Origin of the sequence: Pseudomonas sp. B23(2017) (assembly GCF_002113725.1) — a bacterium.
Classification (GTDB): domain Bacteria; phylum Pseudomonadota; class Gammaproteobacteria; order Pseudomonadales; family Pseudomonadaceae; genus Aquipseudomonas; species Aquipseudomonas putida_Z.
In genome coordinates this window covers 115,344-170,491 of the sequence record NZ_NEJM01000014.1, presented here as the reverse complement: position 1 = coordinate 170,491, position 55,148 = coordinate 115,344, and the positions used below count along the sequence as shown (strand labels likewise).

The 55,148-nt window shown below is 64.0% G+C and carries 57 protein-coding genes and 1 tRNA gene (2 of these 58 cut by a window edge); 24 read left to right on the top strand and 34 right to left on the bottom strand.

Annotated elements, in window-relative coordinates:
• Both CAG46_RS21275 and CAG46_RS21270 read left to right on the top strand, forming a co-directional pair.
• Positions 1–421: the 3' portion of a MoxR family ATPase gene (locus tag CAG46_RS21275; RefSeq protein ID WP_013973748.1), read on the top strand. It extends 425 nt beyond the left edge of the window; the window shows 421 of its 846 coding nt (coding positions 426–846); its start codon lies beyond the left edge, outside the window; its stop codon occupies positions 419–421.
• 13 nt (positions 422–434) lie between these two features.
• Positions 435–1,613, top strand: a complete 1,179-nt coding sequence (locus CAG46_RS21270) for a VWA domain-containing protein (protein WP_085618086.1) — start codon at positions 435–437, stop codon at positions 1,611–1,613.
• A gap of 114 nt (positions 1,614–1,727) precedes the next feature.
• On the opposite strand, the gene CAG46_RS21265 is transcribed toward CAG46_RS21270, so the two are convergent.
• From CAG46_RS21265 to CAG46_RS21250, 4 genes are read right to left on the bottom strand one after another with little or no spacing between them, the layout of a single operon-like run.
• Positions 1,728–2,645, bottom strand: coding sequence for a biotin-dependent carboxyltransferase family protein (locus tag CAG46_RS21265; RefSeq protein WP_085618084.1), 918 nt, complete (start codon positions 2,643–2,645; stop codon positions 1,728–1,730).
• On the bottom strand, positions 2,642–3,328 hold the full coding sequence (gene pxpB, locus CAG46_RS21260) for a 5-oxoprolinase subunit PxpB (protein WP_085618082.1): 687 nt from the start codon (positions 3,326–3,328) through the stop codon (positions 2,642–2,644). The genes CAG46_RS21265 and pxpB overlap by 4 nt, the downstream gene beginning before the upstream one ends.
• Positions 3,325–4,104, bottom strand: coding sequence for a 5-oxoprolinase subunit PxpA (locus CAG46_RS21255; RefSeq protein WP_085618080.1), 780 nt, complete (start codon positions 4,102–4,104; stop codon positions 3,325–3,327). The genes pxpB and CAG46_RS21255 overlap by 4 nt, the downstream gene beginning before the upstream one ends.
• A gap of 9 nt (positions 4,105–4,113) precedes the next feature.
• On the bottom strand, positions 4,114–5,400 hold the full coding sequence (locus CAG46_RS21250; protein WP_085618078.1) for an MFS transporter: 1,287 nt from the start codon (positions 5,398–5,400) through the stop codon (positions 4,114–4,116).
• A gap of 128 nt (positions 5,401–5,528) precedes the next feature.
• On the opposite strand from CAG46_RS21250, the gene CAG46_RS21245 reads away from it, so the two are divergent.
• Complete coding sequence (locus tag CAG46_RS21245) at positions 5,529–6,449, top strand: LysR family transcriptional regulator (RefSeq protein ID WP_085618076.1); 921 nt, start codon at positions 5,529–5,531, stop codon at positions 6,447–6,449.
• 148 nt (positions 6,450–6,597) lie between these two features.
• On the opposite strand, the gene CAG46_RS21240 is transcribed toward CAG46_RS21245, so the two are convergent.
• From CAG46_RS21240 to CAG46_RS21230, 3 genes are read right to left on the bottom strand one after another with little or no spacing between them, the layout of a single operon-like run.
• Complete coding sequence (locus tag CAG46_RS21240; RefSeq protein WP_003259551.1) at positions 6,598–7,119, bottom strand: DUF2937 family protein; 522 nt, start codon at positions 7,117–7,119, stop codon at positions 6,598–6,600.
• A gap of 9 nt (positions 7,120–7,128) precedes the next feature.
• Complete coding sequence (locus tag CAG46_RS21235; protein WP_013973756.1) at positions 7,129–7,902, bottom strand: class II glutamine amidotransferase; 774 nt, start codon at positions 7,900–7,902, stop codon at positions 7,129–7,131.
• Between the two features lie 14 nt (positions 7,903–7,916).
• Positions 7,917–8,423, bottom strand: a complete 507-nt coding sequence (locus CAG46_RS21230; RefSeq protein ID WP_025340210.1) for a hypothetical protein — start codon at positions 8,421–8,423, stop codon at positions 7,917–7,919.
• A 138-nt stretch (positions 8,424–8,561) separates the two neighbouring features.
• Here CAG46_RS21230 and CAG46_RS21225 point away from each other — a divergent pair, with 138 nt between their 5' ends.
• Complete coding sequence (locus CAG46_RS21225; protein ID WP_085618073.1) at positions 8,562–10,604, top strand: S9 family peptidase; 2,043 nt, start codon at positions 8,562–8,564, stop codon at positions 10,602–10,604.
• Between the two features lie 158 nt (positions 10,605–10,762).
• Here CAG46_RS21225 and CAG46_RS21220 read toward each other — a convergent pair whose 3' ends face one another.
• Positions 10,763–11,041, bottom strand: a complete 279-nt coding sequence (locus CAG46_RS21220) for a hypothetical protein (protein ID WP_085618071.1) — start codon at positions 11,039–11,041, stop codon at positions 10,763–10,765.
• A 131-nt stretch (positions 11,042–11,172) separates the two neighbouring features.
• On the opposite strand from CAG46_RS21220, the gene CAG46_RS21215 reads away from it, so the two are divergent.
• Both CAG46_RS21215 and CAG46_RS21210 read left to right on the top strand, forming a co-directional pair.
• The gene (locus CAG46_RS21215) at positions 11,173–11,544 is read left to right on the top strand and encodes a YajD family HNH nuclease (RefSeq protein ID WP_003259546.1); all 372 of its coding nucleotides are present in this window, start codon (positions 11,173–11,175) and stop codon (positions 11,542–11,544) included.
• A 72-nt stretch (positions 11,545–11,616) separates the two neighbouring features.
• Positions 11,617–12,087 carry an RNA methyltransferase gene (locus CAG46_RS21210; protein WP_025340213.1) on the top strand — a complete coding sequence of 157 codons (471 nt, stop codon included), beginning with the start codon at positions 11,617–11,619 and terminating at the stop codon, positions 12,085–12,087.
• Between the two features lie 168 nt (positions 12,088–12,255).
• Here CAG46_RS21210 and CAG46_RS21205 read toward each other — a convergent pair whose 3' ends face one another.
• From CAG46_RS21205 to gabP, 6 genes are all read right to left on the bottom strand, one after another.
• Positions 12,256–13,746 carry an aldehyde dehydrogenase gene (locus CAG46_RS21205; RefSeq protein WP_025339614.1) on the bottom strand — a complete coding sequence of 497 codons (1,491 nt, stop codon included), beginning with the start codon at positions 13,744–13,746 and terminating at the stop codon, positions 12,256–12,258.
• Between the two features lie 2 nt (positions 13,747–13,748).
• Entirely contained in the window at positions 13,749–14,651 is a 903-nt protein-coding gene (locus CAG46_RS21200) for a dihydrodipicolinate synthase family protein (protein WP_025340215.1), read from the bottom strand.
• A 74-nt stretch (positions 14,652–14,725) separates the two neighbouring features.
• Complete coding sequence (locus CAG46_RS21195) at positions 14,726–16,054, bottom strand: MFS transporter (RefSeq protein WP_085618069.1); 1,329 nt, start codon at positions 16,052–16,054, stop codon at positions 14,726–14,728.
• A gap of 182 nt (positions 16,055–16,236) precedes the next feature.
• Positions 16,237–17,556, bottom strand: a complete 1,320-nt coding sequence (locus tag CAG46_RS21190; RefSeq protein ID WP_085618067.1) for an FAD-binding oxidoreductase — start codon at positions 17,554–17,556, stop codon at positions 16,237–16,239.
• A gap of 61 nt (positions 17,557–17,617) precedes the next feature.
• Positions 17,618–18,334, bottom strand: a complete 717-nt coding sequence (locus tag CAG46_RS21185; RefSeq protein ID WP_085618065.1) for a GntR family transcriptional regulator — start codon at positions 18,332–18,334, stop codon at positions 17,618–17,620.
• Positions 18,335–18,713: 379 nt separating this feature from the next.
• Positions 18,714–20,111, bottom strand: a complete 1,398-nt coding sequence (gene gabP / locus CAG46_RS21180) for a GABA permease (protein ID WP_025340219.1) — start codon at positions 20,109–20,111, stop codon at positions 18,714–18,716.
• Between the two features lie 273 nt (positions 20,112–20,384).
• On the opposite strand from gabP, the gene CAG46_RS21175 reads away from it, so the two are divergent.
• Positions 20,385–20,726: a DUF2892 domain-containing protein gene (locus CAG46_RS21175; RefSeq protein WP_075046031.1), complete on the top strand. Its 342-nt coding sequence runs from the start codon at positions 20,385–20,387 to the stop codon at positions 20,724–20,726.
• Between the two features lie 240 nt (positions 20,727–20,966).
• On the opposite strand, the gene CAG46_RS21170 is transcribed toward CAG46_RS21175, so the two are convergent.
• Both CAG46_RS21170 and CAG46_RS21165 read right to left on the bottom strand, forming a co-directional pair.
• Positions 20,967–22,175, bottom strand: coding sequence for a hypothetical protein (locus tag CAG46_RS21170; RefSeq protein WP_085618063.1), 1,209 nt, complete (start codon positions 22,173–22,175; stop codon positions 20,967–20,969).
• A gap of 41 nt (positions 22,176–22,216) precedes the next feature.
• Positions 22,217–22,666: a YcgN family cysteine cluster protein gene (locus CAG46_RS21165; protein ID WP_085618061.1), complete on the bottom strand. Its 450-nt coding sequence runs from the start codon at positions 22,664–22,666 to the stop codon at positions 22,217–22,219.
• A 144-nt stretch (positions 22,667–22,810) separates the two neighbouring features.
• Between CAG46_RS21165 and CAG46_RS21160 the strand changes: the two genes are divergently transcribed.
• A complete protein-coding gene (locus tag CAG46_RS21160) occupies positions 22,811–23,404 on the top strand; it encodes a nitroreductase family protein (protein WP_085618059.1) in 594 nt (197 codons plus the stop codon).
• A 190-nt stretch (positions 23,405–23,594) separates the two neighbouring features.
• Here the strand turns inward: CAG46_RS21160 and CAG46_RS21155 are convergent, their stop codons facing one another.
• The 5 genes from CAG46_RS21155 to CAG46_RS21135 form a co-directional block, all read right to left on the bottom strand.
• Positions 23,595–24,527, bottom strand: coding sequence for a D-2-hydroxyacid dehydrogenase (locus CAG46_RS21155; protein ID WP_085618057.1), 933 nt, complete (start codon positions 24,525–24,527; stop codon positions 23,595–23,597).
• A gap of 2 nt (positions 24,528–24,529) precedes the next feature.
• Complete coding sequence (locus CAG46_RS21150) at positions 24,530–24,823, bottom strand: YcgL domain-containing protein (RefSeq protein WP_015271354.1); 294 nt, start codon at positions 24,821–24,823, stop codon at positions 24,530–24,532.
• Positions 24,820–25,953 (bottom strand): ribonuclease D, encoded by a 1,134-nt coding sequence (rnd, locus tag CAG46_RS21145; protein ID WP_075046034.1) that lies wholly within the window; start codon positions 25,951–25,953, stop codon positions 24,820–24,822. Before rnd ends, CAG46_RS21150 begins: the two co-directional genes overlap by 4 nt.
• Before the next feature lie 275 nt (positions 25,954–26,228).
• Positions 26,229–27,866, bottom strand: coding sequence for a phosphoethanolamine transferase (locus CAG46_RS21140; protein WP_085618055.1), 1,638 nt, complete (start codon positions 27,864–27,866; stop codon positions 26,229–26,231).
• Positions 27,867–28,030: 164 nt separating this feature from the next.
• Positions 28,031–28,396 carry a 5-carboxymethyl-2-hydroxymuconate Delta-isomerase gene (locus tag CAG46_RS21135; protein WP_085618053.1) on the bottom strand — a complete coding sequence of 122 codons (366 nt, stop codon included), beginning with the start codon at positions 28,394–28,396 and terminating at the stop codon, positions 28,031–28,033.
• Positions 28,397–28,512: 116 nt separating this feature from the next.
• On the opposite strand from CAG46_RS21135, the gene CAG46_RS21130 reads away from it, so the two are divergent.
• Positions 28,513–28,749 (top strand): YdcH family protein, encoded by a 237-nt coding sequence (locus CAG46_RS21130; protein WP_075046038.1) that lies wholly within the window; start codon positions 28,513–28,515, stop codon positions 28,747–28,749.
• Positions 28,750–28,872: 123 nt separating this feature from the next.
• Here CAG46_RS21130 and CAG46_RS21125 read toward each other — a convergent pair whose 3' ends face one another.
• Positions 28,873–30,054, bottom strand: coding sequence for a PLP-dependent aspartate aminotransferase family protein (locus CAG46_RS21125; RefSeq protein WP_085618051.1), 1,182 nt, complete (start codon positions 30,052–30,054; stop codon positions 28,873–28,875).
• Positions 30,055–30,146: 92 nt separating this feature from the next.
• Here CAG46_RS21125 and CAG46_RS21120 point away from each other — a divergent pair, with 92 nt between their 5' ends.
• Positions 30,147–30,608: an Lrp/AsnC family transcriptional regulator gene (locus CAG46_RS21120; protein ID WP_015271359.1), complete on the top strand. Its 462-nt coding sequence runs from the start codon at positions 30,147–30,149 to the stop codon at positions 30,606–30,608.
• A gap of 127 nt (positions 30,609–30,735) precedes the next feature.
• Here the strand turns inward: CAG46_RS21120 and CAG46_RS21115 are convergent, their stop codons facing one another.
• On the bottom strand, positions 30,736–33,066 hold the full coding sequence (locus tag CAG46_RS21115) for an FdhF/YdeP family oxidoreductase (RefSeq protein ID WP_085618049.1): 2,331 nt from the start codon (positions 33,064–33,066) through the stop codon (positions 30,736–30,738).
• Between the two features lie 347 nt (positions 33,067–33,413).
• Here CAG46_RS21115 and moaA point away from each other — a divergent pair, with 347 nt between their 5' ends.
• A complete protein-coding gene (gene moaA, locus CAG46_RS21110; protein ID WP_085618047.1) occupies positions 33,414–34,418 on the top strand; it encodes a GTP 3',8-cyclase MoaA in 1,005 nt (334 codons plus the stop codon).
• Positions 34,419–34,438: 20 nt separating this feature from the next.
• Positions 34,439–35,338, top strand: coding sequence for a bestrophin family protein (locus tag CAG46_RS21105; RefSeq protein ID WP_085618045.1), 900 nt, complete (start codon positions 34,439–34,441; stop codon positions 35,336–35,338).
• A 130-nt stretch (positions 35,339–35,468) separates the two neighbouring features.
• On the opposite strand, the gene moaB is transcribed toward CAG46_RS21105, so the two are convergent.
• Positions 35,469–36,008, bottom strand: a complete 540-nt coding sequence (gene moaB, locus CAG46_RS21095; protein ID WP_085618041.1) for a molybdenum cofactor biosynthesis protein B — start codon at positions 36,006–36,008, stop codon at positions 35,469–35,471.
• 140 nt (positions 36,009–36,148) lie between these two features.
• On the opposite strand from moaB, the gene CAG46_RS21090 reads away from it, so the two are divergent.
• Positions 36,149–37,036: a LysR family transcriptional regulator gene (locus tag CAG46_RS21090; RefSeq protein WP_085618039.1), complete on the top strand. Its 888-nt coding sequence runs from the start codon at positions 36,149–36,151 to the stop codon at positions 37,034–37,036.
• On the opposite strand, the gene CAG46_RS21085 is transcribed toward CAG46_RS21090, so the two are convergent.
• Complete coding sequence (locus tag CAG46_RS21085; protein ID WP_085618037.1) at positions 37,024–37,806, bottom strand: AraC family transcriptional regulator; 783 nt, start codon at positions 37,804–37,806, stop codon at positions 37,024–37,026. The genes CAG46_RS21090 and CAG46_RS21085 overlap by 13 nt on opposite strands.
• Positions 37,807–38,185: 379 nt before the next feature.
• Here CAG46_RS21085 and CAG46_RS21080 point away from each other — a divergent pair, with 379 nt between their 5' ends.
• The 5 genes from CAG46_RS21080 (at position 38,186) to CAG46_RS21055 (ending at position 44,855) form a co-directional block, all read left to right on the top strand.
• Positions 38,186–39,802 carry an APC family permease gene (locus tag CAG46_RS21080; protein ID WP_085618035.1) on the top strand — a complete coding sequence of 539 codons (1,617 nt, stop codon included), beginning with the start codon at positions 38,186–38,188 and terminating at the stop codon, positions 39,800–39,802.
• 148 nt (positions 39,803–39,950) lie between these two features.
• Entirely contained in the window at positions 39,951–40,877 is a 927-nt protein-coding gene (locus CAG46_RS21075; RefSeq protein WP_085618033.1) for a 4-hydroxyproline epimerase, read from the top strand.
• Positions 40,878–40,922: 45 nt separating this feature from the next.
• Entirely contained in the window at positions 40,923–41,870 is a 948-nt protein-coding gene (locus CAG46_RS21070) for a dihydrodipicolinate synthase family protein (RefSeq protein WP_013973780.1), read from the top strand.
• A 157-nt stretch (positions 41,871–42,027) separates the two neighbouring features.
• Entirely contained in the window at positions 42,028–43,605 is a 1,578-nt protein-coding gene (locus CAG46_RS21060; RefSeq protein ID WP_085618030.1) for an aldehyde dehydrogenase (NADP(+)), read from the top strand.
• 2 nt (positions 43,606–43,607) lie between these two features.
• Positions 43,608–44,855 (top strand): FAD-binding oxidoreductase, encoded by a 1,248-nt coding sequence (locus CAG46_RS21055; protein WP_085618028.1) that lies wholly within the window; start codon positions 43,608–43,610, stop codon positions 44,853–44,855.
• A gap of 134 nt (positions 44,856–44,989) precedes the next feature.
• On the opposite strand, the gene xenA is transcribed toward CAG46_RS21055, so the two are convergent.
• Positions 44,990–46,081 carry a xenobiotic reductase XenA gene (xenA, locus tag CAG46_RS21050; protein ID WP_025340240.1) on the bottom strand — a complete coding sequence of 364 codons (1,092 nt, stop codon included), beginning with the start codon at positions 46,079–46,081 and terminating at the stop codon, positions 44,990–44,992.
• A 50-nt stretch (positions 46,082–46,131) separates the two neighbouring features.
• Here xenA and CAG46_RS21045 point away from each other — a divergent pair, with 50 nt between their 5' ends.
• Positions 46,132–46,467 carry a helix-turn-helix transcriptional regulator gene (locus CAG46_RS21045; protein WP_025340241.1) on the top strand — a complete coding sequence of 112 codons (336 nt, stop codon included), beginning with the start codon at positions 46,132–46,134 and terminating at the stop codon, positions 46,465–46,467.
• Between the two features lie 148 nt (positions 46,468–46,615).
• Here the strand turns inward: CAG46_RS21045 and CAG46_RS21040 are convergent, their stop codons facing one another.
• From CAG46_RS21040 to CAG46_RS21025, 4 genes are all read right to left on the bottom strand, one after another.
• Entirely contained in the window at positions 46,616–47,257 is a 642-nt protein-coding gene (locus CAG46_RS21040) for a metalloregulator ArsR/SmtB family transcription factor (protein ID WP_085618026.1), read from the bottom strand.
• Positions 47,257–47,901, bottom strand: a complete 645-nt coding sequence (locus CAG46_RS21035) for a hypothetical protein (protein WP_085618024.1) — start codon at positions 47,899–47,901, stop codon at positions 47,257–47,259. Before CAG46_RS21035 ends, CAG46_RS21040 begins: the two co-directional genes overlap by 1 nt.
• 260 nt (positions 47,902–48,161) lie before the next feature.
• On the bottom strand, positions 48,162–49,799 hold the full coding sequence (gene mqo / locus CAG46_RS21030; protein WP_075046052.1) for a malate dehydrogenase (quinone): 1,638 nt from the start codon (positions 49,797–49,799) through the stop codon (positions 48,162–48,164).
• A gap of 328 nt (positions 49,800–50,127) precedes the next feature.
• Complete coding sequence (locus CAG46_RS21025) at positions 50,128–50,319, bottom strand: YhfL family protein (protein ID WP_085618022.1); 192 nt, start codon at positions 50,317–50,319, stop codon at positions 50,128–50,130.
• A 257-nt stretch (positions 50,320–50,576) separates the two neighbouring features.
• Here CAG46_RS21025 and CAG46_RS21020 point away from each other — a divergent pair, with 257 nt between their 5' ends.
• The 5 genes from CAG46_RS21020 to CAG46_RS21000 all read left to right on the top strand — a co-directional run bounded on the left by CAG46_RS21020 (position 50,577) and on the right by CAG46_RS21000 (position 53,179).
• On the top strand, positions 50,577–51,194 hold the full coding sequence (locus CAG46_RS21020; protein WP_085618020.1) for a LysE family transporter: 618 nt from the start codon (positions 50,577–50,579) through the stop codon (positions 51,192–51,194).
• 317 nt (positions 51,195–51,511) lie between these two features.
• Positions 51,512–51,775, top strand: a complete 264-nt coding sequence (locus tag CAG46_RS21015; protein ID WP_025340251.1) for a hypothetical protein — start codon at positions 51,512–51,514, stop codon at positions 51,773–51,775.
• Positions 51,776–51,911: 136 nt separating this feature from the next.
• Positions 51,912–52,184, top strand: a complete 273-nt coding sequence (locus tag CAG46_RS21010; protein WP_025340252.1) for a DUF3077 domain-containing protein — start codon at positions 51,912–51,914, stop codon at positions 52,182–52,184.
• Between the two features lie 339 nt (positions 52,185–52,523).
• Entirely contained in the window at positions 52,524–52,832 is a 309-nt protein-coding gene (locus tag CAG46_RS21005; protein WP_085618018.1) for a type II toxin-antitoxin system RelE/ParE family toxin, read from the top strand.
• The gene (locus CAG46_RS21000; protein ID WP_085590631.1) at positions 52,829–53,179 is read left to right on the top strand and encodes an addiction module antidote protein; all 351 of its coding nucleotides are present in this window, start codon (positions 52,829–52,831) and stop codon (positions 53,177–53,179) included. The genes CAG46_RS21005 and CAG46_RS21000 overlap by 4 nt, the downstream gene beginning before the upstream one ends.
• 97 nt (positions 53,180–53,276) lie before the next feature.
• Here CAG46_RS21000 and CAG46_RS20995 read toward each other — a convergent pair.
• From CAG46_RS20995 to bamC, 4 genes are all read right to left on the bottom strand, one after another.
• A tRNA-Ser gene (locus CAG46_RS20995) sits at positions 53,277–53,366 on the bottom strand.
• A gap of 91 nt (positions 53,367–53,457) precedes the next feature.
• Positions 53,458–54,168 (bottom strand): phosphoribosylaminoimidazolesuccinocarboxamide synthase, encoded by a 711-nt coding sequence (gene purC, locus CAG46_RS20990; RefSeq protein ID WP_004375217.1) that lies wholly within the window; start codon positions 54,166–54,168, stop codon positions 53,458–53,460.
• A gap of 30 nt (positions 54,169–54,198) precedes the next feature.
• Positions 54,199–54,957 (bottom strand): MBL fold metallo-hydrolase, encoded by a 759-nt coding sequence (locus tag CAG46_RS20985; protein ID WP_012273748.1) that lies wholly within the window; start codon positions 54,955–54,957, stop codon positions 54,199–54,201.
• A protein-coding gene (gene bamC, locus CAG46_RS20980; protein WP_004375223.1) for an outer membrane protein assembly factor BamC crosses the window boundary here: on the bottom strand, positions 54,958–55,148 show its 3' end. 931 nt of this gene lie beyond the right edge of the window; 191 of the gene's 1,122 nt are visible here — the last part of the coding sequence; the start codon falls outside the window, past its right edge; its stop codon occupies positions 54,958–54,960.

Genomic DNA, 55,148 nt, shown 5'->3' with positions numbered 1-55,148 from the left:
CGACGAGACCATCAAGGCCAGACAGCGCCCGATCATCATCATCACTTCCAACAACGAAAAAGAGCTGCCGGACGCCTTCCTGCGCCGCTGCTTCTTCCACTACATCGCCTTCCCCGACCGCACTACCCTGCAGCAGATCGTCGACGTGCACTACCCGAACATCAGCCAGTCGCTGGTCAGCGAGGCGCTGGACGTGTTCTTCGACGTGCGCAAGGTACCAGGCCTGAAGAAAAAGCCGTCCACCTCCGAACTGGTCGATTGGCTCAAGCTGCTGATGGCCGACAACATCGGTGAAGCGGTGCTGCGCGAACGCGACCCGACCAAGGCCATTCCACCGCTGGCCGGGGCGCTGGTGAAGAACGAGCAGGACGTACAACTGCTCGAGCGCCTGGCCTTCATGAGCCGGCGCGGCAACCGCTGACAGGAGCCGGGCCATGCTGCTCAACCTGTTCAATGAAATGCGCGCGGCCAAGGTGCCGGTGTCGGTACGCGAACTGCTCGACCTGCACCAGGCCCTGCAAAAGCGCGTGGTGTTCGCCGACATGGACGAGTTCTACTACCTCGCCCGCGCCATCCTGGTGAAAGACGAGCGCCACTTCGACAAGTTCGACCGCGCCTTCGCCGCCTACTTCAAGGGCCTGGAAAACCTCGACCAGCATATCGAGGCGTTGATCCCCGAAGACTGGCTGCGCAAGGAGTTCGAGCGTTCGCTGACCGATGAGGAGCGCGCGCAGATCCAGTCGCTGGGTGGCCTGGACAAGCTGATCGAGGAGTTCAAGAAGCGCCTCGAGGAGCAGAAGGAGCGTCACGCCGGCGGCAACAAGTGGATCGGCACCGGCGGCACCAGCCCGTTCGGCTCGGGCGGCTTCAACCCCGAGGGCATCCGCGTGGGCGAGGCCGGCAAGCGCCAGGGCAAGGCGGTGAAGGTGTGGGACCAGCGCGAATACAAGAACCTGGACGACCAGGTGGAGCTGGGCACCCGCAACATCAAGCTGGCCTTGCGCCGGCTGCGCAAGTTCGCCCGTGAAGGCGCCGCAGAAGAGCTGGACATCGACGGCACCATCGACCACACCGCGCGGGATGCCGGGCTGCTGAACATCCAGATGCGCCCCGAGCGGCGCAACACGGTGAAGCTGCTGTTGCTTTTCGACATCGGTGGCTCGATGGACGCCCACGTCAAGGTCTGCGAAGAACTGTTCTCGGCGTGCAAGACCGAGTTCAAGCACCTGGAGTACTACTACTTCCACAACTTCGTGTACGAGTCGGTGTGGAAGAACAACCTGCGCCGCACCTCGGAGCGCTATTCCACCTTCGACCTGCTGCACAAGTACGGCGATGACTACAAGGTTGTGTTCGTCGGCGATGCGGCCATGGCGCCCTACGAGATTACCCAGCCGGGTGGCAGCGTGGAGCACTGGAACGAAGAGGCCGGGTATGTGTGGATGCAGCGCTTCATGGAGAAATTCAGGAAGATCATCTGGATCAACCCGTACCCGAAGCAGGCCTGGGACTACACCGCATCGACCCACCTGGTGCGGGACTTGATCGAAGACAAGATGTACCCGCTGACCTTGCAGGGGTTGGAGGAAGGGATGCGTTACCTGTCCAAGTGATTTTGCCGGTACCGGCCCTTTCGCGGGTGAACCCGCTCCCACAGGTATTGCGCATGCCTTGAGGCCTGTGGGGTACTTGTGGGAGCGGGTTCACCCGCGAAGAGGCCGGCAGCCTTAACGCCAACGGTCCAGATATACCTGCTGCTCCCGCCACGCCTCATCCTGCACCACCGCCCGGAACCGCACCACCGCCCCCGGCATACACTGCGCCAGTTGCACCAGCGCCAACGGCGTCAATGCCCCCAGCCGCGGATAGCCACCAATGGTCTGCCGGTCATTGAGCAACACGATCGGCTGTCCATCCGGCGGCACCTGCACCGCCCCCAGCGGAATCCCCTCGGAAATCATCGGCGCGCCCTGGTAGACCAGCTGCGGCCCCAGCAGGCGGATGCCCATGCGGTCGGCACGGCTGTCCAGCGTCCACTCGCGGTTGAACGCCTCGAACAAGCTGGTACCGCTGAAGTCACCGATCTGTGCGCCGATCACCAGGTCAAGCACTGGCTTTTGTGCGTACTGTGGCCGCAGCGCTGCCGGTACCTCACGCAAGGTCGCTGAAGCGCTGGAAAATGCCAGCAGCTGGCCTTTGCCTAGCGCAGAGCCCTGGCCATAGATACCGCCCAGTTCTTCCCGCACGACCGTGGCACGGCTGCCCAGCACATCCTCGCCCAGGAACCCGCCAGGTGCTGCCAGGTACGCCCGCACGCCCTGCTTCGGCTGTTTCAGGGTCAACCGCTGCCCCTTGGCCAATACAAAGCTGCGCCAGGGCGCCAGCGGCTGATCATCGACCCGCGCATCCAGGTCGGCACCGGCCAGGGCCAGCACACAATCCTGCTCTGCGACCACACAGAAACCACCTAGCGCCACCTCGACCACCGGCGCCGCCAACGGGTTGCCCAGCAGCCAGTTGGCCCAGTGCATCGCCACCCAGTCCAGCGCCCCGCCCTGGGTCACGCCCAGGTGGCGTACGCCAAAGCGCCCGGCATCCTGCAACTGGCACAGCGGCGTACTGGCCTCGATCTTCAACTGCTTCATGCTTGTGCCTCCACATCACCGCCCAACGCCACGAACTCGCTGCGCGAAACCGGCACGAAGCGCACCCGGTCACCGGGTTGCAACAGGCTGTAGCCCTCGCGTTCACGGTCGAACAGGCGCACCGGGGTACGCCCGATCAGGTTCCAGCCACCCGGCGATACCGCCGGATAGGCCGCCGTCTGGCGCTCGGCAATGCCGACGCTGCCGGCCGCCACGCGCTTGCGCGGGGTGCTAAGGCGCGGGCTGGCCAGGCGTTCGTCCACCAGGCCCATGAAGCCGAAACCGGGGGCGAAACCCAGGGCGAACACCGGGTACTCGCGCTCGCTGTGCAAGCGGATCACCTCTGCTTCACTCAAGCCACTGCTGGCCGCCAACACCGGCAGTTCCGGGCCGACGCTGGCGTCGTACCACACCGGGATCTCATGGCGGCGGCCACCGCTGCCCGTGCCTGGCTGCAAGCCCTCCAGCGCACGGATGATCAGTGCCCTCGCCTCACCCGGTGGCAGGTCGAACTGCACCATCAGCGTGGTGTAGGACGGCACCAGGTCCAGCAAGTGCTCGCCGAACGCCGCACGCAAGCGCTGGCTGGCAGCAAGCATCCACGGCATGTTGCCCTCGTCGATGGAATCGAACAGGCGCACCATCAGGCTGTCGATGGCCACAACTTCAATACGCGGCTTCATCGCGACTCCAGGGCATCGAGGGCCTGGCGAATCTGCCGCACCGCCGCCACCGAACTTTCGTTGTCGCCGTGCACGCACAGGGTGCTGGCTGCAAGCGTCAACGCACTGCCATCGTCCGCCACCAGCGTGTCGCCACGGGCCAGGCGCACGGCCTGCTCCACCACCAGCGCCGGGTCGTGGTGCACCGCACCGGGCAGGCGCCGCGACACCAGGTGCCCGCTGGCGGCGTAGGCGCGGTCGGCGAATGCTTCGAACCACAGCGGCACGCCAATTTCATCGCCCAGGGCCTGGGCAGCGCGGTTGTCGGCGGTAGCCATCAGCATCAGCGGCAGGCCGCCGCCATAGGCCGCCACAGCCTCCAGTACGGTACGCAGCTTGAGCGGGTCGGCCATCATGTCGTTGTACAGCGCGCCATGGGGTTTCACGTAGGCCACACGGCCGCCCAACACTTTGCAGATGCCGTCCAGCGCACCGATCTGGTAATGCAGCAGGTCGCGGATTTCCTCCGGGCTGCAGGCCATGGAGCGGCGGCCAAAGCCGACCAGGTCCGGGTAGGCCGGGTGCGCGCCGATGGTCACGCCGTGCTCCAGCGCCAGGGCCACGGTGCGGCGCATGATGCTGGGGTCGCCGGCGTGGTAGCCGCAGGCGATGTTGGCGCAATCGATGTAAGGCATGACTTCGGCATCCAGGCCCATGCGCCAGCTGCCGAAACTCTCGCCCATGTCGCAATTGAGTAGCAGGCGTTCCACCGCACGGCCTCCGTTGTCGTTGTTCATATGCCTACCTTAACGCGCCTGCAGCTGTTTGCCGCGGGTTTCCGGCAGGCTCAGCGCCGCCACGATCACCACCCCGTAGGACACGGCGGAGAACACGCCGATACCCAGGCCCAGCGGTACCTTCTGGCCGAGCACGCCGATCAGCAGCGGGAACAGTGCCGCGATGACCTTGCCGATGTTGTAGCAGAAGCCCTGCCCTGAACCGCGGATACGCGTGGGGAACAGTTCGGTGAGGAACGCGCCCATGCCGCTGAAGATGCCCGAGGCGAAGAAGCCCAGCGGGAAGCCCAGCCACAGCATCACGCCGTCGCTGACCTGCATTTGCGTGTACAGCAGCACGATGACGAACGAGCCCACGGCGAACAGGATGAAGTTCTTCTTGCGCCCCAGCAGGTCGGACAGGTACGCACTGACCACATAGCCGACGTAGGAGCCGACGATCACCATGGCCAGGTAGCCACCGGTACCCAGCACGCTCAGGCCGCGCTCGTTCTTGAGGAAGGTCGGCAGCCACGAGGTAATGGCGTAGTAGCCGCCCAGCGCGCCGGTGGTCAGCAGGGACGCACGCACGGTGGTCCAGAGCATGCCCGGGGCGAAGATTTCGTAGAACTGCGCAGGTGCCTCGGCGTTTTCCACCGCCTTGGCCTCGCGGTATATCTCGGGGTCCTTGACCAGGCGGCGGACGAAGATCACGAAGATCGCCGGTACCAGGCCCAGCAGGAACAGCGCGCGCCAGGCCTGCTCTGCCGGCAGCCAGGAGAACAGCAGCGCGTAGAGGATGGCGGTGAGGCCCCAGCCAAGCGCCCAGCCGGACTGCACCATGCCCACCGCCTTGCCACGGTCCTGGGCGCGGATCACCTCGCCGATCAGCACCGCGCCGGCGGTCCACTCACCGCCAAAGCCGAAGCCCATCAGGGTACGGGCGATCAGCAGCTGTTCGTAGTTCTGGGCGAAGCCGCAGAGGAAGGTGAAGAAGGCAAACCACAGCACCGTCAGTTGCAGGGTGCGCACGCGGCCAATGCGGTCGGAGAGAATGCCGGCCACCCAGCCACCCACGGCCGAGGCGATCAAGGTGCTGGTGTGGATCAACCCGGCTTCGGTGGTGGTGATGCCCCACAGCATGATCAGCGTCGGAATGACGAAGCTGAGCATCTGTGTGTCCATGCCATCCAGGCCGTAGCCGATCTTGCAGCTCCAGAACGTCCGGCGCTGCTGTGAGTCGATGTCGCGATACCAGGCGAAAGGCCCGGACGAAGATGGGGAACTGACCTGCTGCTGCACGCCGGTGGGGTTCATGCTTGCCTCGGCTTGTTGGTATTGTTTTATGGGCGACAATGAGTCGCGGCCTGGCTGCCATTGTTCAGACGCCGCGCCATTTGCGTCCAACGAGAAAAACCGCCGGTCTGGAACAAGAAAAACTGATCATGAACCTTCGCTTCCTCGAAACCTTCGTCTGGGTCGCCCGGCTCAAGAGCTTCCGCCTGACCGCGGAAAAGCTGTTCACCACCCAGGCCTCGGTGTCCAGCCGCATTGCCGCGCTGGAAGCCGACCTGGGCGTGAAGCTGCTGCTGCGCGATTCACGCGGCGTCAGCCTGACCCCGGAGGGCAGCAAGGTACTGGAATATGCCGAGCGCATGCTGGAAACCGCCAAGGCCATGAAACAGTCGCTGGACAGCGACCGGGCCAAGGTCGGGCGCATCCGTATCGGGGTGATGGACACGGTGATCCACACCTGGATGAGCGCGCTGGTGGCGGAGCTGACCGAGCGTTACCCGCAGGTGGAGATCGAACTGGTGGCCGACACTGCGCTGAACCTTCGCGAGCAATTGCAGAAGGGCTTTCTCGACGTGATCCTGCAGACCGACCTGCTGCGCGAGCAGTCGATCCGCAGCCTGGACCTGGCGCGCTACCCGATGGGTTGGGTGGTGGCCGCCGGCTCGCACCAGCACCGCGACTACGCTTCGCTGGCCGAGCTTGGGCGTGAGCGCATCATCACCTTCTCGAAGAACTCGCGGCCGCACCAGGAAGTGCTGAGCCTGCTGCTGAGTGCCGGGGCCGAAACGCCGAGGCTGAACTGCGTGAACTCGGTGGCGGCGATTACCCGGCTGTTGCGCGACGGGTTTGGCATTGGTGCGTTGCCGCCGGCGCTGGTGGATGCCGAGTTGAGCCGGGGTGAACTGGTATTGCTGCAGGGACTGCAACCGCCGCCGAGCCTGGAGCTGGTGGTGGCCTGGCAGACCGGGGTGGCGTTGGTGGATGAAGTGGTCGGGGTTTGCCGGCAGGTGCTGGAGCGGTATGCGCGGGATGTGGGTGGGCAGCGCATAGTGTTGGTCCCACCCGGCTAACATGGTCTTTGTGGGAGCGGCCTTGTGTCGCGAAAGGGCCGCAGAGCGGCCCCAGCAATCTGTGCATCTCTGCTGAGACCCTGGGGCCGCTCCGCGGCCCTTTCGCGACACAAGGCCGCTCCCACAAAGTCCGCGTAACGCAGATGGACTAGCGCCAGCTCTCTTTCACCGCCCCACGCCGCCCGCCCAGGATCACCCAGCCAATCGCCAGCAACAGGCTCTCAACCACGAAGGCCAGCACAAACCCTGCACCAAGCCCCCAGCCAACCGCCTCGGGCACCAGCAGGATCTGGTAGCTGTAGCCATTGAGGGTTTCTTCGCGCAACTGCGGGTCGGCCTGTACCAGCACGTGCCAGGTACGCTGCGCCCATGGCGCTTGCAGCGCTTGCCATTCGTTTTCCAGCAGTTCGTTGCGGATCATCAGGCTTTCGATGCTGTTGGCATCACTGTTGAACACCGGGTCGTCGCTGCTGCGGTAATGCCGCAGCAGCGCCTGCAGGTCACCATTGAAGAAACGTTCGGCGGTCTGCCGGAAGCCGTCGAGCGCCTCGCGTGATTCGAACAGGTGCGCCTCGACCCGCTGGCTGTAGTCCTTCACCAGCCCCGGGACCTGGATACCGGCCAGCAGGCCGAAGGTAAACAGCAGCAACCGCAGGTAACTTCTGAACATGCCGCGTCCTTAGCTCTGGCCGTGCGCCACACACTCGCCGTGCCGCCACAGGGCCCACTGACCCGGCTCGTAGCGCTGCCAGGTCTCGTTCTCGGTCAAGGCCTCGGTGGCGATCACCGTGACCACGTCATTAGGGGTGGTTTCGGTGTGAAAATCGACGATCAGGTCGACATCCTTCAACCGCGCCGCACCAAAAGGTGCCCGGCGGGTAATGTGCACCAGCTTGGTCGAACAGAAGCAGAACAGCCAATCGCCGTCGCTGAGCATGCAATTGAACACGCCCTGGCCGCGGTAGCCGGCACAGGCTTCGACCAGCACCGGCAGCAGCTGTTCCACCGGCACGGGCTCTGGGAAGGCGCTGCGGATGCGGTTGAGCAGGTCGCAGAAGGCCGCCTCGCTGTCGGTGTCGCCCACCGGCCGGTAGAAACTGGCCTGGCCCTTGAAGTCACCCAGCTGGCCATTGTGCGCGAAGCACCAGTTGCGGCCCCACATCTCCCGCACGAACGGGTGGGTGTTGGACAGGCACACCTTGCCCACGTTGGCCTGGCGGATATGGCCGATGACCACTTCGCTCTTGATCGGGTAACGCTGCACCAGGTTGGCCACTTCGGACTCGCTGCTCGCGGCCGGGTCCTGGAACAGGCGCAGGCCACGGCCTTCGTAGAAGCCGATGCCCCAGCCGTCACGGTGCGGGCCGGTACGGCCGCCGCGCTGCATCAGGCCGGTGAAGCTGAAGACGATGTCGGTGGGGACGTTGGCACTCATGCCCAGCAGTTCGCACATAGGCGTGTCTCCGCTTACAGACGGGGCTCGACCCGGCCGCCGCCTCGGGAGACGGCAGGGGCGGCAGGGGGTGGCGCATCACGGTAACGGTCGCGGCGCTCCGCGGCCAGCGGGCCCTGGGCGCCAAGCTGGTCATCTTCGGCAGCCTGGCGCTGGGCAGCGGCCTCGGCCTGCGCGCGGCGCTCGCGGGCGCGCTTTTCCAGCGGCAAACGCAGCAGTACGAAAAGGAAATACAGGGAAAACGCGCCCATGCCGTACATGGCGAAGTCGGATACCGCGCGCCAGGCGTTGTTGCCGACCTTGAAGGCGACATCCAGGGCGGTGATGGCAATGGCCGGGGCGAAACTGTCCTTGACCGGGTCGACGATGGTCGGGGTCAGCAGCAGCACCGCCAGCACCACCCGCAGCGGTTCGCGCAGCCAGCGCCACATCCAGCCGGTGAGCTTGAAGCCCACCATCAGGCAGCCCAGGGCGGCAACGGCGTAAAGGCCCCAGGCGAGGGTGTAGTCGTTCTCGGTCATGGTGTTCGTGCAAGCCAGGCAAAGAGATGCCTATGATAAACACTTTTCCGGGCGCAGACAGCGTTTGCCTGTACCGGCCTCTTCGCGGGCTTGCCCGCGAAGAGGCCGGCACAGGCAACCCCAATCAAGAGATCCTCAATGCCAACCAAGCCCCAACCCCCGATTGCCCACCAGGCCCAGGCCAGCGACCCGTACGCCTGGCTGCAACAGCGTGACACCCCCGAGGTGCTCGCCTACCTGCAGGCCGAGAACGCCTACCAGGAAGCCTGCCTGGCCGACCAGGCGCCGCTGCGCGAACAACTGTTCGAAGAGATCAAGGGCCGCATCCTGGAAACCGACCTGTCGCTGCCGGCGCCCTGGGGCCCCTACCTGTACTACACCCGTACCACCGCAGGCGACGAGTACCCGCGCCACTACCGCTGCCCGCGCCCGGCCGACGACTCCAACACGGTCGATGAAAGCCAGGAACAACTGCTGCTCGACCCCAACGCCCTGGCCAATGGCGGTTTCCTGTCCCTCGGCGCGTTCAACGTCAGCCCCGACCACCGCCTGCTGGCCTACAGCCTGGACACCAGCGGCGACGAAATCTTCACCCTGTACGTGAAGGACCTGGCCAGTGGCAGCGTCACTACCCTGCCCTTCGACGACTGCGACGGCAGCCTGACCTGGGCCAACGACAGCCAGACGCTGTTCTTCGCCGAACTGGACGACACCCACCGCCCGTGGCGCCTGCGTCGCCACACCCTGGGCAACGAAGGCGCGCAGACCGTGTTCGAGGAGCCCGACGGGCGCTTCTTCCTGCACTGCTACCGCACCAGCTCCGAACGCCAGCTGGTGCTGCTGCTCAACAGCAAGACCACCAGCGAAGCCTGGGTACTGGACGCGGAAACCCCGCAGGCACCGTTCACCTGCCTGGCGCCACGGGTCGAAGGCCACGAGTACTTCCCCGACCACGGCCAGCTCGACGGCCAGTGGCGCTGGTTCATCCGCACCAACCAGGACGGCATCAACTTCGCCCTGTACCACGCCCCAGTCGCACCGGTGCCCAGCCGTGAGCAATGGCAGGTGCTGGTAGCGCACCGCGACGCGATCATGCTCGAAGGCCTCAGCCTGAATGCCGGCGCGCTGACCCTGAGCCTGCGCGAAGGCGGCCTGCCGATCATCGAGGTACGCCCGCAGGGCCTGGCGGCCTACCGCGTCGAACTGCCCGACGCGGCCTACAGCCTGTACGTGCAGGACAGCCTGGAGTTCGCCAGCCCACGCCTGCGCCTGCGCTACGAAGCACTCAACCGCCCGGCCCAGGTACGCCAGCTGGAGCTGGCCAGCGGTGCCCAGGCGGTGCTCAAGCAAACCCCGGTGCTGGGGCCGTTCGATGCCGACGACTATGTTAGCGAGCGCCTGTGGGCTACCGCAGCGGACGGCACCCGGGTGCCGATCAGCCTGGTGCGCCGCCGCCAGGACCTGGGCCAGACCGTGCCGCTGTACCTGTATGGCTACGGCGCCTATGGCGAAAGCCTCGACCCGTGGTTCTCGCACGCGCGCCTGAGCCTGCTGGAGCGCGGCGTGGCCTTTGCCATCGCCCATGTGCGTGGCGGCGGTGAACTGGGCGAAGCCTGGTACCGCGCCGGCAAGCAGGAGCACAAGCACAACACCTTCAGCGACTTCATCGCCTGTGCCGAGCACCTGATCGCCGAGGGTGTCACGGCTGCCGACCGCCTGGCCATCAGTGGCGGCAGCGCCGGTGGCCTGCTGATGGGCGCGGTGCTCAACCTGCGCCCCGAGCTGTTCCGCTGTGCGATTGCCGAAGTGCCGTTCGTCGACGTGCTCAACACCATGCTCGACCCCGAGCTGCCGTTGACAGTGACCGAGTACGACGAATGGGGCAACCCTGAGGAGCCGGAGGTGTATGAGCGCATCAAGGCCTACGCACCGTACGAGAACGTGAAGGCACAGGCCTACCCGGCGATGCTGGTGGTGGCGGGCTACAACGACAGCCGCGTGCAGTACTGGGAAGCGGCCAAGTGGGTGGCGCGGCTGCGCACGCGCAAGACCGACGACAACCTGCTGCTGCTCAAGACCGAGATGGGGGCTGGGCATGGCGGGATGAGCGGGCGGTATCAGGGGCTCAAGGATGTGGCCTTGGAATATGCGTTCGTGTTTGGTGAGCTAGGTCTGGCTTGAGAGAGCCGGGGGCGCTTTGCGCCCCTTTCGCGACACAAGGCCGCTCCTACAGGGATAGCGCATGTCCTGAATCCTGCGCGATCCCTGTAGGAGCGGCCTTGTGTCGCGATGGGCTGCAAAGCAGCCCCAAAATCCCAAAGCCAACACGGCCCTCTAAGTCAATCATCCTGCACCGCCGGCTTCGGCGGGTCCTGGCGCAACCCCGGCAATGGCTGGTCCTTCGGTGGCCCGGGCACCGGCATCGGCGGCAACAGGGGCGCCCCCGGCTGGCTGTCATAGGCCTTGGGCGGCGTACTCGGGGTAATCTGCGGATATGGCGTAGGCGTCGGCGTACCCGGTGCACCGGGCACCGGCGTGCTCAACCGGGGTGGCGTGCTGGCAGCTTCGGCCATGGGCAGGCCGGCGAACAACAGCACAACGAGGATCGCGCGAAACATCAGCAACCTCCTGTCGGGAACCTTCCTACAGGCTACGCCTAAATCACGGCTTTCGCCTGTCCGCCTGCCCCGCAAGCGCGCTAGACTCAATGCATAACCGTCATTTGCCTGATCAGAACAAAGGAAACACCATGAGCTCCACCTCTTCCGCCGCCGCCACCGCGCGCCTGGACCGCATCCTGGCCGATGCCAAGCGCGACAAGGAAATGGGTTACCGCGACAAGGCCCTGAAAATGTACCCGCACGTCTGCGGCCGCTGCGCCCGCGAGTTCTCCGGCAAGCGCCTGAGCGAGCTGACCGTGCACCACCGCGACCACAACCACGACAACAACCCGCAGGACGGCTCCAACTGGGAGCTGCTGTGCCTGTACTGCCACGACAACGAGCACTCGCGCTACACCGACCAGCAGTACTTCAGCGAAGGCTCCACCAGCACCCCGAGCATCGCCAAGGCCACCCACAACCCGTTCGCCGGGCTGGCGGGCATGCTGAAGAAAGACTGACCATCGATTCGCCCCCCGCTGCTACCGGGCAGCCCGTATAATCGCGCTTTTTTTCGCGAAGGGCCCCGGTACGTGGCAAACAAACGATACAGCTGCATCGGCCTGTTCAACCCCAAGTCGGCAGAAAACGTCGGCTCGGTGATGCGCGCCGCGGGTTGCTACGGCGTCAATTCGGTGTTCTACACCGGCAAACGCTACGAGCGTGCCCGTGACTTCGTCACCGACACCAAGCGCGTGCACTACGACATCCCGCTGATCGGCATCGACGACCTGCAGCGCATCATCCCGCTGGGCTGCACGCCGGTGGCTGTGGAATTGGTGGAAGGCGCGCGGCCATTGCCGGAATACACCCACCCGGACCGGGCCATCTACATCTTCGGGCCGGAAGACGGCAGCCTCAGTGCCGATGTGCGGGCGTGGTGCGAAGAGACCATCTACATTCCGACCGAGGGCTGCATGAACCTGGCAGCGACGGTGAATGTGGTGCTGTATGACCGCATGGCCAAGGGGCTGAATACCCGTTCGGGGCCCAAGTTCAAGTAGTAAAAAGGCCGCCACTGCGGCAGCAGGACCGGCCCTTTCGCGGGTAAACCCGCTCCCACAGACTGTGCATTCCCTGTGGGAGCGGGTTTACCCGCGAAGAGGCCGGCACTGACAACACAGGGCGGCCAGGTGCCGAACTCCGTCAGAACAGCACCGGTCTTGCTCAGGTCACGAAGCGTTGATCCAGATGGTCTTCAGCTCCGTGTACTGGTCATGGGCCCAGATGGACTTGTCGCGCCCACCGAAGCCGGACTCCTTGTAGCCACCGAACGGCGTGGTGACATCCCCTTCGCCGAAGCAGTTGACCGTAACCACGCCCGCGCGGATTTCACGCGACAGGCGCAGCGCATTGCGCAGGCTGCCGGTGTAGGCCGAGGCCGCCAGGCCGTAGACGGTGTCGTTGGCCAGCTCGATCGCCTCGTCGATGGTCTCGAAGCTGGTCACGCTCAGCACCGGGCCGAAGATTTCCTCGACGAACAGCTTGTTGTCGCGGCCAACGTTGTCGACGATGGTCGGCTGCACGAACACGCCGTCCTCGGTCTCGCCACCCTGGACGATACTCAGCTTGTGCTCGGCGGCGTATTCCAGGTACGACTTGACCTTCTCGAAGTGCGACTTGCTGACCATGGCGCCCAGGCGGTTGTCCGGGTCCAGCGGGTCGCCCAGCTTCCAGTCCTTCAGGTGCTTGGCGATCAGGCCCAGCAGCTGGTCCTTCACGTCCTTGTGCACGATCAGGCGCGAGGAAGCGGAGCAGTTTTCGCCCATGTTCCAGAACGCACCGGCGGTGACGAACTGGGCCACCTCGTCCAGGTCCTCGCAGTCGTTCATGACCACGGCCGGGTTCTTGCCACCCAGCTCCAGGACGATGCGCTTGAGGTTGGACTCGGCGGCGTACTTCAGGAACAGGCGGCCGGTGTCGGTGGAGCCGGTGAAGCTGACCATCGGGATGTCCATGTGGCGGCCAATTGCCTCGCCCACTTCACGACCACCGCCAGGTACCAGGTTGAACACGCCTGCAGGAATGCCCGCCTCATGGGCCAGTTCGGCCACGCGCAGGGCGCTGAGGGTGGTTTCCTTGGCCGGCTTGACCACGATCGAGCAACCGGCGGCCAGCGACGGGGCAATCTTCCAGGCCAGCATCAGCAGCGGGAAGTTCCACGGCAGTACCAGGCCGACCACGCCGATGGCCTCGCGCACCACCATGGTCACGGCGGCATTGCCGGTCGGGGCCGTGGCGTCGTAGATCTTGTCGATCAGCTCGGCGTGCCAGCGGATGGTGTGGATGGTTTCCGGCACGTCGACGTTCTGGCACTCGCTGACCGGCTTGCCGCTGTCCAGCGCTTCCAGCACGGCCAGTTCGTGGGCGTTGTCTTCCAGCAGCTGGGCGAACTTCAGCAGCACGTGCTTGCGATCGTTCGGCTGCATCTTCGACCAGGTGCCCTGTTCGAACACGCGCTTGGCGGCGGCCACGGCAACGTTCACGTCGTTGACGTCGCAGGCGGCGACTTCGGCCAGCTGCTTGCCGGTGGCCGGGTTGGTGGTGACGAAGGTGTTGCCCGAGATGGCATCGCGGAACTCACCGTCGATGAACGCCTGGGTACGCAGTTGCAGTTCGGCGGCGAGGGCCGCGTATTGCTGCTTGCTCAGCAAATCGGCCATTTTCAAGCACCTCCGGTGATCTGTGCGATGTTGCGCTTGAGTTCAGTGACCACGCGCTGCAGTTCCTGCTTCTCGGCGGCATCCAGGTCATACAGCGGCTTGCGTACGCCACCGGTGCTCAGGCCATTGAGGGCGCAGCCGTACTTGATCGACTGGACGAACTTGCCGCCTTCGAGGAAGTCCATCAGCGGCATCATGGCGCCCATGATCTTGCGGCCTTTGTCGAAGTCCTTCTCGATCACACAGGCCTCGTACAGGGCCACGTGCTCGCGCGGGATGAAGTTGGAGCCGGCGCAGACCCAGCTCTTGGCACCCCAGGCAAAGAACTCCAGGGCCTGGTCGTCCCAGCCGCACGACAGCTGGATGTTCGGGCGCTGGATAGCCAGGCGGTGCAACTGGCCCATGTCACCGGAGCTTTCCTTGATGGCGACGATGTTCTTCACGTCGGCCACGGCATCGAAGAACTCTTCACCCATGCTCACGCTCATGCGGCCCGGGTAGTTGTAGAGCATGATCGGCAGGCCGGCGGCAGCGTCGACGGCTTTGACGTGCAGGGCGATTTCCTGCTGGGTCGGCAGTGCGTACGGCGGGGTGCCCACCAGCAGTGCGTCGGCCTTGATTTCCTTGGCGTGCTGGGCGAAAGCCACGGCGTCTTCGGTGCGGATGCCACCGGTGCCGACGATCAGTGGCAGGCGGCCGGCCAGCACGTCCTTGGCCTGGGCGGCCAGGTCGATGCGCTCCTGGGTGGTGTGGGCGTAGTACTCGCCGGTGGAGCCACCAATGATGACGCCGTGGATTTTAGACTCGACCAGGTATTCGAGGACCTCGGCGAACGCCGCCTTGTCGATCGAGCCGTCCGCAGCCAGCGGAGTGATTGCCGGGGTGTAGATGCCTTCGAATTTCACGGTAGGTTCTCCAGTGCGTTGCTCAGTGTTGTAAAGGCCGCAGCGGATCGACGCTGCGGCGGGTCGTCATGAATTCAGCTCAGCGAAGCCGCTTGTTGCAGGTTGAGCGAGCGGGTTTCCGGGGCCAGGGCAACGGAGAAGGCCAGGCCGACGAAGGTCACCGCGGCGGCGGCATACATGGTGGCGCCGATGCCATAGCTATCGAGGGCGATGGGCACCAGCCAGGTGCCGACCGCAGCACCGACCCGCGACATCGAGGTGCCCACGCCAACGGCACCGGCACGGATTTCGGTAGGGAACAGTTCGTTGGGGTACACCAGCTGCAACACCTGGGCGCCACCGATAAACAAGGCGTAGGCGCCGAACAGGGCGAGGATCAGCATCTCGTTGCCGTTGCTGAAAGCGCCCAGGCCCAGCAACGCCAGCCCCGACCAGAAGAAGCTGTGCAGCAGCGTGGTTCGGCGGCCGATGGTGTTCAGCAGGCGGGTGCCGATGATGCAACCGACCACGAACAGGCAGGTGATGGCGACCGACCCGATGGCGGCCCAGTCCCCTTTCAGGTTCAGTGCACCCAACACTTTCGGAGCGAAGGCGTAGACGGCGAACACCGGGATCACCGAGCAGGTCCAGAACATGGTGACGAACAGCATGCGCTTGCCGTAGCCGGAGTGCAGCAGGCTGAAGAACGACAGCTTGCGGGTCTTGAGCTCTTCCGGCAGGTTCTTCAGCGAGAAATCTCTGCCGTAGACGCGCTTGATCACCTGCTCGGCTTCGGCCGAACGGCCTTTGCTGATTAGCCAGCGCGGCGATTCGGGGGTGCCTATACGGATCGCGAACAGCAGCGCGCCGATCACCGAGGCACTGGCCAGCACCAGGCGCCAGGCATCATCGCCACCGTGGCGCAGGATCGCTTCACCGACCATGTAGGCGCAGGCGGCACCGGCGAACCACAGCACGGTCAGGGTGGCCAGGCGTGGGCCACGGTTCTTCTTGGGCAGGAACTCCACCAGCAGCGAGGTGGCCACCGGGTATTCGATGCCCACCGCGATGCCGATGGCGAAGCGCAGCAGGAACAGGACCATCGCCGATTCCACCCAGAACTGCGCGATCGAGGCCAGGATGAACAGGGTCGGGCCAACGAAGAATACGCGCTTGCGGCCGAAGCGGTCGGTCAACCAGCCGCCGAAGAAGCCACCGAAGAAAATGCCGATCAGCGCCGAAGCGGCGATCATGCCCTGCCAGAAACTGGTCAGGTTGAGGCCTGCCGACATCTGCACCATGGCAACGCCGATGATGCTCAATACATAGCCATCGACGAACGAGCCGCCACCGGAACGCAGGGTCAGCAACTGGTGAAAGTTGTTGATCGGTACATCTTCAATCGAAACATTTGGACTTGTCATTGTTGTTCCTGCCACTTCTGTTACATGCACAAATTCAAGGCGAGCGTGCCCGCGAAACTGAAAACAGCGTTCAGCCCCGGGTGACCGGCCTGATGGCCGATCATCAATTTCGGGCAAAGGGTGCCCGTGCCGGTTAAATCGCCACCGGCATCAAGTGTTCAAAGTTGCAACGCCGTCAGCGGTCAGCTTTCTTTGCCAGCGCGGAACTGCCCCCACATCAGGTTGGCGTTCAAGCCCAGGGAAACCAGGGGCTGCGGCGGGTTTGCACAAGGCCCGGGAGCGTTGAGCAAGAACTCGATCAGTTCGTTCTTGTCGCCGGCCAGCCAGTCGGCCAGCAACTTGCCGGTGACAGTGCCACGGGTAACACCCAGGCCGTTGCAGCACATTGCGCCGACAACATTGGGCGCCAACTTGCCAAAGAACCCCATGTGGTTACGCGACAGTGCCAGTGCACCGCCCCAGGTGTATTCGAAGTTCACTCCGGGCAGCATCGGGAAACGCCGGTCGAACGATTCGCGGTGGCGCTGGACGAAGCGGTCCAGGTATTTGCGGTTGCTGCGCCCGTCGGGGTTGTAGCTGAAGCTGTTGCGGATCAGCAGGCGGTTGTCGACGGTGCGGCGCATGGTGGTGCCGAACGGGTCGGCCGGGATCACGCCCCAGTAGGGTTTGCCGCCCAGGCGCGCCTGCTCTTCCTCGGTCAGCGGGCGGGTGATGCTGCCGTAGGTGAACACCGGCAGCATGCGGCCCTTGAGGAAGCCGAAGCTCATGCCGAAGGCGTTGGTGGTGAGCACCAGCTTGTCGGCGGTGATCGAACCGTTGGCATGACGCAGCACTACCTTGTCGCCGTAGTCGACCTCGGTGATGGGCGTGCGTTCATACAGCGAAACGTTGGACGGCAGGCTGTCGGCCAGGCCTTTGACCAGCGCCGACGGCTGCAGCAAGGCGGTGCCGGGGGTGAACAGGCCCTTGCGGTAGAAATGCGTGCCGATGTGCTCGGGCAGGTCGCGGCCTTCGATCACTTCGTAGGGCTGGCCGAGCTTGTCCAGGCCGCGGCGGTAGGCATCCAGCACGGCGATGCCGCGGTCTTCGACGGCCGCCTGGTACTTGCCGCAGTGGCGGAACTGGCACTCGATGTCGTAGCGCTCGATCAGCTCCTTGAGGTAGGACTGGCCACCCAGGTTGAGCTTGAGGATGGTCTTGGCGATGTCGATGTCGCCGATGTAGTCCTCGGCGCCGATGTCGTGCGGCAGGTCGATGGCAAAGCCGGCGTTGCGCCCGGAGGTGCCAAAGCCGACCTCCTGGGCCTCGATCAGCACGATCTCGTCGTCCGGGAAGTTCGTTGCCAGCTGCCGTGCGGCAGCCAGGCCGGTGAAACCGGCGCCGACCACCACCCAGCGCGCCTGGCTGTGGCCACTGTGGGCCGGCCTTGGCGTGCGGGGCTTGCTCAGGTGATACCAGCCACAGGTGGCATCATCGGCAGGTAACGAACTAATTCTTGTCATGTCACTAACCTGGTTCTTGTTGTCGACGGGTGGTCAGCGCCAGTTGCCTGACCTTGGTAACTCATATCTGAATCGGTACATCCAGCCCTTGCGGCGCGGCGTACTCGGCCATGCGCCGGCGCGACAGCTCGAAGTGCTCGCGCACCAGCTGGCCGGCAGCTTGCGGGTCGCGGCGCTCGATGGCCTGGATCATCTGGTCGTGCTGCTCGCAGGCGATCTCGAGGTCGTGCTGCATGTCATCGGTGGTCGGGTGGCGGTAGAAAATCTTGCCCAGCCGGGTGTGGTCGATCAGCAGGCGACGCAGGCTTGGCAGCAGGTAGTCGTTGTGCGCCATCTTGCCGATTTCCAGGTGGAAGGCGTCGTTGTAGAGCACACGGTTTTCCACGTCGCGCTCTTCGATGGCCTGGCGGAACATGGCCTGGATACCTTTGAGCACTTCGATCTCGGCGGCGCTGGCATAGGTGGCGGCCAGCTGGGTGGTGGCGATGTAGATCAGCGGGGCGGCGACGAAGAAGCTGTGCAGCGACTCGTGGTTCATGGCAGCGACACGTGGCGCGCGGTTGGCTTCCAGTTCGATGTAGCCTTCGGCGGCGATCTGGCGCAGCAGCTCACGCACTGGCGGGCGCGACAGGCCGAACTCGTCGCACAGGGCCAGTTCGTCCACCACCGCGCCCGGGGCCAGTTCCATGCTGAGGATCCGGCGGCGCAGCGCTTCGGCGAGGACGGCCTTGCGATCCTGCGGCACTTCTGCACTGAGTGGTTGGACGGTGGCTTTCATGGCGGCCTTCTTTGTTGTCATAGAGCTGTGTCTACTATTTGTATAACGACTATAGGGTACTGTTAGACAATATGTCTACAGCATTTTCGATGAACGGTGAAATCTGTCTGGGCCTTTGTTTTCAGGGGGTCCAGCGGGTTCAAGGGTGAGATTAAACACCCCTTGGGGCTGCATTGCCAAACCGGGCAGAAAATTATCCATATCAGACAAATGGGCAAAATTTGCCGGCCCTTTCGCGGGTAAACCCGCTCCCACAGGATCACCGCAGGACCTGAGCACAGTGGTACCCCTGTGGGAGCGGGTTTACCCGCGAAAGGGCCGGCACAAACAAAAAAGCCACCTGCAGGCAGGTGGCTCTCTTCCATTCACACAAATCCCTTCACGCGGTTGCCAAGGCCTCCCGCCGCGCATGCCGCTTGCTGGTAATCACCCCCAGCACCAGGATCACCAGGGCCAGCGCCAGGGTCAGCGATACCTCCATGCGGTGCTTGGGCATGACGAACATGGTGCCCAGGGCAAAGATGATGAAACCGATCACCGCATAGGTCAGCCATGGGTACAACCACATGCGGAAGGCAATCTCGACATTCTGCCGCTGCAGGATGGCGCGCATGCGCAGTTGCGAGAAGGCAATCGCCAGGTACACCAGCAACGCGATCGACCCGGAACTGGCCAGCAGGAAGGCAAACACCTCGGCCGGGGCGAAGTAGTTGACGATGGTCGCCAGCATGCCGATCAGCGTGCTGCCGATCACCGCCGCACGTGGCACGCCCACCTTCGAGGTGCGCTGGATGAAGCCTGGCGCATCACCGCGCTTGCTCAGCGAGTAGAGCATCCGCGACGAAATGTAGATCGACGAGTTCAGGCAGCTGGCCACCGCCACCAGTACCACGATGTCCACCAGTTGCTTGGCGTAAGGAATGTTCATGATTTCCAGCGCCCGCTGGTACGAACCCTGTACTGGCAGCAGCGGGTCGTTCCACGCCACCACCGAGATGATCACGAAGATCGACAGCAGGTAGAACACGCTGATGCGCCAGATCACGGAACGGGTGGCCTTGGCGATGTTGCGCGCCGGGTCTTTCGATTCGGAGGCGGCGATGGTGACCGCTTCGGTGCCCAGGTAGCTGAACATGGTGGTCAGCAAGGCGCCGATGATCGCGGTCCAGCCATTGGGCATGAAGCCGCCCTGCTGCTCCAGCAGAAGCGGCAGGCCACTGACTTCACGCCCCGGCAATACGCCGGCCAGGGCTGCGGCGCCCAGGGCGATGAAGGCGACGATGGCGATGACCTTGAGCATGGCGAACCAGAACTCGAACTCGCCGTACTTGGCCACGCTGAACAGGTTGGTAGCGGTCAGCAGCACGGTCATGCTCAGGGCGAAGAACCAGGCATCGATGTGCGGGAACCAGTTGTTGAGCACCACGCCGGCGGCAATGGCTTCGATGGGAATCACCAGCACCCAGAACCACCAGTACAGCCAGCCGATGGTAAAGCCGGCCCAGCGGCCGATGGCGCGGTCTGCGTAGGTGGAGAACGAGCCGGTATCGGGGCTGGCGACGGCCATTTCCCCGAGCATGCGCATCACCAGCACCACCAGCGCGCCGGCCAGTGCATAGGCGACGATGGCTGAAGGGCCGGCCGCCGCAATGGCGTGCCCGGAGCCGATGAACAACCCGGCACCGATCACCCCGGCGATGGAGAGCATGGTCACATGGCGTTGCTTGAAGCCTTGCGCCAGCTGATTGCTGGCGCCACTCGCGCTTGTCATTGTCATCCTGATCCCTGCTTTTGTTTTCTTTGTGGGGGGACGTGAAGCTCCTGGATCGAAACCCAGCGTGGATGAGCTTCGCGCCCGGTCACGGTACGCCAGCGAGGGGGCGGTCAAGTTGCCTGGATCCGCCACGGACTTGACCATAAGTGACATCGGTTCCTTTGAAAGGCGCATGGCAGAGCCTTCTATGCGACAGGGGATGTCGTTCGGCATACCGAGTGAACGATGACGGCGGCCAGCGGGTCAGCTGCTTACACTTCACGAGGAGGCCTTGCCATGCTCGATATCCATTCCGCGACGGCATCGTCGCAGCACAATGTTCATGGGCTGGAACGGGTCAGCTCGCTGGCCGGGGGGGCGCTGATGTTCAGCAAGGGGATGCGCCATGGCGGCCTGGTCGGCTTGCTGCAGATGGTGGTGGGAGGTTTGGCGGTGGCCCGCGGGGTCAGCGGGCATTGTTCGACCAAGGCCTGGTGGCAGCGGCATCGCCAGGAATACCAGCGGTTGCGTGCGGACATCGAGCGCAGTGCGGCGGAGCTGGAGGCGTTGCGGGCCAGTGCCGACGCGGCGACGCAGGGGGTGACGGTGACCGGGAAGGATCCGTTGGCTGGCAGTTGAGTTTTGCACTGCCTGTGCCGGCCTCTTCGCGGGTGAACCCGCTCCCACAGGGACGGCGCCGTCTTGAGGGCAGTACATTACCTGTAGGAGCAGCCTTGTGCTGCGAAAGGGCCAGTATGATCAAAGAGGGTCTGTGGCTGTAATTGCCTCTTCGCAGCACAAGGCTGCTCCTACAGGGCAACGAGAAACCTGTGGGAGCGGGTTCACCCGCGAAGAGGCCGGTACGGGCGAAAGAGGTGCTCAGCGCAACGCCTTGCTCTGCAACACCTCGGAGCGCCGCCCCAGCACGTTCTCGCTGATCTGTATGAAGTCTTCGGTGCTGACGCTGGGCAGGCGCATCAGCCCGCGCGCCACATCGTCCAGCGAGCGTTTGGCCTGGGTGTGGATGCGGATTTCCTTGTCCAGCGCCTGCAGCAACATCACCCCCCGCGCCACCTGCGCCGGGGTGGCATGCTCGCCCTTGAGCCGGGTGACCTTGGCGCCCTGCTTGCTCAGGCGCGCTTGCCAGGCCTGGTAACGGTCGTCACTCACCCCGCCCGAGCGGCGCAGCAACTCGCTGGCGTAGTAGTCGGTCAGGCTTTCCACCAGCCAGTCACTGCCGTCACGCCCATGGATCTGCGCAAACAGTTGCACCACCTCGCGCAGCAACGGGCTGCTGCCGTTCTCGCTGACCATAGGCCGGGCACTGTGCAGGTACAACGAGCCCTGCGCGGCCATCGCCCCGCGCCACATGCCGTCGCGGGCACCGACCAACAGCAGCTTCGGCGGGTTGCGCGGGAACACCGCCTGCAATTGCGGCCAGACAAAGGTCAGCATGGTCAGGTTGTCCATGCGCCGCATACCCTGCCCCACCGGTGCGGCCACGGTGACGTCGGTTTCGCCCAGGCGGGCGCGGCGGCTGCCCAGGTCGCCGGCGAGCATCCAGCCGGTAGGGCGGTCGAACAGGCGCGAAACGTTATCGATGCGGAACTTGTCCTTGCCGATGCGCGGCCAGGAAGTCTCGATGCTCTTCCAGCCTTCGGGCAGGTCGAACGCCAGCCGCGCCACCAGCTCGGTGCCATCCTGCTGGTCGAGGCGCGCAGGCGGTACCAGCTGGTCGCCGAGGAACAGCGCCCAATGCGGGGTGATGCGCGACGAATAGGCGCCGCTGCCGCGTTTCTGGTCCAGCTGCACGCGGTAGCTGAGGCTGGTCTTGCCGGCCGCCGGTTGCCACACGCCGCGCTGGCCCTGCAGTTGCCATTGGCCATCAGCCTGGAAGCCGCTGTAGGCCCCGGCCTTGCCCAGGTCGAAGTCCAGGCTGCGCACGGCACTGCCTTCGGCCAAGGTGAGGCGGACCTCCGCCTGGCCACTGGCCGGCAACAGGCGCACCTGGTAGTCGAGGTCGACCTTTTTCGCCCAGGCCGGCGAACTGGCCATCAGGCCAAACAGCAACAACAGCTGGCAACGCATACAGAAACTCCTTGTTTCCCCGTGGCAGCGGGCCGCGCCGGTCAGCTGGCGCGGAAGATCAGGTGGTCTTCCCAGTCGTCTTCGTGCACATCGTGTTCACTGAGCATGCGCCCCGACTGGGAAATGCGCTGTTCATGGACCTGCTGGCGATCGCCGCAGACCAGGTGGTGCCAAGCCGGCAGGTCCTTGCCCTCGCTGACCAGGCGGTAGCCGCAGGTGCTCGGCAGCCACTTGAACTGGTCGGCCTTGCCCGGGGTGAGCTGGATGCAGTCAGGTACCTGGGTGAAGCGGTTGGGGTAATCGCTGCACTGGCAGGTGTGCAGATCCAGCAGTTTGCAGGCGATGCGCGTGTAATAGACGCTGTTGTCGTCCTCGTCCTCGAGCTTTTGCAGGCAGCACAGGCCGCAGCCGTCGCACAGCGACTCCCACTCTTGCGGGCTGAGTTGTTCGAGGGTCTTGCGCCGCCAGAACGGTGCGTTTTCAGCGATCATGACACGGGTTTCCTGCATTCATCTTGGGGCCACGGCGCGCGGCGGCGCCAGTCTAGAGCCTGGCCTTCGGCAAAGCCAGACCGCTTGTCAGTCGCGACGCGACGCAGTAGCGTGCGCGTTTCCCGTCCTTTTGCAGGAGCCGCCATGAGCGCCAACCCCCGTATTGCCGATTACGCCATCAACGAGCAGTTCATCAACCGCTGGTCGCCACGTGCCTTCACCGCCGAGCCGATCAGCGAAGAAACCCTGCTGAGCTTCCTCGAAGCTGCACGCTGGGCGCCGTCGGCGTACAACTCGCAGCCTTGGCGCTTCCTGTATGCCCGCCGCGACACGCCGAACTGGGAGCGCTACCTGAACCTGCTGGTGCCGTTCAACCGCAGCTGGGCGCAACAGGCTTCGGCGCTGGTGCTGGTCATTTCCAAGACCACCTTCGCGGCACCCGGCGCCACTGAAGAAAAGCCGGCGCTGTGGCACACCTTCGACACAGGTTCCGCCTGGGGGCACCTGGCCCTGCAAGCCAGCATCAGCGGCTGGCACACCCATGGCATGGCCGGCTTCGACCAGGAACTGGCGCGTCAGGAGTTGAAGGTTCCGGAAGGCTACGTGCTGCATGCCATGGTGGCGATTGGCAAGCTGGGTGACAAGGCCAGCCTGGACGAAGCCCTGCAGGCGCGTGAAGTACCGAGCCCGCGCAAGCCACTGAGCGAGCTGGCAGCCGAGGGTGATTTCAGCCTGTAAGCCTTGCATTGGCTGTACCGGCCTTTTCGCGGGTAAACCCGCTCCCACAGGGATCTCCACTGCCCCATGGGGCCTGTGTTGATCCTGTGCCAGCACAGCCAACACCAGCCTCCCACAGGACCTGAGGGTAGTGGAGATCCTGTGGGAGCGGGTTTACCCGCGAAGAGGCCGGTACAGGCACTACAAAAAATCAATAGCCCCGGGCGAAGTCCACTTCACCTCGCAACCCCTGCCCCGCCACATACGCCCGCACATTCTCGACAAACAACCGCACCATCGCCGCCGGCGAGGTGGGCGCCGAGCTGTGCCCGGTCAGCAGCAAGCCCCACGCCGTCCAGAACGGGTGCTGCCTGGGCAACGGCTCCTGCCGGCAGACGTCGATCACCGCCCCCGCCAGGTGCCCTTCCTTCAGCGCCTCGACCAGGTCAGCGTCGACCACCGCCGCCCCACGCCCGGCATTGATGAACAGCGCCGTGGGCTGGAAGCACTTGAACAGTGCCGCGTCATACAGGTCGTGGGTGGCCGGGGTATCCGGCAGCAGGTTGAGCACGTAGTCGACCTGGCCAACCATGCGCGGCAGGTCGGCCAACGCCGCTACCTCGACGAACGGCGCCTGCTCGCGGGCGCTGCTGGCAACGCCATACAGCACCACGCCAAACGCCTGCAGGAACTCGGCCACCCGCTGGCCAATGTCGCCAGTGCCGACGATCAGCACCTTGCGCCCTTCCAGGGTACGCCCCGGGCGGTCGTCCCAACGTCGCTCGACCTGGCTGACCAGGCGTGACAGCACCTCGCGCTCATGGCCGAGCATGTAGGTAAGCATGTACTCGGCCATCACCTGGCCAAAGATGCCCACGGCGCGGGTCAGGCGATAGTCGCGCGGCAGGCCCTCGGCCAGCAACGGGGTGATACCGGCCCAGGTGGACTGCATCCAGACCGGCTTGTGGCCCTGGCGCAGCAGGCTTGCCAGCAGGTCCGGCTGGCCCAGCCACACTGGGCACTGTGGCGCCTGGCAGGCCAGTTCGGCGGAGTCGCCGCTGGTCAGGATCTCCAGCTCTGGCGCGGCTGCACGCAAAATCTCGGCGTATCGAGCATGATCATGCTCAGCAATCAGTACTCGCATGATCAGGCAGGGTCGTTACGGCGCAGCAACTCTTCGGGCAGGTGCTCGATGTAGTCGTCTTCCGGCGGCGGCATCTGCAGGTGGTAACCCTGGTTGTCGAGGTTTTCCAGCACCTTGGCGATATCCTCGCGGGCCAGCTTGCGCTCGGGGGTAAGCACCAGGTCGAAGGCGTGCACGGGGGTGCCGAAGAACGGCAGCAGGCCTTCGGGCACGCGCTCCAGGCCGTCGGCCTTGAGCACGTACAGGTACATTTCGTTCTTGCGGGGGCTCTTGTAGATAGAGCAAATGCGTTTCATCGGGTCTCTCCGGCGCCTGCCAGGCTGTCCAGCAGGGCCTGGCCCATGCGCTCACGGCGCCAGCCGCGCAGCGAATCGGGCAATTGATAGGGGCCATTGGGGTAGCCGCTCTTGAGCAGCGCTTCCAGGGCTTTCTTGCGCAGCATCAGCTCGGGGGCAATGCCCAGGCGCTCTCCTTCGGCCTGGCCGATGGCACGCAGCTGCTTGAGGATGCCGCTGGCCTCGATCGGCAAAGGCTCGGGCAAGGCCTGTGGCCATTGCTCGGCTGGCAGGCTGGCGGCACGCTTGATCAGCTGGATGAGGAACTCACCGTCCTGACGAATGGTGCGTGGATGCATCTCGTCGATCTTGGCCAGTGCCGACAGGTTGTTCGGCTGGCTCTTGGCCATGGGCCACAGCGAGTGCTCCTTGAGAATGCGGTTGCGCGGCACGTCGCGGTTGCGCGCTTCACGCTCGCGCCAGGCGCACAGCTCACGCAGCACTGCCAGTTGCTGGGGGGCCAGCTTCCAGGCCAGCTTGACGTCGCGGTACAGGCTTTCGGGCTCGACTTCGCGGCGCAATGCGGCCACCAGCTCGGCGCCGTCCTCCAGCACCCAGGCGTACTTGTCGTCACTCAGGCGCGGGCGCAACACGGTGAACAGCTCGGCCAGGTGCACGGCATCCTCGGCGGCATAGCTGACCTGGGTTTCCGAGAGCGGGCGTTGCAGCCAGTCGGAACGGGTTTCGCCCTTGGGCAGGTCGATCCCCAGCACTTCCTGCACCAGGCGCGAATAGCCCATGGAGAAGCCCAGGTTCAGGTAGCCGGCGGCCAGTTGGGTGTCGAACAGCGGCTGTGGCAGCTTGCCGGTCAGGCGCAGCAGCACTTCGAGGTCTTCGCTGCAGGCGTGCAGCACCTTGACCACGCCGCTGTCATCCAGCAGTTCGGCCAGCGGTTGCCAATTGCCGATCAGCAACGGGTCGATCAGGAAGGCACGCTGGCCATCGCCGATCTGGATCAGCCCGGCTTTCGGGTAGAAGGTGTCCACCCGCATGAATTCGGTGTCGACGGCGACAAAGGGCAGCTGATGCCAGTCGCGGCAGTGTTCGGCCAGGCTCTGGTCGTCACGGATCCAGTGTATTTCGATGGCCACGAGGCTCTCCCACTAACATTGGCGCGCAGTATATACGGCGCGGGCACTGCTGGTGAAACCCGGGCCATCCTTGATATCGATCAGCGGTGCTGTTGTGCGTATTCAGGCAGCAGCAACTCTCGTGCGCAAAATCCGCAAGCTTCGCGATCCCTGTGGGAGCGGGCATGCCCGCGAACACGGGCGAAGCCCGTGCCATCCACCGCGTCGCCTGCTTCGCGGGCATGCCCGCTCCCACAAAGAGCGCGCAAGCTAGCGGTTTTTGAATGCGCTTCGCCTCAGCGCTTGGCCGCCAGCCATGGCCGGCAGCTGGCGAACATGTCCAGCGACTGCTGGTAGACCTCGGTGTGCACCTGCAACAGACCGAGCATCGAGTGGAACAGGTTGTCCTGCGACAGCGGTGCATCGCTGAGCTTGGCCAGGCAGTCGGTGTCGACGCCGAAGTCCTCCTTGTAGCTGTCGGAGAACCAGGTCAGCAGCGGCACGTGCTTCTGCTGCTCGGGGGCGATGGCGTAAGGCGTGCCGTGCAGGAACAGGTTGTATTCACCCAGCGACTCGCCATGGTCGGACAGGTAGATCATCGCCGTGTCGACCTTGTCCTGCTTGCTGCGCAGGGTGTCGATCAGCGAGGCCAGCACCTTGTCGGTATAGGCCAGGGTGTTGTCGTAGCCGTTGACGATTTCCTGTTCGCTGCACTGGTCCAGCGCGTTGCTCTGGCACACCGGGGCAAAGCGCTGGTCGGCGCCGGGGTAGCGCTTGAAGTATTCAGGCCCGTGGCTGCCCATCTGGTGCAGCACCAGCACGGTGTCCTTGTCGAGGTTGTCGATCAGCTCACCCAGCCCCTGCAGCAGGATCTGGTCATGGCATTCACCATCAGCGCACAACTGCGGGTCCTGGAGTTTGCTGACATCGATGAACTGCACGCGGTCGCAGGTGCCCTTGCAGCCCGACTGGTTGTCACGCCACTGCACCGCCAGGCCGGTACGCTGGAGGATGTCCAGCAACCCTTCGCGGTTCTTCGCCACGCGGGCATCGTAGTCCTTGCGCTTCATGCCAGAGAACATGCACGGCACCGAAACGGCGGTTTCCGTGCCGCAGGAGTGCACATCGGAGAACGCCAGCAGGCCCTGTTCCCTGGCAAGGTTCGGTGTGGTGTCGCGGTTGTAGCCAAGCACGCCGAAGTGGTCTGCCCGCGCACTTTCGCCCACCACCAGCACGGTCAGCGACTTGCGTTCGTGCTTTTGCCAGGCGGCATCACGCTTGGCATCTTCGCCATAATGCTGGAAGGGCCGCGATGCGGTACCGACGCGCTCGCTGACATAACCGATGGAGGCACCCACGATATTGCTGGGGGTGAGCATCAGGCGCAGTTCGTGGTGGTTGCGAAACAGCGACGACAGGCCCTGATAGTTGACCAGTGCCACCGAGCCCAGGGCCACCACGCAGGCACCGCCAACCACCAGCTTGCCGAGCAGTTCACGGTGCCAGGCGCGATAGGCGATCGGCGCCTTCCACAACAGCACCGAAGGCACTACACCGAGGCCCAGGATATACAAGGCAAACTTCAACGAAAGCAGGTCACGCACTTCCGCCACGTTGGTTTCCGCGATATTGCGGAACATGCCCGCGTCAATAAGTACGCCGTACTGGTTCATGAAGTAAGCCACGCCCGCGCCACTCATGAACAACACGACAAGTATTGGCTTCAATATATAACGGAAGGCGAACAACGTGAGGATCAGGTTGAACGCGAACAGCATCAGCACGGCAAACGCCAGGCTCAGCCAAAGCCCCGGCAAACCGGGCGGCACGACCTGTTCAAGATGCTGCCAGAGGAAGACATTGAAGCCGATCAGCAGGTAAAGGCTGGCCAGCAGCGTGACCCATTCAGTCCGCAGGGATTTGAAGTTGAGCATCAGTGTTCGCAATCAAGAGTGATTATCAGCCCGAGGGCCTGCGCGGCACCGGGAAACTTGGCTGAACTCTAGAAAGCGTGCCATCAATATTTTGTGAAAAAGACGCCAACAAATTCGTGAACAGGCGCCTTTTCGACATTAAAAGAAGTTCACTCAGCGCTTGTTCAGCTTGGCAGGCGCTCCTTGGCATACGGCTCGCGGTCGATGTCCAGCACTTCCACGCATAGCTGGATATCCAGCCCCGGTTGCTCGGGGATGGCCTCACGCAGCACATCCAGCAGGCTGGCGGACAGTTGCGTCTTCACCTCGGGCGAGCGCCCGCTGAGAATGGCCAGGCGCACATGGGCAAAGGCACGCTCGCCGGGCGCGGTGCCCACGCGAAACTGGCCGAAGGCCTGGGCGCGGCTCTTGATGTCGGCCTCGTCGGCGAACTGGCCACTGCCGACCAGGGCATGGTTCAGGCGCAGCAGCAGGACGTCGACGTTCAGCTCGCGCAGGTTTTCGCTGTATTCCAGGTTCAGGTGAGGCATGGCGCAGGTTCCGGGTCACGGGGAGATGCGACAGCCTACCCCAGTCCCCTACCTGCGCAAAGACGACTATCCTCAAAGGTCAGAACCATCCGCCAACCCCCGACAGAGGTGAAGAAATGCCAGTTCCGCATGATCTGCTCGCTGACCTGCACGTTACCGCTGATGCATTCCAGGCGCTCATGGACAAGGACCAGACGCTGCACTCACTGCACAAGGAATACAACGCCAAAGACAAAGAGGTGGTCGCCGCCGAAGGCAACGGCACCAACGACGAAGCCGTCAACCGCCTGCGCAAGGAACGGTTGCTGATCAAGGACAAGATCGAACGGATCATTCATCCGCCCAAATCCTGACAGGAATTCATTGAATCCAGCGGCCTCTTCGCGGGTGAACCCGCTCCCACAGGTACAGCGCCAGACCTGAAGGCAGCGGAGCCCCTGTGGGAGCGGGTTTACCCGCGAAGAGGCCAGCAGCCCTCACATACCAGCCGCAGCCTTCAACGCCCCATCCAGGTCCTCGACCAGGTCGCGGTAATCCTCGATTCCCACCGACAACCGCAGCAGGTTCTCGCTGATCCCCATCACGCCCTTCTGCTCCGGGCTCAGCGAGCAGTGCGACATGCTCCAGGAGTGGTTGATCATGCTTTCCACCCCGCCCAGCGAGTCGGCCAGCACGAAGATCTGCAGCGCCTCCACCAGGCGGTTGAGCGCGGCGCGGTCGCCTTTGACCTTCATCGCCACCACCGCCCCGCCACTGCGCATCTGCCGTTTGCACAGCTCATGCTGCGGGTGGCTCTCCAGCCCCGGGTAATACACCTGCTCGATCTGCGCGTGGCTTTCGAGGAAGCGCGCCACCTGCAGGGCATTGGCACACTGGCGCTCCATGCGCACATCCAGGGTCTTCAGACCGCGCAGGGCCAGGTAGCAGTCGAACGGCCCCTGCACCGCGCCAATCGCCATGCTGATGCGGCGCAGGCGCGCCAACAGCGCATCATTGGCAGCTACCACCACGCCACCGGTGAGGTCGGAGTGGCCGCCGATGTACTTGCTGGCCGAGTGCATCACCAGGTCCACGCCCAGGGTGATCGGGCGCTGGTTCCACGGCGAGCAGAAGGTGTTGTCGATGCAGGTGAGGATGCCCCGCGCCTTGGCCAGGTCGCACACCGCCTTGATGTCGACCAGGTGCAGCAACGGGTTGGTCGGCGACTCGATCCAGATCAGCTGGGTTTCCGACTTGATGGCGGCGGCCACCGCCTCGAGGTCGTTGAGGTCGACGTAGGTGGTGGTCAGGCCCGAGGTGCGGCTGCGGTAGTCTTCCATGATGCGGAAGGTGCCGCCGTACACGCCGTTCATCACCACCACGTGGGCATCCTTGGGCAGCAGCTCCAGCACGGTGGCGGTGGCGTTCACACCCGAGGCGCAGGCGACCGCGCCAACGCCCTCTTCCAGGGCGGCGACACAGGTTTCATAGGCATGCCGGGTGGGGTTGCCGACGCGGCTGTAGGAGTATTCCGGCTTGTCGTCCAGGCTGCGCTTGGTGAACGAGCTGGCGGTGACGATCGCCGGGAAAATAGCGTTATCGGCGACGCTGAACTGCTCACCGGCGTGAATGGTACGGGTGGCGAAATTGCGCGGCTTGTCGGACATGGTCAGGCCCATTGGCAGAGTGAAAGCTGCAACTATCGCACAACCCAAATCTTCTGGCCTTGGGGTAATCTGTGAAATATTTTTCTCCACGGCCCACGCGCGATATGGACAGCTTCGACCAGCACATTCTCACCCTGCTTCAGCGCGACGCCTCGATCTCGCTCAAGGACCTGGCCGAGGCCGTAAACCTGTCTACCACGCCGTGCTGGAAGCGGGTCAAGCGCCTGGAGGAAGACGGCTACATTGTCGGCCGTGTCGCCCTGCTAGACCCGGAACGGCTGGGGTTGGGGCTGACGGTGTTCGTCCAGCTCAAGACCCAGCGCCACGACAGCGCCTGGCTGGAGCAGTTTGCCGCGACCGTGACCGGGTTCGAGGAAGTGATGGAGTTCTACCGCATGTCGGGGGACTGGGATTACATGCTGCGGGTGGTGGTGGGGGATATTGCGGCGTATGACCGGTTTTACAAAAAGCTGATCACCAGTACTGACGGGCTGTCGAACATCACTTCCAGTTTTGCCATGGAGCAGATGAAGTACACCACGGCTTACCCGGTGAACCGTTCCTGATTCCTGTATGGCAGTACCGGCCCTATCGCCGGCAAGCCAGCTCCCACAGGTACGTCACAGGTTCTGAAATCTGTGCGGTCCCTGTGGGAGCTGGCTTGCCGGCGATAGGGCCCTTGCAGGCTACCTGTCAATCCGCGGCCAGCACCGCCGCAATCCGGTTCCCCGCCTTGGCTTTCTCGACCTTGATCGCCACGAACTTCGAGGTCGGGGTATAGGTCCCCTCGCCATAGCTTTCCAGCGGCACCAGCGGGTTGGTCTCCGGGTAATAGGCCGCCGCCTGCCCCTCGGGTACGTCATACGCCACCAGGCGGAAGCCCGACACCCGCCGCTCCACGCCATCCTCCCACAACGACACCAGGTCCACATGCTCGCCCGGCTCGAAGCCCATCCGGCGGATGTCCACCTCGTTGACGAACACCACTTCACGCAGGCCGAACACCCCGCGATAACGGTCGTCCAGGCCATACAGGGTGGTGTTGTACTGGTCGTGCGAGCGCAGTGTCTGCAGGATCAGGTCGGGCTTGTCGCCGCGCGCCAGCACCTTGGCATTCACCAGTTGCTCCGGCAGCTGGTGCGGGCTGAAGCGCGCCTTGCCTGTGGCCGTGCGCCAGGTACGGTCGGCGGCGTTGTTGCCCAGGTGGAAGCCGCCTGGGTGCTGCAGGCGCTCGTTGAAATCGGTAAAGCCGGGGATCACATCGGCAATCATGCTGCGGATACGGCCATAGTCGGCAACTGCGTACTCCCAGTCGATCGGCTGCTTGCCCAGGGTCGCCTGGGCCATGCCGGCGATGATCCACGGCTCCGAGCGCAGGTGCGGCGAGCGCGGGCGCAGCTGGCCGTGGGAGATGTGCACCATGCTGAAGGTGTCCTCCACGGTCACGCCTTGCGGCCCGCTGGCCTGCATGTCGATTTCGGTACGGCCCAGGCACGGCAGGATCAACGCATCGCGGCCGGTAACCAGGTGCGAGCGGTTGAGCTTGGTGGAAATCTGCACGGTCAGCGCGCAATTGCGCATGGCCGCATGAGTGCGCGGCGTATCCGGCGTGGCCTGGGCAAAGTTGCCACCCAGGCCGATGAACACCTTGGCCCGCCCCTCTTCCATGGCCTTGATCGCCAGCACGGCGTTGTGCCCGTGGGCACGCGGCACGCGGAACTGAAAGCGTTTTTCGATGGCATCGAGCAGCGCCGCCCCGGGCTTCTCGTCGATGCCCATGGTACGGTCGCCCTGCACGTTGCTGTGGCCGCGCACTGGTGACAGGCCGGCACCGGGCTTGCCGACGTTACCGCGCAGCAGCTGCAGGTTGACGATTTCCTGAACGGTCGGCACCGAGTGGCGGTGCTGGGTGACGCCCATGGCCCAGCACATGATTACCCGTTCGGCCTTGCGGTACATGCGCGCGGCCAGTTCGATCTCGGCCTGGGTCAGGCCCGATTGCTCGACGATGTGCGCCCAGGGCGTGGCATCCACGGTTTCCAGGTATGCGTCGATGCCACTGGTGTGCTCGGCGATGAAGGCATGGTCGAACACCGCCGGTTCACCATTGGCCTGGGCTTCGCGTTCCCACTGCAGCAGGTACTTGGCTATGCCGCGCATCACTGCCATGTCGCCGCCCAGGGCCGGGCGGAAGTAGGCCGTGTTGGTTGGTTCGGAGCCATTGCTGAGCATCTCGAACGGGTGCTGCGGATGCTGGAAGCGCTCCAGGCCGCGCTCCTTGAGCGGGTTGAAGCAGACCACCTGGGCACCACGCTTCACCGCTTCACGCAGTGGTTCGAGCATGCGCGGGTGGTTGGTGCCGGGGTTCTGGCCGATGACGAAGATGGCATCGGCCAGCTCCAGGTCGTGGAACACCACGGTGCCCTTGCCCACGCCGAGGGTTTCCGACATGCCCACGCCGCTGGCTTCATGGCACATGTTCGAACAGTCGGGGAAGTTGTTGGTGCCGTAGGCGCGGACGAACAGCTGGTAGAGGAACGCCGCCTCGTTGCTGGCCCGGCCCGAGGTGTAGAACTCGGCCTGGTCGGGCGATTCGAGTGCGCGCAAGTGTTGGGCAACCAGCGCGAAGGCTTCTTCCCAGCTGGTTTCCACATAGTGGTCGGTGGCCGCGTCGTAGCGCATCGGGTGGGTCAGGCGGCCCTGGTACTCCAGCCAGTAGTCGGTCTGCTCGGCCAGCGCACTGACGCTGTACCTGGCGAAGAACGCCGGGTCCACCGAGCGGCCGGTAGCTTCCCAGTTGACTGCCTTGGCGCCGTTCTCGCAGAACTTGACCATGTCGTTTTCCGGCGACTCGCCCCAGGCGCAGCCGGGGCAGTCGAAGCCGCCGTTCTGGTTGGTCTTGAGCATGGCCCGCAGGTTCTTGAAGGCATTGTCGCTGCCCAGCCAGCTCTTGGTCACGCTCTTGAGCGCCCCCCAGCCGGCGGCGGCGCCCTTGTAGTCCCTGATGTGTTGGTCCTGGCTCATGCGATGAATCCTCACGCGTCGATGCTTTTTTTCAGCCTATGGAGCGTGGGGTAGAGCCGTCCAATCGAAAGATCTTACGGGGTGATAGGTGGTATCGATCACGGGCGGGAACCGCGTCACGGCCTTCGCGGGCGCGCCCGCTCCCACAGGGCCACCACAGGTTCGAGCCCTGCGCTTTACCTGTGGGAGCGGGTTTACCCGCGAATTGGGCGACGCGGTCAACACTTTGAAATACGTGGCCTGCAGCCATGATAGAGGCCATCGATCAATCGGTCGGACAAAGCAATTTGACGGCCCTGCGCCCAAGTTATAGCTTGAATCGAGTCCCTACCCATTCGAGCGCGAACGTGGAACAGAACAGCCGGGCCCTGATCGACGGCTTCAACCGGAAAATCGACTACCTGCGGATGTCGGTCACCGACCGCTGCGACTTCCGTTGCGTGTACTGCATGGCCGAAGACATGCAGTTCCTGCCGCGCCAGCAAATCCTCAGCCTCGAGGAACTGTTCCAGGTGGCCGAGCGTTTCGTCGCCCTCGGCACCCGCAAGATCCGCCTGACCGGCGGAGAGCCGCTGGTGCGCCAGGGCATCGTCGACCTGTGCGGGCGCATCGCCGGCCTGCCCGGCCTGCGTGAATTGTGCCTGACCAGCAACGGCTCGCAACTCGGGCGCCTGGCCCAGCCGCTGTTCGACGCCGGTGTCACGCGCCTGAACATCAGCCTCGACAGCCTGGACGCCGAGCGCTTCAAGCAACTGACCCGCACCGGCGACCTGCACCAGGTCATCGCCGGCATCGACGCCGCCCGCCAGGCCGGCTTCAAGCGCACCAAGCTCAACTGCGTGGTGCTCAAGGGCCGCAACGATCATGAACTGGTCGACCTGGTGCGCTTTGCCATCGACCGCGAGCTGGACATCACCTTCATCGAAGAAATGCCCTTGGGCGTGATCAGCGAACATGAGCGCGGCGAGTCGTTCTGCTCCAGCGATGAAGTACGCGCGCTGCTGGCCGAGCAGTTCACCCTGGTCGAATCGACCGAGTCGTCCCAGGGCCCGGCCCGCTACTGGCGCCTGGCCGAAGCCGCCAACACTCGGGTCGGCTTCATTTCGCCACACAGCCACAACTTCTGCGCCACCTGCAACCGCGTACGCCTCACCGTCGAAGGCCGCCTGCTGTTGTGCCTGGGCAATGAACACTCGGTGGACCTGAAGCAGGTGCTGCGCGCCCACCCCGGCAACCCCGAACGCCTGGAAAAGGCCATTCGTGACTCGCTGCACCTCAAGCCCTACCGCCATCATTTCGAAGTCGGTGGCGACGTGCAGATCCTGCGCTTCATGAACATGACCGGCGGCTAGGCAGCCGTCTCTGGATTTCCATGATCGTCCACCCCACCCCCGATGTGCTGCGTGTGCTGTTCACCCTCAAGGGTTCGATCGTCAAACGCATTGCCCTGCGCTGCCTGACGGTCACCCTGCTGGCCGCGCTGATCGTGTTGGTCGAGCGGCATTTCCCGGCGTTTTTCTACCCGGTCAGCGCCACCCCGTTCACCTTGCTGGGCCTGTCGCTGTCGATTTTCATGAGTTTTCGCAACAACGCCTGCTATGACCGCTGGTGGGAGGGGCGCAAGGCCTGGGGCAAGCTGATCATCGAAACCCGTTCGTTCGTGCGCGAAAGCCTGGTAATTACCGACGAAACCCTGCGTGCCGAACTGTTGCGCAGCCTGTGCGGCTTTGCCCATGCGCTGAATGCACGGCTGCGCAACGAGGACGAACTGGCCGCCGCCCGGCCCTGGCTGGCCCGGCCCGAAGCGATCAGCCCGCACAACGTGTGCGACGCCATCCTGCGCGAAATCGGCGGGCACTGCTCGCGGCTGGCAACACAGCAGCAGATCAGTGACTGGCGCTACAGCCTGCTGGAGCAGCGGTTGGTGGGCCTGACCGAAGTGCAGGCCACCTGCGAGCGGATCAAGGGCACACCGTTGCCGTTCCCCTACACGCTGTTGCTGCACCGCACCATCTACATCTTCTGCCTGCTGCTGCCGTTTGCCCTGGCCGAGCCGCTGGGCTGGCTGGCGCCGCTGTTCACCACCATCGTGGGGTACACGTTCTTCGGGCTGGATGCGATTGGCAACGAACTGGAAGACCCGTTTGGGCGCGATGAGAACGACCTGCCGACCGATGCCATGGTGCGGACCGTGGAGCGCGATGTGCTGGCGGGGTTGGGGGAACAACAGCTACCGCCGGCGTTGTTGCCGGTGGACCATGTATTGAGCTGACTGAATGCAGTGGCCTGTGCCGGCCCTTTCGCGGGTAAACCCGCTCCCACAGGGCCCCCACAGGTTTCGAACCCTGCGCGGAACCTGTGGGAGCGGGTTTACCCGCGAAGAGGCCGGTACAGGAGAAAACTCAGCCCCGGCTTGCACAGGCCTCGATCGGCTTCAGGTGCTTGACGAAATTGCACGGCCGGTGCCGCACATCCAGCTGCTCCGCCAGGATGCCCTCCCACGCCGTACGGCAGGCCCCGGTGGAGCCCGGCAGGCAGCACACCAACGTGCGGTTGGACAGCCCGGCCAGCGCCCGGCTCTGCACGGTCGAGGTGCCGATATCGAGAATCGACAGGGCCCGGAACAGTTCGCCAAAGCCATCGATGCGCTTGTCCAGCAGGCACTCGACCGCTTCCGGCGTGCTGTCACGGCCGGTAAAACCGGTACCGCCGGTGATCAGCACCACCTGCACCTGCTCGTCGGCAATCCAGGTGGCGACCTGGGCGCGGATCTTGTAAAGGTCGTCCTTGAGCAACGCCCGCGCCACCAGGCGGTGGCCGATCTCCACCGAGCGGCTGGCCAGCAGCTCACCGGAGGTGTCGTTGTCGTAGGTACGGGTGTCGCTGACAGTCAGCACGGCGATGTTGAGCGGTACGAAGACCGCGTCGGGTTGGACGCGCACGGTGGGGCTCCTCGAGTGGCATTGCCGCCACGCTAGTGGCATGGCCCGGGGGCGTCCAATCGATATGGCGTACCGACTGATCAATGACATCTATCGCAGACGTGGGTTAAGGTCTGCATAACCCGATACCAGGCACTTCCATGGACATCAAGCAGCTCAAATTCCTCATCGCGCTCGACCAGACACGCCACTTCGGCCAGGCGGCGGCGCTATGCCATATCACCCAGCCGACGCTGTCCATGCGCCTGCGCAACCTGGAGGACGAACTGGACCTGGTGCTGGTCAAGCGCGGCCAGCGCTTCGAAGGTTTCACCGAGGCCGGCGAGCGCATCCTGGCCTGGGCCCGTACCCTGCTCGCCGCCCACGACGGCCTGCAGGCCGAGGCCGCCAGCTGCCGCGGCCAGGTGGTCGGCAGCCTGCGCCTTGGCACGGTGCCGCTGGCCAGCTTCAACCCCATGCACCTGCTGCTGCCGCTGCGTGAAAAATACCCCGAGCTGCACTTCCAGATCAGCTCGCTCAGCTCGGAACAGGTCATCGACGGGCTCAGCCGCAACCAGCTCGACCTGGGCATCTGCTACCTGGACCAGGTCAACACCAGCTTCTTCGAAGTGATCGAACTTGGCACCACCACCATGGGCCTGCTGCACGATACCCGGCACTTCAAGTTCACCAGCGACACCCTGCGCTGGGACGAGCTGGGCGACATTCCGCTGGGCCTGCTGAGCAAGGGCATGCACTACCGCCAGTCGCTGGACCTGAGTTTCCGCAGCCGTGGCCTGGAGCCGAATGCGGTACTGGAAAGCGACTCGAGCTTCCAGCTGATCCAGGCCATCAACACCGGCATGTGCTGCGCGGTCATGCCGCTGGGCTGCGGCCTGGAAGACCTGAGCGAGCACCTGCGCATCCTGCCGGTGGCCGACGCCGCCATCCACAGCCCTGTCGGCCTGCTGCTACGCCGCAGCGAACCGCGTTCGGCAATTGCCGAGCAGTGCTTCGATGAGGCGAAGGCGCTGTTTCAGGCCAACTGATCGCTGGTTGCCTGGCGGTACTGGCGCGGGGTGAAGCCGGTCAGTTGCTTGAACTGGCGGCTGAAGGCGCTGTGGTCGGTATAGCCGCAGCACATCGCCACTTCAGTGATCGGCAGTTCCGAGTGCAGCAAACGGTGGGCGTGCTCCAGGCGCGCCTTGTGGATCATCTGCCGTGGCGTGAGGTGGAACACCCGCTTGCAGTAGCGCTCCAGCTGGGCCACGGAAATGCCGGCGATACGGGTCAGCTCGCCCATGCTGATCGGCTGGTGAAAATGCCGACGGATGTGCTCGTCCACCGCCGCCAGGCGCTGGTAGGCGGGGTGGCTGTCGGCGGCTGACTGCAAGTCGACCGAGATGCCGACCAGGCCGATGATCTCGCCGGCCTGGTTGTACAGCGGGCGCTTGTGGGTCAGGCACCAGCCAGGCTCTCGGCTGCCGTACAGGTGCAGCTCCAGCTGGTCTTCCAGCACCAGGCCTTCCTTGAGAACGCGACGGTCCTGCTCGGTGTAGCCGGGGCCCAGCTGTGCCGGGAACACTTCGGCACTGGTCTTGCCCAGCAGCGGTTGCAGGCGCTTGAGGCCACAGCGCTGGACCAGGGTGTTGTTGGCCAGCACATAGCGGGCGGCCGGGTCCTTGATGAAGATCGCGGCGTTGGGGATGGCGTCGAGGATCGGCAGCAGCAGGGACACACCGGCGAGCAGGGCCTCGAGGTTGGCGGGGCGGTGCTGGTCGAGGGACTGGTACAGGGTTGCCAGGGGGGTGTTGGCCATCTGCTCTATCTCGGTTTGCTGTGCCGGCCTCTTCGCGGGTAAACCCGCTCCCACAGGTATCTCCGCAGCTTTCGAGGGCTGCGCAGTACATGTGGGAGCGGGTTTACCCGCGAAGAGGCCGGCACAGCGAGTAAATGTCTACAACCCTTATGCGGTATGGCTTACAGCCTATCCACCGCCCTTCCATCCCACCACTGTTTTTTTGCAACTGTGCCGATTTCGTCATCCCCCCTGCAGAAAACCATCAAGAACCGCCGCCCCGATCGGTCCACTCTATGCCCCACGCAAGCCGCCCCAAGTCCTACAAGAGCGCGGCCCAAAAAGCCGCATCTCGTGACATCAGACCTGCCTATCCAATAACCAACAAAAAGGCGAACCCATGTCAGGCAAATTCAAAAAACAGTTGTCATTGCTGGACCTCACCTTCATCGGCCTAGGCGCCATCTTCGGCTCCGGCTGGCTGTTCGCCGCCAGCCACGTCTCGGCCATCGCCGGCCCGGCCGGCATCCTGTCCTGGTTCCTTGGCGGCTTCGCCGTACTGTTGCTGGGCATCGTCTATTGCGAACTGGGCGCCGCCCTGCCACGTGCCGGGGGCGTGGTGCGCTACCCGGTGTACTCCCACGGCCCGCTGCTGGGCTACTTGATGGGCTTCATCACCCTGATCGCCTTTTCCAGCCTGATCGCCATCGAAGTGGTCGCTTCGCGCCAATACGCCGCCGCCTGGTTCCCCGGGCTGACCAAGGCCGGCTCCAGCGACCCGACGGCACTCGGCTGGCTGGTGCAGTTCGCCCTGCTGGGGCTGTTCTTCTTCCTCAACTACCGCAGCGTGAAAACCTTCGCCAAGGCCAACAACCTGGTCAGTGTGTTCAAGTTCATCGTGCCGCTGCTGGTGATCGGCGTGCTGTTCACCTTCTTCAAGCCGGAAAACTTCGAGGTCCAGGGCTTTGCCCCGTTCGGTCTGTCCGGCGTTGAAATGGCGGTATCGGCCGGTGGCATCATCTTCGCCTACCTGGGCCTGACGCCGATCATTTCGGTGGCCAGCGAGGTGAAGAACCCGCAACGCACCATCCCCATCGCGCTGATCCTCTCCGTACTGCTGTCCACCGCGATCTACGCCCTGCTGCAACTGGCCTTCCTCGGCAGCGTGCCGACCGAAATGCTGAGCAACGGCTGGGCCGCGGTGACCAAGGAACTGGCCCTGCCCTATCGCGACATTGCCCTGGCCCTGGGTGTGGGCTGGCTGGCCTACCTGGTGGTGGCCGACGCGGTGATCTCGCCCAGCGGCTGCGGCAACATCTACATGAACGCCACCCCGCGCGTGGTCTATGGCTGGGCGCAGACCGGCACCTTCTTCAAGTACTTCACCCGTATCGACGCCGAGTCCGGCATCCCGCGCCCGGCGCTGTGGCTGACCTTTGGCCTGTCGGTGTTCTGGACCCTGCCGTTCCCGTCCTGGGAAGCGCTGATCAACGTGGTTTCCGCCGCCCTGGTACTGAGCTACGCCGTGGCCCCGGTCACCGTCGCCGCCCTGCGCCGCAACGCCCCCGACATGCCGCGCCCGTTCAGGGTCAAGGGCATGGGCGTGCTCGGCCCGCTGTCGTTCATCATCGCCGCGCTGATCGTGTACTGGTCGGGCTGGAAGACCGTGTCGTGGCTGCTGGCCCTGCAGATCTTGATGTTCGTGCTGTACCTGCTGTGCGGCCGCTTCGTGCCAACCCAGCACCTGTCGCTGGCCCAGCAAGTGCGCTCGTCGGCGTGGCTGATCGGCTTCTACGCGGTGACCATCCTGCTGTCGTGGCTGGGCAGCTTCGGCGGCCTGGGAGTACTCGGCCACCCGTTCGACACCGTGGTCGTGGCCGCTTGCGCGCTGGGCATCTACTACTGGGGCGCTGCCACCGGCGTGCCTGCCCACCTGGTGCGCCTGGAAGGTGAGGACGAAAGCGAAGCCAGCCATGAACCTCTGGTAGGCCAGCGCCCGGCTGCACTGGCTCCGTAACGGCTACTGGCCCTATCGCCGGCAAGCCGGCTCCCACAGGGTCCGCGCTGACCCAGAGGCCGATGCAGTACCTGTGGGAGCTGGCTTGCCGGCGATGAGGCCCGCACAAACAGCACAAGACTTGGCTGATCAAAGAATGGACAAGCTCATGAAACAGATTCACGTCATCGACTCGCACACCGGCGGGGAACCGACCCGCCTGGTGATGAAAGGCTTCCCGCAACTGCATGGCCGCAGCATGGCCGAGCAGCGCGACGAGCTGCGCGAGCTGCACGACCAGTGGCGCCGCGCCTGCCTGCTGGAACCGCGTGGCAACGATGTGCTGGTCGGTGCGCTGTACTGCCCACCGGTATCGGCCGACGCCACTTGCGGGGTGATCTTCTTCAACAATGCTGGCTACCTGAACATGTGCGGCCACGGCACCATCGGCCTGGTCGCCTCGCTGCAGCACCTTGGCCTGATCGCACCGGGCGTGCACAAGATCGACACCCCAGTCGGCCAGGTCAGCGCCACCCTGCATGAAGACGGCGCCATAACCGTCGGCAACGTGCCGTCCTACCGCTACCGCCGGCAGGTGCTGGTGGACGTGCCCGGCCATGGCCTGGTGCGTGGCGACATCGCCTGGGGCGGCAACTGGTTTTTCCTCGTCTCCGACCACGGCCAGCGCATCGAGCTGGGCAACCGCGAGGCGCTGACCGAGTACACCTGGGCGATGCTCAAGGCCCTCGAAGCCCAGGGCATCACCGGTGAAAACGGTGCCCCCATCGACCACGTCGAACTGTTCGCCGACGACGCCAACGCCGACAGCCGCAACTTCGTGATGTGCCCCGGCAAGGCCTACGACCGCTCGCCCTGCGGCACAGGCACCAGCGCCAAGCTGGCCTGCCTGGCCGCCGACGGCAAGCTCGACGAAGGCCAGACATGGGTACAGGCCAGTATCACCGGCAGCCAGTTCCAGGGCCGCTACGAGCGCGACGGCGAACGCATTCGCCCGTTCATCACCGGCCGCGCCTACATGACCGCCGACAGCACCCTGCTGATCGACGAACAGGACCCGTTCGCCTGGGGCATCTGACCCCGGCTTTTTCCAAAAAATCGAATATCGCGAGGAGTGACAACAATGACCAACAACATCTTCACCGGCACCATGCCCGCCCTGATGACCCCCTGCACCGCCGAGCGCAAGCCGGACTTCGACGCCCTGGTGCGCAAGGGCCGCGAGCTGATCGAGGCCGGCATGAGCGCCGTGGTGTACTGCGGCTCGATGGGCGACTGGCCGCTGCTGACCGAAGCCGAGCGCCAGGAAGGTGTAGCGCGCCTGGTGGCCGCCGGCATCCCGACCATCGTCGGTACCGGCGCGGTGAACACCCGTGAGGCGGTATCCCACGCAGCCCACGCGGCCAAGGTAGGCGCCGCCGGCCTCATGGTCATCCCCCGCGTGCTCAGCCGCGGCGCCTCGCTGATTGCCCAGAAGCACCACTTCTCGGCCATCCTGGCAGCCGCGCCGAAGCTGCCGGCGGTTATCTACAACAGCCCGTACTACGGCTTCGCCACCCGCGCCGACCTGTTCTTCGAACTGCGCAGCGAGTTCCCCAACCTGATCGGCTTCAAGGAGTTCGGCGGTGGCGCCGACCTGCGCTACGCCGCCGAGCACATCACCTCCAAGGATGACGACGTGACCCTGATGGTCGGCGTCGACACCCAGGTGGTGCATGGCTTCGTCAACTGCAACGCCACCGGCGCCATCACCGGCATCGGCAACGCTCTGCCGCGTGAGGTGCTGCACCTGGTGAGCCTGAGCAAGCAGGCGGCCAAGGGTGATGCCAAGGCCCGCCGCCTGGCGCGTGAGCTGGAGGCGGCGCTGGCGGTGCTGTCGTCGTTCGATGAAGGCTGCGACCTGGTGCTCTACTACAAGCACCTGATGGTGCTGAACGGTGACAGCGAATACAGCCTGCACTTCAACGAGACCGACGTGCTGACCGACGCCCAGCGCAACTATGCCGAGCAGCAGTACGCGCTGTTCCGCAGCTGGTACGCCAGCTGGTCGGCTGAGCAGAACCTGGCCTGATCACCTGATTCCAGGCCGAGCCGCAGCCCCTGTGGGAGCGGGTTCACCCGCGAACACCGGCGAAGCCGGTGCCAGGCACCGAGTCGCCTGCTTCGCGGGTAAACCCGCTCCCACAAGGGCCGCGGTCTCCCTTGATATTGATTCCAAAGGAGGCTCCATGACCCTCACAGGCAACCTGCTGATCGGCCAGACGCCGGTAACCGGCAGCCGCGACGCCATCCGTGCCATCGACCCGGCCACCGGCCAGGCGCTGGAACCGGCCTACCTCGGCGGCACCGGCGAACACGTGGCCCAGGCCTGCGCCCTGGCCTGGGCGGCGTTCGATGCCTACCGCGAAACCTCGCTCGAGCAACGGGCACAATTCCTCGAAACCATCGCCACGCAGATCGAAGCGCTGGGCGATGCCCTGATCGATCGCGCCGTGGCCGAAAGCGGCCTGCCCAAGGCGCGCATCCAGGGCGAACGTGGCCGCACCTGCACCCAGCTGCGCACCTTCGCCCGTGTGGTGCGGGCCGGCGAATGGCTGGACGTGCGGGTCGACAACGCCCTGCCTGAGCGCCAGCCCCTGCCGCGTGCCGACCTGCGCCAGCGCCAGGTGGCCCTGGGGCCGGTGGCGGTATTCGGCGCCAGCAATTTCCCATTGGCCTTCTCGGTGGCCGGTGGCGACACCGCCTCGGCCCTGGCCGCCGGTTGCCCGGTGGTGGTCAAGGCCCACGGCGCCCACCCGGGCACCAGCGAGCTGGTCGGCCAGGCAGTGGCAAAGGCCGTGAAGCAGTGCGGCTTGCCGGCCGGTGTGTTTTCGCTGTTGTACGGCTCCGGTCGTGAAGTGGGCATTGCGCTGGTCAGCGACCCGCGCATCAAGGCCGTTGGCTTTACCGGCTCGCGCAGCGGTGGCATTGCGCTGTGCCAGGCGGCCCAGACACGCCCGGAGCCGATCCCGGTGTACGCCGAAATGAGCTCGATCAACCCGGTGTTCCTGTTCGACACCGCCCTGCAAACCCGCGCCGAGGCACTGGCACAAGGCTTCGTCGCCTCGCTGACCCAGGGTGCCGGCCAGTTCTGCACCAACCCCGGCCTGGTGATTGCCCGCCAGGGGCCGGCGTTGCAGCGTTTCATCGACGCCGCCAGCGAACACGTGCGCCAGGCTGCGGCGCAGACCATGCTCACCCCGGGCATCTTCAGTGCCTACCAGGCCGGTGTCGGCGCCCTGGCCGCAAACGCCAATGCCCAGGCCGCCGCCAGTGGCCAGGCCGGCCAAGGCCCCAACCAGTGCCAGGCGCAGCTGTTCGTGACCCAGGCCGAAGCGTTCCTCGCCGACCCGGCGTTGCAGGCCGAAGTCTTCGGTGCGGCGTCGCTGGTGGTGGCCTGCGCCAACGATGAGCAAGTGCGCCAGGTGGCCGAGCATCTGGAAGGCCAACTGACCGCCACCCTGCAACTGGACGAAGCCGACATCGCCAGCGCCCGCGCCCTGCTGCCGATCCTTGAGCGCAAGGCTGGCCGCATCCTGGTCAATGGCTGGCCGACCGGTGTAGAGGTATGCGACGCGATGGTCCACGGCGGGCCGTTCCCGGCCACCTCCGATGCACGCACCACCTCGGTGGGCACGGCGGCGATCCTGCGCTTCCTGCGCCCGGTGTGCTACCAGGACTTCCCCGATGCCCTGCTGCCGCAGGCGCTGAAACACGGCAACCCGCTGCAACTGCGGCGCCTGCTCGACGGTAAACGGGAAGGCTGAGCATGGTCGAAACCGCTGAAACCGATATCGCCGTGGTCGGCGCCGGCATTGTCGGCGTTGCCTGCGCCCTGCAACTGGCCCGCCAAGGCCGCCGGGTAACCCTGGTGGACCGCCAGGCACCCGGCCAGGGCGCGTCCTACGGCAACGCCGGGCACCTGGCCACCGAGCAGGTATTCCCGATTGCCGACCTGTCGATTCTCAAACGCCTGCCGCGCATGCTGCTGGACCCGATGGGCCCGCTGCGCCTTGACTGGAAGTACCTGCCCAAGGCCATGCCGTGGTTCACCCGCCTGCTGCTCAACCTGCGCCCGGGCCCGTTTCAGCGCAGCGTGGCCGGCATCCGCACGTTGAACGAAGGCAGCCTGGGTGCCTGGCAACGGCTGCTGGGTTCGATCGGGCGCAGCGAACTGTTCCAGGAAGATGGCTCGTTGCTGGTGTTCGAGCGGCCGGAGTCGCGCCAGGCCCTGGAGGCCTTGCGCGCCCGCATGCAACAGCAGGCGGTGCCGGTGGACTTCTGGTCGGCCGACACCGTGCGCGAGGCGGCGCCGCAACTGAGCCCGTCGTTGCAGGGTGGGCTGTTCTTCCCACGTACCGGGCACTTCATCGACCCCTACCGGGTGGTGTGCGAACTGTTCGAAGCGGCCAAGGCCAGTGGCGTGCGCTTTGTACAGGCGCAGGTCGATGGCGGACGGCTGCACAGCGGCGGGGTCAGCCTGGCCAGCGACCAGGGCAAGCTCGAGGCCCACCAGGTGCTGATCAGTTGTGGCGCGCATTCTGCGCGGTTGACCGGCGTGCTGACCGGCAAGCAGGTGCCACTGGACACCGAGCGCGGCTACCACCTGATGTTGCCTGGCGAGCATCAGCGTTTGCCGTTTGCAGTCACATCGCTGGAGCGCAAGTTCATCATGACGCCCATGGCCGAGGGCTTGCGCCTGGCCGGCACGGTGGAATTCGCCGGGCTGGACGCGCCGCCGAGCATGCAGCGGGCGTGGCAGTTGCACCGCTTGAGCAAGGGGTTGTTCCGGAGGGACCTGAGTGTTGAGGGAGCGACGCCGTGGATGGGCTTCCGGCCTTCGTTGCCAGATTCGTTGCCGGTGATCGACCGGGTGTGTGATGGGCGGGTGCTGTTGGCGTTCGGGCATCAGCACCTGGGGTTGACCCAGGCGGCGGTGACGGCGGAATGGGTGGGGCGGTTGGCCGAGCGGGCCGGTGGACCGGAGATGGGGGCTTACCGGTTGGATCGGTTCTAGATTCGGGGGCCGCTGTGCGCCCCATTCGCCGGCAAGCCAGCTCCCACAGGTACCGCATAGACCTCAAGCCCTGTGCGGTACCTGTGGGAGCTGGCTTGCCGGCGATTGGGCTGCAAAGCAGCCCCTTTTATGCCTCAGCGATAACGCTCGAGCCAGTGCGCATACGGTGCCGGCAAGGTCCAGGAGGCTTTCTCCACGCCCAACTCCTTGGCCGCAAAGTAAGCCCAGTGCGGGTCTGCCAGGTGCGCACGCCCTACCGATACCAGGTCCAGCTGGTTGGCCTGCAGCGCCGCTTCCGCCAGTTGCGGCGTACCAAAACCCCAAGCCGAGGTCACCGGCAGCTTCGCCTCACGACGCACGCGCTCGGCAATCGGCCCCATGAACGCCGGGCCCCATGGGATCTTGGTGTCGGGAATGGTGAAGCCGACACTCACGCTCAGCAGGTCGAGGCCGCCAGCCTTGAAACGGCGCGCCAGTTCGATCGACTCTTCCAGGGTCTGCTCATCGCGGCCGTCGTATTCCAGCACACCAAAACGCGCGGTCAGTGGCAGGTTCTCTGGCCATACCTCACGCACCGCTGCCAGGGTTTCCAGCAGGAAGCGGCTGCGGTTGTCAAAGCTGCCACCGTAGGCGTCGGTACGCTTGTTGGAGTGTTCGGAGAAGAAGCTCTGACCCAGGTAGCCATGGGCAAAGTGCAGTTCGATCCACTCGAAACCGGCATCGCGCGCACGGCGGGCGGCATCGACGAAGTCCTGCTTGACCCGGGCGATGTCGTCCAGGGTCATCTCGCGCGGCACTTGTGGCAGGTGCGCGCCGAAGGCGATGGCGGACGGGGCGATGGTTTCCCAGCCGCGGGCGTCGTCGGCGGCAATGTGGTCGTCACCTTCCCACGGGCGGTTGGCGCTGGCCTTGCGCCCGGCGTGGGCAATCTGGATACCCGGCACGGAACCGGCGGCCTTGATTGCCTGCACCACCGGCACGAAAGCCTGGGCGTGGGCGTCGCTCCAGATACCGGCGCAACCGGGGGTGATGCGCCCTTCCGGTGCCACGGCAGTGGCCTCGACCACCAGCAAGCCGGCACCGCCACGGGCCAGGCCGGCCAGGTGCACGTGGTGCCAGTCGTTGATCATGCCGTCCTCGGCCATGTACTGGCACATCGGCGGAATGGCAATGCGGTTGCGCAGGGTGACGTCCTTGAGGGTATAGGGTTCGAACAAGGCGGACATGAGCAAGCTCCCGGGCTGTCTGATTACGATAGTTCGATCATAATCGAACTATGGCAATTAATGATAGCCCCGTTATCATGACGACCATGCGAGCCTATCAACATCCCAACTCTGAAGACCTTACCTTGGAACGCCTGCTCTATGCCCTGAGCGACCCGGTGCGCCTGGGTATCGTGCGCCACCTGGCGGGCGTGGCCGAAGCCAGCTGCGGCGAGCTGGACGGCGGCCGGCCGAAGTCGAGCATGTCCCACCATTTTCGCGTGCTGCGTGATGCGGGGTTGGTGCATACCCGCAATGTGGGGACTACCCATATGAATTCGTTGCGTAGCGAGATGCTGGGGGAGCGGTTTCCCGGGTTGCTGGACTGCATTCTGCGCCAAGTTTGATCTGCCAGGCTGACACGGTCCTTGTAGGAGCGGCCTTGTGTCGCGAAAGGGGCGCGTAGCGCCCCAAGATTTTCAGCTTCGCCGCTCAAATTGCCGGGGCCGCTTTGCGGCCCTTTCGCGACACAAGGCCGCTCCTACACTGACCGCATCAGCCTGCAGGTTTGGAATGGACAGCAGGGTTAATTTTGCCAAGGGCAAACCGGCACACCTGCCCTCCCCTGAGCATGCACTCCTCATGGCTGACCTCGGCCCCACCCAAGGCCCCGATCAGCGCCAGGTCCAGCTCGCACACCACCGGGTGCGCCTTGGCCAGGTGATGGAACACGCAATTGTGCGCAACGATCTGCGGCTCGCCCCCCGAGCGGAAGAACACCTGAGCCTCGTACCCGGCATTGTTCATGTGCTCGACGATGCGTGCTTCATCCACCACTTGATGCTCCAGGTCCGCCGCCAGCTTGCGCCCCAGCTGGCGCATCAGCGCCAGCAACGCCTCCTGCCCCAGCAAGCCGGCCACTTCCGCAATCAGCAGGTTGGCCAGCAACGGGTACTGCCGCGGGAACAGTTCGCGGGCCTGTTCGGTCAGCTCGTGCAACTGCTCCGGGCGTCGCCCGGTCGGCCGGGTAGCGCCACGCTTGACCAGGCCGTCGCGCTCCAGCGCTGCCAGGTGCTGGCGCACCGCCGTGCGGGTGATGGCCAGGGCCTGCGCCAGGTCGTCGATGCTCATGCCGGCCGGCTGGAGCAGCAACGCATGGAGCAGGTCCTGTTGGGTACGGCCCAAGCCTTCGAGCATCAGAATTTGTCCGGGAACTGTTTGATCAACGCCGCAGCCAGGGCGTCGGACAGGGTCAGGATATGCTCGCGCATCATCGCCCAGGTGCGCGCCTCGCCCACGTAGTCAGCGGCCGCCAGCTGGTCGATCTGGGCCACGTGGTGCCCGCCGTGGGCGCTGAGCAGCGTCAGCAGGGTCGGTTCGGGCAGGTTCGGGTTGGCCTTGGCCAGGAACGCAGCGATGCCCTTGGCATTGCTGGTCAGCTCATTGACCGCGGCTTGCTGGCCTTTTTTGTCCTTGGCCACGGTGGCGTCGCTGTAGTGCTTGATGGCTCCCCAGTGGCCGGCCAGCAGTTTCAGCAACTGATCGGCGGCGGGCTGGCCGTACAGCGGGGCAATGCTATTGGCGATCCTGGTAGCGTCGGTAACCACCTCCTTGGCAGCGACTTCAGCCTCCTTGGCGTTGCCGGCCTGGTTTGCGACAGCATAGTTGCGCACCCAGAAGATGTGCTCGACCCAAAGGTCGCGCAGGGCCATGCGCGTGGTCATTGCAGCAGATTTGGCGGGTTTGGCGGCGGGGGTTTCGCTGGAGTAGGAGTAGCTTTGGCTCCATGCCGGCTGGGCGCACAGGGCGAGCAGCAGTAAGGCGGCAATCTTGATGTTCATGACGGCACCCTCCTGGAGGGGGATCGACTGACAAGATTAATTTAAGCATCAAAATATGTTTTTATTGAGGCTGAGCTGGGTTTCCGATCAGTGGTTTCCTGAACTGGCCTCTTCGCGGGTAAACCCGCTCCCACTGGGATAGCGCCAAGCCTGTGGCCAGTGCGGTCCCTGTGGGAGCGGGTTTACCCGCGAAAGGGCCGGAACCGGCAACAAAAAAGCCACGAGGTCTCCCCCGTGGCTTCTGTCACAACAATGGCCGCTTACAGCGCCATGTCATTCTCAGGCTTGCTCTCGACCGGCTGGCTCGGTGCAACCGTGGTGCCGACGCTTTCGTCGATCACCGGTGGCTTCTCGAGCTGCAGCACTTCAGCGGTGTAGTTCCACTCTTTCTGGGTGGCCGCCGCCGAGTCGTTCAGCTTGGTGCCGTAGCTCGGCACGATCTGCTTGATCTTGGCCTGCCACTCAGGGGTAGCGACCTTCTCCTTGAACACGGTTTCCAGCACGTTCAGCATGATCGGTGCCGCAGTCGAAGCACCTGGCGATGCACCCAGCAGGCCGGCGATGGTGCGGTCTTCGGAAGCGACCACTTCGGTGCCCAGCTTCAGCACGCCGCCCTTCTCGGCATCACGCTTGATGATCTGCACGCGCTGACCGGCCTGCCACAGGCGCCAGTCTTCCTTCTTGGCATTCGGGAAGTAGGTGCGCAGGGCTTCGAAACGGTCGTCGTCAGACAGCATCAGCTGGCCAGCGAGGTATTCCACCAGCGGGTACTGATCGATGCCGACCTTGGTCATCGGCCACACGTTGTGGGTGGTGGTGCTGCTCAGCAGGTCCAGGTACGAGCCGTTCTTCAGGAACTTGGTCGAGAAGGTGGCGAATGGGCCGAACAGGATCACGCGCTTGCCATCCAGCACGCGGGTGTCCAGGTGCGGAACCGACATGGGTGGCGCACCGGTCGAGGCGATGCCGTAGGCCTTGGCCATGTGCTGCATGGCCACGGTCGGGTTCTCGGTCACCAGGAACGAGCCGCCCACCGGGAAGCCTGCGTATTCCTTGGCTTCAGGAATGCCCGACTTCTGCAGCAGCTTCAGCGCGCCGCCGCCGGCACCGATGAACAGGAACTTGGCGTCAGTGGCCGATTCGCTACCGTCCTTCAGGTTCTTGTACTCGACGTGCCACGAGCCGTCCTTGTTGCGGGTGATGTCCTGCACTTCGCTGGACAGCTTCAGGTCGAAGTTTTCCTGGGTTTTCAGGTGGCCGACAAACTGGCGGGTGATCTCGCCGAAGTTGACGTCGGTGCCGATTGGCGTCCAGGTCACGGCCAGCTTCTGGTTAGGATCGCGGCCTTCCATCATCAGCGGGACCCACTTGGCGATCTGCGCGTGGTCCTCGGAGTACTGCATCGGGCGGAACAGCGGGCTGGCCTGCAATGCGTCGTAACGCTTCTTCAGGAACTTGATGTTGTCATCGCCCCACACGAAGCTCATGTGCGGCGTGGTGTTGATGAACGAATGCGGGTTCTTCAGCACGCCCTGGCGGACCTGCCACGACCAGAACTGACGGGAGATCTGGAAGGCCTCGTTGATTTCGATGGCCTTGGTGATATTGACGTTGCCGTCCTTGTCTTCCGGGGTGTAGTTCAGCTCGGCCAGCGCGGAGTGGCCGGTACCGGCGTTGTTCCAGCCGTTGGAGCTTTCTTCGGCCACGCCATCCAGGCGCTCGACCATTTCCATCGACCAGCTTGGCTCCAGCTCGTGCAACCACACGGCCAGGGTCGAGCTCATGATGCCGCCGCCGACCAGCAGCACATCTACTTTCTTGGTTTCTGCGGCGTGCGCTTGCATGACGCTTGCAGCGACAGCCAGACCCAGCAAGGTCTTGCCAGCTTTCTTGAACATTGATCGATTCCAGTCAGGAGAACAGGGGGTGGGCCTGTGGCTGGCCCAAGTAAAGCATGTTCTGCAGCGCAGGCTTGTTGTTGATCATTGTTCAGCAGCCAGAGAACCAGAAAACGACTCGGCCTTTTGTCGAATTGACCGACAAGGCTGAATCGTTTTTCCGATTGTAGCTCAAATGCCAGCACAAACAAATTGCCACCCGGAGCGTCAAGGCGACGGGTTGCCTCAGTGGCAGATTGTCACGCGGAAAAACAAAAAACCCCGATCACGTAAATGACCGGGGGCCTTGGATCACGCCGCAAGCGTCGCGATCAGGGTACCGCCAAGATTACTGCTGCTGAGGCAGCTTATCGATCGGGCCGCAGCCACCGATGATCTTGGAGATGGAAACCGAAGGGTGGAACAGGTAGTCGTAGGTGCAGTTTTTCGGCTGGTTGTAAACCTGGCCAGTGCAACCCGACAGCAGGGCAACACCCGAAACGACAGCAACGGCAACGGCAGCCTTGAACAGCTTTTTCATACTAAGTCCTTTAAATGAATCATCTTCGGCCATCATTCTGATGGCGGCGGGATGATACAGAACCTAGGCATTGGATCCAAGTCGCAAAGTGCACTGGCTGGTTGCACGTGTGCAACAACAAGTTGCCCTTGTAGGAAATTTCTCGCACTTCTGAAAATTCAGAGCTTGCTACCAATTTCCTGGTAGACGGTTGAAAAGCGGGCCGGTGGCGACGATAGTCTTGAGCTCTGCCTACGCACCACCAACAGGAGTTCCCCATGCTCGGCGTCACCGACTACGGCGCGTTCGTCATCGCCTTCATCATCGTCCTGGCCATCCCCGGCCCGGGCAACTTCGCCCTGATCACCGCCACCGGCAAGGGCGGGATCACGGCCGGCATGGCCGCGACCTGCGGGGTGATCCTGGGTGACCAGGTGCTGCTGTGGCTGGCGGTGGCCGGCGTTGCCACCCTGCTGGCGGCCTACCCTGCCGCCTTCCACGTGGTGCAGTGGGCCGGTGCTGCGTACCTGGCCTACCTGGGCCTGCGCATGCTGCTGAGCAAACCCGGAGGCGCGCCGCGGGCCAGCCGCATGGACAACGGCCAGTACCTGCGCCAGACCATGATGATCACCCTGCTCAACCCCAAGGCGATCATGTTCTACATGGCGTTCTTCCCGCTGTTCGTCGACCCGGTGAAGCACCAAGGGCTGGTGACCTTCGGCTTCCTCGCGGCGACAGTGGCGGTGGTGACCTTCCTGTACGGGTTGATTGCCGTGGTGCTGACGCACCAGTTGGCCGAGCGCATGCGCGCCAATCCACGGATTGCCAATATGTTCGAGCGGTTGGCGGGGGCTTGCCTGGTGGGGTTCGGCATCAAACTGGCGGCAATGCGCTGAAGGCCCCCGGTCCTACAGCTGAAACTCAGAATTATCCCCTTCCCTGTAGGCCATTTCCCAAACATACTGCCAACCCGCTCAAACTGTTGCGACGGATTGGGTCGCGCTCTAGTCTCGGCTTGTCGTTTCAAAATCAACGACCGGCTTTGACAGGCCGACGATTTCCCGCACACGTGCACTGTTTATGGCGGCTGTACGTGGGGCACCTCGTGTGCGCCGAGTTACTCCGGGATCCTCGGTCTGTCAACCCATGTACAGCTGCCACCCTCTTGTTTGACAGCAAGCTTGCGGCAGCTCCAATGATCCTGGAGATGTGTATGCGCAAGATGGTCCCCGATCCACCCCACTCCCTCGATTCCACCCAGGCTCTGCAAGACACCCTGGTCCAGTCCTCAGAGTACGTACTCTGCGCCCTGTTCGTGGCCCGCCAATCCGTGCAACTCAAACCCACAGCCCCGAGTTCGATCGTGATGCAGGCCGTGATCCATGAAATGGAGGCGGTACAGGGCCTGGTCGAGTCGGCATTGATGCAATTGCAGATGCAGGCCCATTTACCGGCTGAGCCACGAACTTTGCACTAGCAGGCCTGGCCTCTTCGCGGGCACGCCCGCTCCCACAAGGGTAATCATTGCCCTCAAGTACTGCGCCGTACCTGTGGGAGCGGGCGCGCCCGCGAAGAGGCCGGCCCAGACACCCAAGATTCCAGGGAGAAAAACAATGCCCACCGACGACACAAAGCAACCCACCACAGTCGGCAAGACCTGCTTCTACCAAGGCGAAAACAACACCCACCCGCTGTTCCGCATCGAACCCGGCATCCCCTGCCAGGACGCCCGCGAACAGGCATCCGAACTGATGGGCTACGTCCGCGACCTGATCATCACCGGTTTGATGGATGGCGACCAGAAGCTGATCTGGGCCTCGCATTACCTGAGTGCGATGGCCAAGGCGCTGTTGGATGATGCTGAATTGGGGATGATGAAAAAATAAGAAAAAAGAAGCCCTTGGAAACGCAAAACACCCAGGGGCTTCATTCATCGCATCTCGTCGCGATCACTCCCAAATACGCTCCGGCCCCATGCGGTAATGCGACCTCTTCCATCGCGATGTAGTCCATTTCCCAAACAAACATCAAACCCGCTGTATTCGTTGCCAGTGCACAGCCCGCACCTTAGCCTCGTCTCTTCATCGCCATTCAGACCAACGCAGGAAGGCGATCGTCGGGCTAGGCGCAACCAACCATTGCGTAATGGCCTCCACCTCGTTTCCGCAGGACCACTCGGTCACTCATTCATCGACAAGGAGTAGCCACTAGGCTACATTTAATGCATGCCGAATCAGATCGACACAACGTCTGAATTTGAAGATTGGCTGGATGGCGTAAAAGACCCAATCGGCAGAGGTGCTGTCACCTCAAGGATTGCCAGAGCCGAAAATGGCAGCTTCGGTGATATCGAATCGGTTGGCGATGGTGTCAGTGAGATGCGCGTGTTTGTCGGCCCCGGATATCGAATCTACTTCGTACGAACGGGCCCAACCCGCTACCTGATGCTCTATGGCAGCGATAAAACGGATCAACACAGAGCCATCAAACGAGCCAAGGAAATCCTTGATGCAGTACGAGGTAAAAAACGATGAGCGACAAGTCCACCCCTGAAGACATGCCAATCCTTGATCTGGACTTGAGCAATACCAAACGATTCGAGGCATCCCGGTTTCTCGACAGCCCAGAAACCATCGCAGCATTTCTCGCAGAGGCTATGAAGGCTAACGATGCTCAAATCCTGATGCATGCCCTGGGTGAAGTGGCAAAAGCCAAGGGCGTGAACCAGTTTGCGCAAGACGCTGGCGTCAATCGCGAGTCTCTCTACAAAACTTTGAAGGGCGGCGATAAAACCCGATTTTCTACAATTCAGAAGCTGATGCTTGCCTTGGGCGTAGAACTCACCGTCAGGCCGCTCAAGAAGCTCCCCGCGTCTTCATAGACTCGCCCGCGCAATTGGGATGCTCGCTACAAACAACTTCGCGCCACACAACGAAAAAGCCCCTGGTAACTTTCGTTCCCAGGGGCTTCATCTTGTATGGCGGAGAGATAGGGATTTGAACCCTAGGTACTGTTGCCAGTACAACGGATTTCGAATCCGTCCCGTTCGACCACTCCGGCATCTCTCCAATGCCGCGCATCATACCAGCGTTCTTTTAAAACGCAAACCTTTTTTTAAAAAAAATCGCGTTGTATCAGGCGCTTGCGTGAACGTGCCGCTTACAGCGGCACGCCCAGGCGCTTGGCAACTTCTTCGTAGGCTTCGATCACGTCGCCCAGGCCCTGGCGGAAGCGGTCCTTGTCCATCTTCTTGCGGGTCTCTTTGTCCCACAGGCGGCAGCCGTCCGGGCTGAACTCGTCGCCCAGCACGATCTGGCCGTGGAATACGCCGAACTCCAGCTTGAAGTCGACCAGCAGCAGGCCGGCGTCATCGAACAGCTTGCTCAGCACTTCGTTGACCTTCAGCGACAGCTTTTTCATTTCGGCCAGCTGCTCGGCGGTGCCCCAGCCGAACGCGACAACGTGGGATTCGTTGATGAAGGGATCGCCCTTCTCGTCGTTCTTCAGGAACAGCTCGAAGGTGGACGGCTCCAGCTTGATGCCCTCCTCCACGCCCAGGCGCTTGACCAGGCTGCCGGCGGCGTAGTTGCGCACCACGCACTCGACCGGGATCATGTCCAGCTTCTTCACCAGGCACTCGTTGTCGCCCAGCAGCTTGTCGAACTGGGTCGGCACGCCGGCTTCTTCCAGTTTCTGCATGATGAAGGCGTTGAACTTGTTGTTCACCATGCCTTTGCGGTCGAGCTGTTCGATACGCTTGCCGTCGAACGCCGAAGTGTCGTTACGGAACAGCAGGATCAAGCGGTCGGCGTCGTCGGTCTTGTAAACCGATTTGGCCTTGCCGCGGTAGAGTTCGTCGCGTTTTTCCATGATTGGGCTCCGCTTGCTTGAGGTGTTGGGCTAGGCGATTTCGCGCCAGTCGAGCCCGTGTTCCTGATTCGCCACCTGGAGCCAGTCCGGGTCGCACCCAAGGGTGTCGACGAAGCACTGGCGAGCCAAGTGTGGCAGGTTGTTCTTGCTGCTGAGGTGGGCCAGCACCAGGTGTTGCAGGTTGCTCCAGCCCAACTCGTGCACCAGGCGCGCGGCCTGGTGATTGTTCAAATGCCCTTGCATGCCACCCACCCGCTGCTTCAGGAAAGCCGGATAGTGACCGCGTGCCAGCAGGTCGCGGCAGTGGTTGGCCTCGATCAGCAGTGCATCCAGGCCCTGATAACGCTCCAGCAGCAGCGCGTCGTACGAGCCCAGGTCGGTCAGCATGCCGAAGCGCCGCTGACCGTCGCTGACCACGTACTGCAGCGGCTCGTAGGCGTCGTGCTCGACCCGCGCCGCGGTCACTTCCAGGCTGCCGATACGCAGGCTTTCGCCACAAGCGAGAAAACCGGCCACCTCCACCGGCTTGCGCATGCCGCGCAAGGTCCCCTGGCTGAGGTAGACCGGTACATTGTAGCGCCGTGACAGCAAGCCGACTCCATGCACGTGGTCGGCATGTTCGTGGGTGACCAGAACCGCACTGAGCTGGGCAGCCGACACGCCGAGCAGCGCCAGGCGCCGCTCGGTCTCGCGCAGGGAGAACCCGCAATCGACCAGGATGAACGTGTCACCACTGGCGATCAGCGTGCCGTTTCCCTGGCTGCCGCTTCCGAGTACCGCGAAGCGCACTTAGCCCAGGTGGTCCTGAATGGCGCTCAGCACGCGGCGGGCGACATCGGCCGGGGCCACGGTGTTGATGTTCTTCTCGACCGTGACCTGCACGCTCTCACCCACCTTGCTCAGGCGAACCTGGTAGCGCTCGGCACGGGCTTCACGCTCTTCCTTGGTAGGCTCGCTGCCGAACATGCGGCCGAAGAAGC

Excerpts from the sequence above, each read along its gene's own strand:
- CAG46_RS21270 (WP_085618086.1), top strand. The coding sequence starts at position 435 with ATGCTGCTCAACCTGTTCAATGAAATGCGCGCGGCCAAGGTGCCGGTG.
- CAG46_RS21265 (WP_085618084.1), bottom strand. The coding sequence starts at position 2,645 with ATGAAGCAGTTGAAGATCGAGGCCAGTACGCCGCTGTGCCAGTTGCAG.
- pxpB (WP_085618082.1), bottom strand. The coding sequence starts at position 3,328 with ATGAAGCCGCGTATTGAAGTTGTGGCCATCGACAGCCTGATGGTGCGC.
- CAG46_RS21255 (WP_085618080.1), bottom strand. The coding sequence starts at position 4,104 with ATGAACAACGACAACGGAGGCCGTGCGGTGGAACGCCTGCTACTCAAT.
- CAG46_RS21250 (WP_085618078.1), bottom strand. The coding sequence starts at position 5,400 with ATGAACCCCACCGGCGTGCAGCAGCAGGTCAGTTCCCCATCTTCGTCC.
- CAG46_RS21245 (WP_085618076.1), top strand. The coding sequence starts at position 5,529 with ATGAACCTTCGCTTCCTCGAAACCTTCGTCTGGGTCGCCCGGCTCAAG.
- CAG46_RS21240 (WP_003259551.1), bottom strand. The coding sequence starts at position 7,119 with ATGTTCAGAAGTTACCTGCGGTTGCTGCTGTTTACCTTCGGCCTGCTG.
- CAG46_RS21235 (WP_013973756.1), bottom strand. The coding sequence starts at position 7,902 with ATGTGCGAACTGCTGGGCATGAGTGCCAACGTCCCCACCGACATCGTC.
- CAG46_RS21230 (WP_025340210.1), bottom strand. The coding sequence starts at position 8,423 with ATGACCGAGAACGACTACACCCTCGCCTGGGGCCTTTACGCCGTTGCC.
- CAG46_RS21225 (WP_085618073.1), top strand. The coding sequence starts at position 8,562 with ATGCCAACCAAGCCCCAACCCCCGATTGCCCACCAGGCCCAGGCCAGC.
- CAG46_RS21220 (WP_085618071.1), bottom strand. The coding sequence starts at position 11,041 with ATGTTTCGCGCGATCCTCGTTGTGCTGTTGTTCGCCGGCCTGCCCATG.
- CAG46_RS21215 (WP_003259546.1), top strand. The coding sequence starts at position 11,173 with ATGAGCTCCACCTCTTCCGCCGCCGCCACCGCGCGCCTGGACCGCATC.
- CAG46_RS21205 (WP_025339614.1), bottom strand. The coding sequence starts at position 13,746 with ATGGCCGATTTGCTGAGCAAGCAGCAATACGCGGCCCTCGCCGCCGAA.
- CAG46_RS21195 (WP_085618069.1), bottom strand. The coding sequence starts at position 16,054 with ATGACAAGTCCAAATGTTTCGATTGAAGATGTACCGATCAACAACTTT.
- CAG46_RS21190 (WP_085618067.1), bottom strand. The coding sequence starts at position 17,556 with ATGACAAGAATTAGTTCGTTACCTGCCGATGATGCCACCTGTGGCTGG.
- CAG46_RS21185 (WP_085618065.1), bottom strand. The coding sequence starts at position 18,334 with ATGAAAGCCACCGTCCAACCACTCAGTGCAGAAGTGCCGCAGGATCGC.
- gabP (WP_025340219.1), bottom strand. The coding sequence starts at position 20,111 with ATGACAATGACAAGCGCGAGTGGCGCCAGCAATCAGCTGGCGCAAGGC.
- CAG46_RS21175 (WP_075046031.1), top strand. The coding sequence starts at position 20,385 with ATGCTCGATATCCATTCCGCGACGGCATCGTCGCAGCACAATGTTCAT.
- CAG46_RS21170 (WP_085618063.1), bottom strand. The coding sequence starts at position 22,175 with ATGCGTTGCCAGCTGTTGTTGCTGTTTGGCCTGATGGCCAGTTCGCCG.
- CAG46_RS21165 (WP_085618061.1), bottom strand. The coding sequence starts at position 22,666 with ATGATCGCTGAAAACGCACCGTTCTGGCGGCGCAAGACCCTCGAACAA.
- CAG46_RS21160 (WP_085618059.1), top strand. The coding sequence starts at position 22,811 with ATGAGCGCCAACCCCCGTATTGCCGATTACGCCATCAACGAGCAGTTC.
- CAG46_RS21155 (WP_085618057.1), bottom strand. The coding sequence starts at position 24,527 with ATGCGAGTACTGATTGCTGAGCATGATCATGCTCGATACGCCGAGATT.
- CAG46_RS21150 (WP_015271354.1), bottom strand. The coding sequence starts at position 24,823 with ATGAAACGCATTTGCTCTATCTACAAGAGCCCCCGCAAGAACGAAATG.
- CAG46_RS21140 (WP_085618055.1), bottom strand. The coding sequence starts at position 27,866 with ATGCTCAACTTCAAATCCCTGCGGACTGAATGGGTCACGCTGCTGGCC.
- CAG46_RS21135 (WP_085618053.1), bottom strand. The coding sequence starts at position 28,396 with ATGCCTCACCTGAACCTGGAATACAGCGAAAACCTGCGCGAGCTGAAC.
- CAG46_RS21130 (WP_075046038.1), top strand. The coding sequence starts at position 28,513 with ATGCCAGTTCCGCATGATCTGCTCGCTGACCTGCACGTTACCGCTGAT.
- CAG46_RS21125 (WP_085618051.1), bottom strand. The coding sequence starts at position 30,054 with ATGGGCCTGACCATGTCCGACAAGCCGCGCAATTTCGCCACCCGTACC.
- CAG46_RS21120 (WP_015271359.1), top strand. The coding sequence starts at position 30,147 with ATGGACAGCTTCGACCAGCACATTCTCACCCTGCTTCAGCGCGACGCC.
- CAG46_RS21115 (WP_085618049.1), bottom strand. The coding sequence starts at position 33,066 with ATGAGCCAGGACCAACACATCAGGGACTACAAGGGCGCCGCCGCCGGC.
- CAG46_RS21105 (WP_085618045.1), top strand. The coding sequence starts at position 34,439 with ATGATCGTCCACCCCACCCCCGATGTGCTGCGTGTGCTGTTCACCCTC.
- CAG46_RS21090 (WP_085618039.1), top strand. The coding sequence starts at position 36,149 with ATGGACATCAAGCAGCTCAAATTCCTCATCGCGCTCGACCAGACACGC.
- CAG46_RS21085 (WP_085618037.1), bottom strand. The coding sequence starts at position 37,806 with ATGGCCAACACCCCCCTGGCAACCCTGTACCAGTCCCTCGACCAGCAC.
- CAG46_RS21080 (WP_085618035.1), top strand. The coding sequence starts at position 38,186 with ATGTCAGGCAAATTCAAAAAACAGTTGTCATTGCTGGACCTCACCTTC.
- CAG46_RS21075 (WP_085618033.1), top strand. The coding sequence starts at position 39,951 with ATGAAACAGATTCACGTCATCGACTCGCACACCGGCGGGGAACCGACC.
- CAG46_RS21070 (WP_013973780.1), top strand. The coding sequence starts at position 40,923 with ATGACCAACAACATCTTCACCGGCACCATGCCCGCCCTGATGACCCCC.
- CAG46_RS21060 (WP_085618030.1), top strand. The coding sequence starts at position 42,028 with ATGACCCTCACAGGCAACCTGCTGATCGGCCAGACGCCGGTAACCGGC.
- CAG46_RS21055 (WP_085618028.1), top strand. The coding sequence starts at position 43,608 with ATGGTCGAAACCGCTGAAACCGATATCGCCGTGGTCGGCGCCGGCATT.
- xenA (WP_025340240.1), bottom strand. The coding sequence starts at position 46,081 with ATGTCCGCCTTGTTCGAACCCTATACCCTCAAGGACGTCACCCTGCGC.
- CAG46_RS21045 (WP_025340241.1), top strand. The coding sequence starts at position 46,132 with ATGGCAATTAATGATAGCCCCGTTATCATGACGACCATGCGAGCCTAT.
- CAG46_RS21040 (WP_085618026.1), bottom strand. The coding sequence starts at position 47,257 with ATGCTCGAAGGCTTGGGCCGTACCCAACAGGACCTGCTCCATGCGTTG.
- CAG46_RS21035 (WP_085618024.1), bottom strand. The coding sequence starts at position 47,901 with ATGAACATCAAGATTGCCGCCTTACTGCTGCTCGCCCTGTGCGCCCAG.
- mqo (WP_075046052.1), bottom strand. The coding sequence starts at position 49,799 with ATGTTCAAGAAAGCTGGCAAGACCTTGCTGGGTCTGGCTGTCGCTGCA.
- CAG46_RS21025 (WP_085618022.1), bottom strand. The coding sequence starts at position 50,319 with ATGAAAAAGCTGTTCAAGGCTGCCGTTGCCGTTGCTGTCGTTTCGGGT.
- CAG46_RS21020 (WP_085618020.1), top strand. The coding sequence starts at position 50,577 with ATGCTCGGCGTCACCGACTACGGCGCGTTCGTCATCGCCTTCATCATC.
- CAG46_RS21015 (WP_025340251.1), top strand. The coding sequence starts at position 51,512 with ATGCGCAAGATGGTCCCCGATCCACCCCACTCCCTCGATTCCACCCAG.
- CAG46_RS21010 (WP_025340252.1), top strand. The coding sequence starts at position 51,912 with ATGCCCACCGACGACACAAAGCAACCCACCACAGTCGGCAAGACCTGC.
- CAG46_RS21005 (WP_085618018.1), top strand. The coding sequence starts at position 52,524 with ATGCCGAATCAGATCGACACAACGTCTGAATTTGAAGATTGGCTGGAT.
- CAG46_RS21000 (WP_085590631.1), top strand. The coding sequence starts at position 52,829 with ATGAGCGACAAGTCCACCCCTGAAGACATGCCAATCCTTGATCTGGAC.
- purC (WP_004375217.1), bottom strand. The coding sequence starts at position 54,168 with ATGGAAAAACGCGACGAACTCTACCGCGGCAAGGCCAAATCGGTTTAC.